Source organism: Exiguobacterium sp. JMULE1, from assembly GCF_013337175.1.
Taxonomy (GTDB): domain Bacteria; phylum Bacillota; class Bacilli; order Exiguobacteriales; family Exiguobacteriaceae; genus Exiguobacterium_A; species Exiguobacterium_A indicum.
The window spans coordinates 1487505-1542802 of the sequence record NZ_SGWC01000002.1; the positions used below are offsets into that span (position 1 = coordinate 1487505).

A 55298-nucleotide genomic window follows, 5' to 3' on the forward strand; every position below is an offset into this window, starting at 1 on the left:
ACCACGCAACCAATTGATGCGCACGTTATGCGACGAGGAAGCCCCCGCTCCATGAGCAGGGGCTTTTTGTTAACGTTCGATTTGTTCCCGTACTTGACGGCGGAACGTCTGGATGTCGTAAGCTGGTTCACTTGGACTGAACTCGATTCCGTCAATCAGACGCGCGTTTGGTGACGCATCCGGGAACTCGATCCGTGTCAGCCATTCAAGCGTCGTCTCTTCATGGCGTCTTGGGAAAGCTTGCTCGAGTTGAGAGGCAATCTTCAGAAGCGGATGATGACTATGCCGCTTTGGCGCATGCGCCCGTACCTGCTTGGAGTGCTTGACGGTTTGTTCTCTTTCGATTGCTATGACTTTTCGCTTCCGGATGACATAAAGCGTAACCGCAACTAAGATCACGGTCAGAAGCGTCGTTGCGATCCAAATCCAATCCGGTGTTCCTGCCTGGACGGCAGCTTGATCCACGTCTTGAACACCTTTGATATTCTTTAGCCCCATTGCCCGGTTCGTCATCGTGTCCGCTTCTCGACCAAGTGGTTCCGTCCAAAGGAATAATGAACCGAATGCTTCAAATAGCGGACGAATCGCACTCGTGACGGATCCGACGAGCGCTTCTTTCGTGAGCCGGAAGACGACAGCGATGATCAGCCCCGCGCTGAGGACTAACGCGATCGTCGGTAAGATACGCCGCCATTCTGTCATGTACGTGACGACGAATGGATACGCAATGACGAAGACCAAAATTAAAAATGCGCCAATCGGTGGTGTCACTCCTGGGAACAATACCATCACGACGCCGATGACCATCGCACTCGTAGCGTATCGCCACGGCGAATCGACCGTATCAAGAAACGCGGTCCAGGCGACGAAGACGAGCGCTAAGACGCTAGCTACGGGAGAGAGGAAATATAAGGACCCCGCTACGAGTAGCTGTAATCCGATGCGAAGCGAACGATGCGGCACGAAGGCAAGTGCCGGAAGAGCGAGCGCGAGATAGAACGGAACCGGTAACAGACTCGCAAGGAATATCCACCAGAGAATCATGCGCTCACTCCTTTCTGCCGGTGACCGAGATGGATCTCCGCCGTCGTCGACGGTACACTACGTTGCAATCGTTTCGTGAAGTACCGGCGTTCGAGCGGTAGATCGTATTCGGAAATCCGAGCAAGGCATTCCATCGTCCGTAGGAATTGATGTTTTCCCATACCAGACGGAACATGGTACCACTGCCCGGATCGGTTGACCATCGAAATCCAGAGGCTGTAGGAAGCCCCTTGTTTCTCGAGTTCACGGATGATCGTCGCGGCACGCGATAATAGTTTCTCGAAGTCCGAGCGGAGAGCGAGTCCGTCTGCGGACAAGCCATCGACGATGACGGCATAATCATGGTTACGTTTCCGGTCATATTGATACGAGTACAGTTCATTCGTCTTCGCATAAGCGGACCAGTAGATCGACTTCGCATCTCCGGAGTAGGGAACGACGGAGTGGAAACTCGAGCGATCGGTGAACGGACTCGAGCGATCAATCGTCTCACCGGGAATCATCCGTTCATTCCACTCGACCGACGCTGGTGCAAAGTCAGGGAAGACGTGACCCAGCTCTTGGATATTAAGCGTCACATAGATTGTGATCAAATGAAACGGATCCGAGATCATGACGTCAAACGACTGAATTCGAATCGTTCCCCGGTGAGCGGCAATGACATCGATTGAAAACGGCACAATCGTCTGTTTGCTGACATATAAGTGTTGACGCCAAAATTGACTACTCGCATCAGGAAGCTTGATCTGATCCCCGAGCAAGCCAGAAATCGTGATGCGACCGAGTGGTAACTTCGTTGGGTTCGATAACTCGAACGGTATCTGGATCGTTTCCTCTCGAAAAGCGCGAACGGTCTCAAGGAGGCGGACGCGAATCCGCTTCGCAACGTATTCGAGATAATACGGCATCACCCAGCCATATAATGTATAGGCGAGTAATAAAGCCGCAATCCAGACAGGACCATAGAGACCGACGATGACGCCGCTTGCACCTGTCATCGTAAGAATGATGAGGTTAAAGCCTTTTGGTATGATCAATTGCATGATTACACCTCAGTTGGAACAGTGAGTGAATCGAGGACTTGCTCGACGAGACGTTCGTTCGATAGCTTCAGCGTCGCTTCGAGCGTCAAGACGAGACGGTGGGCAAGCAATGGCGTCGCCAAGTGCTTGACGTCCTCTGGTGTGACGTACGTCCGCTCCTGCATCCAGGCCCGTGCTTTCGCGGCTTTTAAGAGTGCGAGCGTCGCTCGTGGACTCGGTCCAATCTCAACGTCACGATGGGCGCGGAGTGCGTCACAGACATCGAGTAAGTAGTTTTCGACGCTATCTTCGATCGAGACGGCGATGACTTCCTCTTTCCAGTCATTGAGTTGTTCGAGCGGAATCTGTAGTTCGGCTGCTGTTAAGTGTGCTCCACGTAATAATGCCTTCTCCGCCTGACGTGTCAGCGGAGCGAACGACAACTTGAACAAGAAACGGTCGAGTTGGGCATGCGGCAGTGGGAATGTGCCGTGTCCATCGAATGGATTTTGTGTCGCGATGACAAGAAAGTGTTGCGGTAACGTATAGGAGGTATCCCCGATCGTCACTTGTCCTTCCGCCATTGCCTCGAGCAATGCTGACTGTGTCCGTGGCGTCGTCCGGTTAATCTCATCGACGAGGACGATGTTCGCAAACAGCGGACCAAACCGTTGTTCGAACGATCCTGTCAGCGGGTTGAACAGCTCCATCCCAAGTAGATCGGTCGGTAACGTATCCGCTGTACATTGAATACGTGAGAACTTCGCTTCGAGTGTCTGCGCTAGTGCTTTTGCTAGTGTCGTCTTACCGGTCCCCGGACGGTCTTCGAGCAACACATGACCTTCTGCGAGCAAGCCCATCAATAAATGATCAATCACATCGTCCTGACCAAGGACAGATTGTTTGAGTGATGTACGTAACGTTTGAAACATAGATGATTCCCCCTTTAAGATGCATCGTATTTCTAAAGTGTACGAAAATTCAGAAAAAACTGCTAGTGATTTTCCAGGAATCACGCATAAAGAAATACGTCTATCTTTTATACTACCAGTTTCATCCAAAAGTTTCGTGAAATATCAAAAAAATTGAAACAGGATTATGAAGTTACTTAGCGAATAGAAGGATATAGTCATTAGAATAGGGGGGATGGACAGATGAAACTACATACTACCGAATCGAACTCTACTCTAAACCAGCAACAGGACGTTGCTCACAGTCCTATCGACGAGTATCAACGGATTGTTGCTGGAGGACCTCCGAATCGCCGAGCCTTTGCCGCGATTCGTCGGCTCCCATTCGCATTACGTTTGCTGACGTATACGATCGGTTCCTTATTCACAGCAGGCATCCTCGCTGGACTCGTCATCAGTCTACTCGGTTAAAAAAGACTCCCTCAGCATTCCGAGGGAGTCTCATCATTCTTCAAAGAGATCATCCATCAACTCGGAGATCTCTTTTTTACGTGCGTTCGTCTCATCGCGTAAGATCCGAATCGAACGTCCGGTCCAGTCAAGTCGGTCGCCGATCGTTGCCTGGCGCGGTAAACGACTTTTCGGTAACGTGATTGTCTCGCGTTCGTCGGTTTCGCAAATCGCTAGATCGTCTTCAAAATCTGCTAGGGTCAATCGCATCTGATGCACCTCCACGTCTCGTTATTCCGGTCGTAAATCGGTCTGGTTCGATTCCTTGATGCCGTCACCGGTCGAGATATACTGAATCGTTCCACTTTGATCGGTCCGGTCAATCGTGATCCGTTCTGCTTTCAGTTCCTGTAAAACGGAGGGACGTGGGTGACGATAGGCATTATCCTGCCCTGCTGAGATCAAGGCACGCTTCGGATCAACGGCTTGTAGGAAGGGCAGGGAGGACGATGTGTCTGCTCCGTGATGCCCAAGCTTCAAGACATCGGCGCTAAGATCGACATCTGACTCAAGCAATTGTCGTTCCGTCCGGATCGGTGCGTCGCCCATGAAGAGGAACCGGTCCTGTCCATGTTCGACCCGCAGGACGGCACTCCAACTGTTGAGATCCTGCGTTCCGTCCGTTAGGGGAGCAAGGAACGTAAAGCGTGCAGCTTCACTCGGTATCTCAAGACCTGCCTTAACCGACTTGATCGTCACCCCTTCGCGTTTGACGGCAAAGAGGAAATCGCGGTATGTCTCTGTCGTATGCGTGACACGTGGGGCATAGACGCTATCGACTGGAAAGGCATCGAGGACGGTATCAAGTCCACCGATATGATCGGAGTCCGGATGTGTCGCAATGACTGCTGTTAAGCGTTTGACACCTAATTCTTGCAGGTAGCGGACGACATCCTCACCTTTGCCGTTATTCCCGCCGTCAATCAAGATTGCGTCTTCCTTCGTCCGGATGAACGTGCTATCTCCTTGACCGACGTCAAAACCGTAGACCTCCATTTGTCCCTCTGTTGGGGCAGGGGGCTCTTCGTCCCGTGTCGTATAGAAGATGACGATCAGGCAGAGTGCTAACAGAATCGTTGATCCCCATTTCAACATGTCGGTTCCTCTTTCTCGAACAGATAGAGCATGCCGTTACGCGGATGACCGAACCGTGGCCCCCGGTAACCGCGCCGTTTCAAGGCAGCACGCATCAAAATCATCATACCGCCATGCCCGACGAGTAAGACCCGTTCATCATCCTCGAACATCAGTTGATTCAACAGGACCTCAATCCGTTCATTCGCTTCCTTGATCTCCGCTTGAATCCGTTTGCTGAACGGGGCTGCGAGTCGACCGAGGACCGCCCAGCCAAGAAACGGTAACCGTAGATTCGACTGAATCGTCGGAAACGGTACTTCCCGTAGTAGATCCGTCACGATGATCTCTTTATCGTAGACACTCTTCGCCGTCTGGACGGCGCGTGGCATGCTACTGGCATAACAGACTGTCCAGTCGATCTGACCGAGCTCGACCGGTTGAATATCGATGTCTGACGTATCATACCGTTCAATCCATTTTTCAATATCGCTGGCGCTGATCCAGCCTTTCGTCGGGTATCCTTCCGTCACCCGGTGATGTCTCACTAATCCAATTTGTTTCATACTTCGTGCGACGGTCAAGACCGTCTCCCTCACTTTCATTCATCGTTTAGAGTGCGACGCGAATCGCGAGTCCACATAAAATCGCACCTAAGATACTGAGCAAGCTCCCGATGATGTAATATTCCGCAAAGCGGCGATCTTCAAACTGTTTAAAACGGGCCAGTGCCTTCAAAGCAATGATGAACCCGATGGCTCCGGTTGCGTTCGTGACGACGAGCAAGGTAATGATCGCCCGTTCGACGAGACCGATATAACGCCCGATTCCGTTTAATTCCGTCGTATAACTGCGCGCAGAATCTTCGACTTCATGTGTGACGGTCCGCGAAACGCCGTCTAATTGCTCCTTACGTGTCACTTTTCGCTCGAAATGCGCTTCGATCAAGCGCGGAGCAAATGGTGCGAGCATTAAGGCAATCCCGTGGCCGAGTAACTCCGTTGTCACTAAACTAAAGCATAGAATCCAGAGGACCTGCTCGGGTCGTGAGAACGACAACGACCAATCGATCGGGATGAATATCCATGTCAAAGCGATGATAGCAGCGATATGTAACGCTTGATCGATCCAGTACGCCGCTGCTTGCTTGACGCGACGTTTGAGCGGGGAGGCATCGAGTAGGGCGTGAAACACGAGAATACTTCCTCCAAGCCATCCGGCGATGTCGATGGTTAATCCCCCTCGGATGACGAAGAACGCAAGGACAAGTAGCATCAGAGCCGCATGAACGGCAATATGTTGGAATAAGATCCGTTGGTGTCGGTGTTTTAGTAGCGCCATCCGTCTCGTCTGTAATGGAAAATCAGCAAGTAGGTGGACAAGTATAAGGCTAAGTAAGATGGTCACCGAATCGCCTCCCAGACTTGGAATTGCTCCAGTGCCTGTGTCAAGGCAGCTTCAAGACGCTTCCGTTGCTTACGCTGCGAGCGGGAAACGAGTTTTGCGACATTCGCGCGGGCATCTTGTTCTTTAAAGCCCATCTTCAGACCGATCTCTTCATACGTATCATCTGGATATTGATCCATCAACCGGTGCAGTTCAATCTGACGGTCCGTCTTCCCGAAATACGCCGGATAAAGCATCTCGAGATAGCCATTCAGCAGGGCGGTCGGTAAGTAGGGCGGTCCAGCAAACGCAATCCGTGACGGAAGCGTCTTCGCCTGTTCTTGCGCTTCAAAAGCGTGAATGATCGCACTACCATTGGCTTCTTCAGCTTGGGTAGTCGAAATCGTCTCATACTGACCAAATCCAATCCCGATGTAACCTGGTAATTCTTGATTCAATAAGTGCAGAATGACCGGATAACTAACCGGATAATCCGCAAATACCGCTAGTAAGCTATCACCGGATTTGATTTGGAACGGAACGATACTCGTTGGAAATGCCGTATTCAGATTGTTCGCGAGTTCTCGGAGCGCTTGAAGTAATGCTTCTTTGCTCGGATAATCGCGGGAGCCTTTGACATCAAACGACAAGGCAACAGCTTGCATGACGATTCCTCCTGTTCATTTGTTGCCACAATCATGGAAACATTTGATTTGTTACCGTTAAAAAGGTAACATTCGCGGTGTTACTGTTATTAGAGTAACAAAGAATGAAGAAGAAGACCAACAGGACGATAGACCGATTTTTACACGACAGGGGGGATGGATGAATCTGACTAAAAGATCATTTTTTTATTCAAGTTAACATAACATATATTATCAATAGTTATAAGATTTTGTCTCATAATCAGGGTAAACTTAAGATAGTGAGACAAAACAAAAAAACACGGAATTAACCGTGTTTTCGACAATCATACGGACGTGTCCGTTCCAATCGATGAATCAAACGATCCAGGAATATATGATGGCGGCGTTCAAGTTGCGTGATCCGATCAAGTGGCAACCACGCGAAATCAAAGAAATCACCGCAATCCTGACCGTCACCAGCCACACAATGCGTCCAGCGGTTCTCTTGGCATTCGATGTGCGCATGGTAGAAATACGTGTAATGCACCCGCATTCGCTCCGGATAGCGCATCTCTTCTTCGCCGATGTACTGGACGGATGCTAACGAGAGACCACTTTCCTCAAGCGTCTCACGGACAGCCGCTTCTTTTGCGATTTCAGCATCTTCGATCGTACCTGCGGGGATCTGCCAATCACTCTCAGGAGCCGATTGTGGATGAAAAACAAGTAGTTCCCATCCGTTAGGTTTTTCCCGAGTGATATAGATTGCTACTTTTTCGCGACGTCTGAATTTCATCTTCATCACCTCTCCAAGGTCGGCAGATTGCACAACAAGCAGCTAAAGGGACGGTCCCGTAGCTGCTTGATCAATTGACGCTATAAGCAAAGCTGCGGAGACGCGTGACCCGACGCTTGTTCGTGACGAATCGTGACCTGACTATTTCTTCTATTGTAGCCGTTATTGATCAGTGTTTCAATTTGTAAACGATATTTATAGCGATAAATCTCAAAATTCCGAGCATTCGTCTCAAAATTCCCCCTCTCCTGCCCCGCTAAATCTAAAAAAGCTCCCCCGTTATCCGGAGGAGCCTCGTCTTATCGTGTATACCAGTCGAGTAAGGGACCGAATTTCTCTTCATCGTAGGCAAATGAACCGTTCGATAAGCGGTCGAGGAACGATAACGAACCGATTTGGATCGTTTTTTCCTGCTCTTTTCCGCTGAGGACCAATTCTTTCGCTTGTGTGACGTCGATCAATGCTGCGACTTGGTGTGGTTTCGATTTCAAGTCACGGAGCAACTGTAAGCCACGGAGCGCACGGCTCGAGACTTGGAACTGATCCGCGAGGCGCATCTTCTTCAAGGCACCCCGTTGCGTCAAGAGGACGATCTGTGGTGCTTCCTTGAAGCCAATTGCACCCGCGACGACATCCTGATCCTTCAGGTTGATCGCTTTAACACCAGCAGCCCGGACACCGACGACTGGAACGTCGTCTTCTGTGAACCAGAGACCGAAACCGTTCTGTGTCGCAAGGAACAGCTCCGTTTGACCCGTTGAGACCTGAGCATACAAGACTTCGTCGTCTGCCTTCAAACGGACACCTTGAAGTGGTTTTGACTTCCGCTGGGCGTTGTAGTCACTCAGTTTCGAGCGTTTGACCATCCCTTGACGAGTCACGAACAAGCAATGCTGTGCTTCGTCGAACGAGCGGACGAGATCCGCTGAGAGAACCCGGTCACCCGGTTCAAGTGGGACGAGGTTCGCGACGTGTTGACCGCCATCTTTCCACTTCGTATCCGGCAATTGATGGACCGGAATCAGCAAGTAATTCCCGCGAACGGTCCAGACGATCAAGTGGTCGGTCGTCATCGCTTGCCCTTGGAGCAACGGACGATCCTGTTCTTTCAAGTCCGGTAAGTCGTTCGAGGCACCGAATGAACGAAGCGACGAACGTTTGACGTAACCGTTTTTCGACAGGAAGACCATCGTTTCTTCAACAGCGATCATGACTTCCGTCTTCAGCTTCAGTTCTTCAACTTCCGCTTCGATCGTCGAGCGACGTTTGTCCGCGACTTGTTCCTTCAAGACTGTCAATTCCTTGATGATGAGACGATTCCGTGTCTTTTCATCGTTAAGGATCTTCTCAAGACGAGCGATTTCCTTCTCGAGTTTCGCTGCTTCTTCCTGCAACTCGACGATATCGGTATTCGTTAACCGGTAAAGTTGGAGCATGACGACAGCTTCCGCTTGGCGATCCGTGAAGTTGAAGCGCGCGATCAGCTTGTCTTTCGCGTCCGCTTTGTTCGACGCAGAACGGATCAAGGCAAGCGTCTCATCGAGGACAGAGATTGCTGTCATCAAGGCAGAAACGACTTCCTGACGGCGTTTCGCTTGTTCGAGATCAAACGCTGTCCGGCGGATGACGACTTCCTTGACGTGTGCAAGATACGCATCGAGGAGTGTCAAGACGCCCATTTGCCGCGGTGTCCGTTCATGGATCGCGACCATGTTGTAGTTATAGGCAATTTGTAAGTCAGTCTGTTTGAGGTAGAAGTGTAAGACACCTTCTGCGTCCGCTTCCTTCTTCAACTCGATGACGACCCGTAAGCCGTCGCGGTCGGTCTCATCACGGACTTCAGCGACACCTTCGACCTTTTTATCAAGACGGAGTTCTTCCATCCGTTTAACGAGATTCGCTTTATTGACCTCATACGGGAGCTCCGTGATGACGATTTGCTGACGACCACCCCGCAGTGTCTCAATCGTTGAGCGCGAGCGGATGATGACTTTCCCGCGTCCTGTCTCGAACGCCTTCTTGATGCCGTCAAGCCCTTGAACGACACCACCAGTCGGGAAATCAGGACCTTGCATGTGCGTCAACAAGTCATCGACGTTCTGGACCGTACCGGAAATCCGACCAATCGCAGCATCGAGGACTTCTCCCGCGTGGTGCGGTGGAATCTCAGTTGCGTAACCAGCGGAAATCCCCGTCGAACCGTTCATCAACAAGTTCGGCAGGAGCGACGGTAAGACGAGCGGTTCTTCCGTCGTATCATCGAAGTTCAGCGTGTAATCGACGGTTTGTTTGTTGATCCCGTCGAGAATCAGACTCGAAACTTTCGAAAGACGGGCTTCCGTATACCGCATTGCTGCCGCGCTATCACCGTCGATTGACCCGTTGTTCCCTTGCATATCGATCAGCGGGTAACGGAGTTTCCACTCTTGGCTCAAGCGGACCATTGCTTCATAGACCGATGAATCACCGTGCGGGTGATAGTTACCGATGACGACACCGACCGTCTTCGCCGATTTCCGGTAGGCCCGGTCGAACAGGTTGCCTTCCGTATGCATCGCATACAAGATTCGGCGTTGAACCGGTTTCAGACCATCCCGGGCATCCGGTAAGGCACGATCTTGGATGATATATTTCGAATAACGACCAAACCGGTCGCCGACGACTTGCTCGAGCGACAGGTTCAGGATGTTTTGTAGATTAGACATGTTCGTTCACACTCTCTTTCGTCACGTGCTCATTCTCGATGATCGAGAGGTCTTCCGCGAGACCGAAGGCGACATTGTCCTCGATCCACGTCCGGCGGTGCCCGACGTTATCGCCCATTAAGACCGAGACACGTTTTTCCGCAACAGCAGCATCGTCGATCGTGACCCGAATCAATGTCCGTGTCTCGGGATCCATCGTCGTTTCCCAGAGCTGCGGTGCATTCATCTCCCCGAGTCCTTTGTAACGTTGGATCATATAACCTTTACCGAACTTCTTCGTCGTTTTCTTGAGCGTCTCTTCGTCCCAGACATATTCGAACTTCTCCGATTTGCCTTTTCCTTTGGAGACACGATAGAGCGGTGGTAAGGCAACGAAGACCTTCCCAGCATCGATCAACGGACGCATGTAACGGAAGAAGAACGTCAATAACAAGACTTGGATATGCGCGCCATCGGTATCGGCATCCGTCATGATGATGACTTTGTCGAAATTACAATCCGACAAGTCAAAATCGGCTCCGACACCGCCACCAATCGCGTGAATGATCGTATTGATCTCTTCATTTTTCATGATGTCAGCGAGTTTCGCTTTTTCCGTGTTCAAGACCTTACCACGGAGTGGAAGAATCGCTTGGAACGTCCGGTTTCGTCCTTGTTTCGCAGAACCACCTGCAGAATCACCCTCGACGAGGAACAATTCATTCTTGTCTGCGTTTTTCGAAGCAGCAGGTGTCAGTTTTCCGTTCAAGATGCTCGAACGTTTCTTTTTTTTCCCATTTCGTGCTTCTTCGCGGGCTTTACGTGCTGCTTCACGAGCTTGCGCTGCGCGGATCGCTTTTTTGATCAACAGCGTCGCCGTTTGCGGGTTCTCTTCCAAGTACGTGGAGAGACGACGACTGATGACAGCGTCACAGCTCGTCCGCGCTTCCGGTGAACCGAGTTTCGACTTCGTTTGTCCTTCGAACTGAAGGAATTCTTCCGGAATTCGGATCGAGACGATCATCGTCAACCCTTCGCGGATATCATTTCCGTCAAGGTTCTTATCCTTTTCCTTCAAGAGCGTGTTCTTTCGGGCATATTCATTCATGACCCGTGTCATCGCCGTCTTCGCACCAACTTCGTGTGTTCCACCGTCGCGTGTCCGGACGTTGTTGACGAACGACAGGACGTTTTCCGAGTACGCATCCGTGAACTGGAAGGCGATATCGACTTCGATCTCGTTTTCCGTGCCTTCGAACGCGACCGTCGGATGCAGCGTGTCTTTATCATCGTTCAAGTACTGGACGAATTCGCTGACACCGTCTTGGTACTGGAAGATATCTTGTTTATCAGACCGTTCGTCCGTCAGCGTAATCTTCAGACCTTTCAGCAAGAAAGCGGATTCGCGTAAGCGTTCCGCGAGCGTATCGTAGTTGTATGTCAACGTACTGAAGATCGAGCCATCTGGTTTAAAGTAAACGCTCGTTCCTTTTTGACGCGTCGTACCCGTTTCCAGCAACGTCGTCTTCGGCATCCCACCGTTTTCAAACGTTTGCTCATATTGTTTCCCGTCACGAAAGATCGTCACTTTCAGATCCGTTGACAAGGCGTTAACGACCGACGCCCCGACGCCGTGTAAGCCACCAGACGTCTTATATCCACCTTGACCGAACTTACCGCCAGCGTGAAGGACTGTGAAGATGACTTCAGCAGTCGGTTTTCCAGACGCATGCATCCCCGTTGGCATCCCACGTCCATGGTCACGGACCGTGATTGCATTATCTTTATGGATCGTAACGTCAATTTGTTCCCCGAACCCTGCGAGTGCCTCATCGATCGCGTTATCGACGATCTCGTAGACGAGATGGTGAAGTCCACGGTGATCGGTTGAACCGATATACATACCTGGGCGCTTCCGGACTGCTTCGAGTCCTTCGAGCACCTGTATGGCATCATCATTGTAGTTATTTAAGTCTGTCGCCATTCATTTCACCCCAAAATTCGAAAGTACGACGTCGTTTTTACAAACGTTCGTTCGTTATTTCGAGTAGTCTGTCTCTAATTGTAGGCATCTTCTTGCTTCCTGACAAGCATAACCTGTAAAGCGCATGAAAAAAGACACCTTCACGAACGGGTGAAGATGCCTGAAATCGTGCGATGACTCACAGATATTGATGCTCGATTTTGATGCAACGATTCTCAATATATGGAATACCAGCACCAAGTGCGAGACTTTCTGCTTCGACACTCGAGAGACCGAGCTGATTCCAAATCATCCCGACGTCGCCGTGAGCAACAGCATCTTTGGCGACATCCGCTAAAAACTCAGACCGACGGAAGACATCGACGATATCGATGTGTCCTGGAATACTTGCGACGCTCGGATAGACTTTTTGACCGTTCCACTCGTTTAATGTCGGATTGACTGGAATGACTTCGTATCCGTGTTGGACTAAGTAGTCAGCAATCCAGTTCGCGGTCTTTCCGGAATCACTCGAGACGCCGACGACGGCAATGCGTTTCGCATCCTTCAAATATTGACGTGCTTGTTGATCGGTAATCATCTAGAACTCCCCCTTATGAAAATAACTCTTACCTAACACTCTATACCCGAACCGAGATGAAGTATGCGAAATCGAGCACGTTTTCGACGTTTTTCAGAAATCGTCTTGAAATCAAATGAGTCGACCGATGACCCGTCGAACGACTTCTCGATGCAACTGAGAGCGAATTTGAATATTCATTCTTTTTCAATGACTGAGGTTACATAATACTATTATTGTCATTAAAGAGAATGTCGTAGCTCAAAAACGATAAAAATAGGTTAAATTCTCACGTGCATCGAGTTGATCAACGACCCGCCTGGCGCATTGTCGATGCAACTGAGAGCTCCCTGTCTGACAATTTAACGTTGCGTGAAATAACTATTTCACGCAAACAAGTGTCTGCTGTATCAACGTTTGGTATACTACCACTAGAGGGGTGATTGTCGGATGAGTTTATTTAAAAACCTAGGAAAAACGATACATAAAACGACCGTTTCGGCTACAGTACCAGCGATTCCGGGTTATGAGCGGATGCCACGCTTCATTCAGTCCTATTTGGATCAGTTAGCAGCAAAACATTTCTCGTTAGCGACGATGCGTCGCTACGTTTACGACTACGAAGCGTTCTTTCAATTTGTTGCTACAGCGTCCGGAGAAGAAGTAACAGCACGGGATATTCCACTCGAAGCATTTGTCGAGATCGATGCAGCAGGAATTGAAGCTTACGCTGAATACCTTGCCTTAACGAAACAAAATGCACCAAGCGTCATCAACCGGAAATTATCAGCATTACAGTCGTTATTCCGTTATTTGGTCGATACAGGTCAGCTGTCGGAAAATCCAGTTGCAAAAGTCAATCGACCAAAACAAGCAAAACGGGAACCGATTTACCTGACGAAACGCGAATGGGATGAATTGATTCAGTTGTTACCATCAAACGTTGAGATGAATGCCCGAGAAGCATCACATTATGAACGAGACCGCGTCCGCGACGTGACGTTGTTCCAACTGCTCGGTTATAGCGGGATGCGCCTCAGTGAGATGACCCAACTCGTCTGGAACGATGTTGATTTTCACGAAAACACGCTTCGCGTCATCGGGAAAGGTAACAAAGAACGACTGATTCCACTCGCGAAACCAGCTCGGATTGCATTGCGCAAATACGCGATTCATTATCAGATGCCAACGAGCGGCGCCGTGCCTGTCTTCCAAAAACACGGAAAACCACTCAGTCCACGGGCAGTCCAGCATATTTTGCAGCGGCACACGGAACGATTGAAACCAGTCCTGCCCTTTTTAGAGCGCAAAAAAATTACACCGCATAAATTGCGGCATACGTTTGCGACACGTCTTGCGACCGGTGGGGTCGACGTCCTGACGATCCAGCAGTTACTTGGTCACGAATCCGTCGCGACAACACAAGTCTATGCCCATATCGGTGATTCCGAGAAAAAACGCGCCGTCGATTTATTCGATGGTGAACGATAATAACATTATGTCAACTAAAGGAGGAATAGCATGAATTATGGGCTCAGTGAACGCAAAATCAAACAAATGTCTGATGCCTATGCCTTTCGACGGGGAAAGAAGTATGTCGCCGCCCGCAAGGTCACGTTGCACAATTACCGAATGGGCGACGAGCTGATCGAAGCGAGTGTCGACGGTGAGGAACGATTCACGGTGACGGTTCGCGTCAAGGCGCACGGTGTCGACGCCGGCTGTAATTGTCCGTCGCTTGCGATGGATACGTCATTTTGCGGACATATCGTCGCCGTTTTACTAGCGATGCATCATGTTCAGGCGCATGGTACACCGACACCGCTATCGCCGCAGATCCGTCCGTTCACGGCGATCCAAGTCGATGACGCTGGCGCGCGCCATTATTTACGCAGTCTCACACCGGATCGTCGGGTAGCGATTCATTTCGAACTGACCGGACCCGTCGTGACGCTCAAACGACTGACGGACAAGCAACAGCATCAACTGTCCCTGCCCTACTTCGATCGTCTGCTTAGACAGACAGAGTATTTGCAGCAAGTCGCCGATGTTTCGTTCAGTCCTGATTTGCAAGAACGAATCGTTTCCGGGACACCAATCGTCAAACTCCATCTCGACCGAACGGCTCAAGAAGTCGAAGTCCGCGTGTCGTTTGATTATCAAGGGATTCAGCTGAATCCGCTCGACGAGACGATTTACGCTGGTCGCGATCAAGTAACGGAGCAAAGTGTCTTACGCTTCTTACGTGAATTCCAAGCAACGCCACGTGACACGCGCTACATCATTACGCGTGACGCCGCGCAATATGCCTTTCTGCGGAGCCTGCTTGACGAACGGATTGCGCTCGGTCAACTGGAGTTATTTGCAACACAAGCGATCCGGACGACGTTACCAAAAGGACCGTTTCATCCGCGGATCGAAGTCGACGTGACGGACCGCCTCGACTGGCTCATCTTCAACTTTTCAATGGACGGGATTCCAGAAGATGAGCTGAAACGTGTCCTGAAGTCGCTCGTCTTACAAAAACGGTACCACCGCTTGAAATCTGGACAGTTCGTTTCTTTAGAAACAAGGGCTTTTCAGCAGTTACAACGGGTCCTCGCTCAGATGGAAGCAAGTGAACGCGACTTACGCGATGGACGAATCGTCTTACCTGCCGTCCGGAACATGAAGCATCTGATCGGCGCCTCCGTCCTGCATCTTCACGCTGATTTGCTCGAGAAATGGCTTGAATTAAAATCCGGACAAGGATTCCGGCTCGACTTGCCGAATTCGTTAGAGTCACGACTCTATCCGTATCAACGGACGGGCATCCAGTTTCTGAAGAATTTGGACGCACAAGGATGTCACGGGATCCTAGCCGATGAGATGGGGCTCGGGAAGACGATTCAAGCGATTGGTTATATCGCGACGATTCCTGACCGTCGTGCGCTCATCGTCGCGCCGGCGTCACTGCTCCGCAACTGGGAAGCAGAACTGAAACGCTTTTTACCCAATCGACCGGTTCATGTCGTCACGGGTTCTCAAACTAGCCGACTCCGCGAACTGGAGCACTTACCTGACGATACGGTGACGATCGTCTCCTATACGACGCTTCGGACCGACGTCCGTCGCCACCCTGTATATGACGTCGTCTTCTTTGATGAAGCACAGCACTTGAAGAATCCGCAGTCGCAAACAGTCAGTCAACTACGGCATCTGCAAGCAAAACGCCGTTTCGCCTTAACGGGAACACCGCTCGAGAATCGACCGCGTGATATCTGGTCGATTTTCCATGTCCTGTTTCCAGAGCTACTGCCGGATCTAATGACGTTTGAGAAATGGTCGTTTGACGATATGCAACGGTTCATCCAACCGTTCTTATTACGGCGTGAGAAACAAGATGTCTTACAGGATTTACCGAAGAAACAGATCGAACATCATTATGTCGAGCTCGGTCCGAACCAAAAACGCTTATATGCGTCGTATCTTGCCAAATTGCAATTCGAGACGCTGCAACACTTAGACGAGATGAAACGCGAAGATCGTTTGAAGTTACTGGCTGGGTTAACGCGTTTGCGGCAAATTTGCAACGATCCGGGATTATTCGTCGAGGGATACAGAGGAGAAGCAACAAAACGAACGCGTCTGCTCTCATTGATTGCCGAAAAACGGGCAGCCGGAAAGCGGATCTTGATTTTCTCGCAGTATACACAAATGCTCGAGCGTATTCGCTCGGATCTCGCGCAACGTCACCTCCCCCACTTCCTGTTGACGGGTGAGACACCACTCGAAGACCGGGTGGCGTTATGCGATCGGTTCAATGACGGTGAAGTCGATCTCTTCTTGATTTCCCTGAAAGCCGGCGGAACGGGACTGAATCTCGCGTCTGCTGATACCGTCATCCTCTTTGACAGCTGGTGGAATCCCGCAGTCGAACAGCAAGCTGCCGATCGTGCCCACCGGCTTGGACAACAATCCGACGTGACGGTCATCAAATTGCTGACACGCGGGACGATCGAAGAAAAGATGACGGAATTACAAGATCGAAAAGCCCAGATGGTCGATGCCGTCCTGACGGCTCCAGACAGTGATGCCTTGACCGTCAAAGAACTCGTTCATCTCGTAGAAACAAAGGAGGAACATCGGTGATCCTTGATCTTCTGCTTGGTTACCTTATCGGCAGTATTCTGGGCGGTACGCTCTGGAAGTACGTCAGTCGAACCGATTTGGCTCAGGTCGGTTCCGGAAACATCGGTGCTCGCAACGCCCATCGTGCCGGTGGGCTCCCGGCCTTTTTATTCGTGTATCTGTTTGATGCCGCGAAGACCGTTCTTGCACTACAGATCACAGACGCATTTTATCCCGTTGCTCTTGCCGTGCTCATCGGTCACTTGTTTCCGTTGTTTCATCCGCGACGCGGCGGTAAAGGGTATGCCGTATTTTCCGGAATTGTCTTCGCCATCACGCCGTGGGCATATCTTGCCGGACTAGGCATACTCGGTCTGTCTTATCTCGTAACGAAAGATAGCGTCAAAGCAGGGCTGATTCCGGTTGTTCTGCTCCCGTTACTCCCCGTCTACTTTGACGCAGGATCCATCAATATCTTGTGTACCGTTGCCGTAAGTCTACTTGTCCTGTGGGCTCATGATGCACTTCACAAGCTAGTCATTACATAAGGAGGACATCTCATGATCGACTTTTCCATTGCCACCGCTTCGGACGCGGAAGCAATCCATGAACTGAACTACCTCACCTTCACGGAAGAGATTCCGCAACATCAACCGAACACCGAACGGAAACGGATTGACCGGTTTCATGATCAAAATACTTATCTGATCGGCAAGGAAGACGATCGACTCGTCGCGATGATTGCTATTCGGAAGCATCGCCCTTTTTCACTTGAGGAAAAAGGCGTGACGTTAGATGAGACATTGACGGACCCAGCGGAAATCCGTTTACTCAGCGTTCGTCCCGAATACCGCAATAGTCGTACGTTCATGCAATTGATGCGCTTTTTGATGGTCTACTTGGAACGGGAAACGATTGATCATGTCTATATCAGTGGTACGACACGGGAAGCTAAACTATATGCGCGGTTCGGCTTCACACCAATCGCAGCGACGCTCGGTAGTGGTGACGCCCAGTTCGTACCGATGTTGTTGTCGCGCGCGACATACGAACGATCCGTCATCGCGGACGTTTTACGTCCTCTGCATTTTCTAGCCGGTCCGGTCGAAGTCGCTCCGACGGTCCGTCAAGCGGCGCAACAAGCACCGCGCCCGCATCGGACGGCATCGATGCGTCAGCTCGATCAAAATTTACGGGACCGAATGTGTCAGTTGCTGGATTTGCCACATGTCTCGATGGCTGTCGGCAGTGGTACGCTCGCCAACGATATCGTCGCACAACAACTGAGTGGACATGGGTTGATCCTAAACGGTGGTGAGTTCGGTCAACGCTTGATCGATCACGCAGCACGAGCAGGAAAGTCCTTTGATGTCCACTCGCTTCCATCCGGTCACCCAATCGACTTGGAACAACTCGCGAGTCAACTGCATCAAACGGAATACGACTGGATCTGGTTGACGCATTGTGAGACGTCAACGGGCGTCCTCTACGATCTCGATGCGGTAAAAGCGCTGTTAGAACAACGAACCGCACTCATCGTCGATGCGATCAGCGCCGTCGGAACCGGGCGTTTCTCGTATGCCGGCTGCAGATTCGTCACGACCGTCTCCGGAAAAGCAATTGGGGGTTTACCGGGTCTTGCGTTCATCGGTCACGTAGATCGCGTCCTACCTTCTCCACGTATTCCACGTTATCTAGATCTCGGACTCTATGCGGAAGGCGTCGCCTTTTCCGGTTCCTCGAACTTGTTGCTGGCTTGTCAGGCAGCGCTCGATGCCCTTGATCTCGATCAAGCCGCTATCAAGATGACCTATCTCGAACAGGCCGTTCGCGCGACTGGTTTTAACCTGCTTGCGACGCAAGAAGCACAAGCGCCGGGAATTCTGACGATCGTCCATCCGTCGGCAACCGCTTTAGGAGACGCTCTCCGGATCCAAGGCTATCATGTTCAATATGAAAGCGACTATCTCGTCCATAATCAATGGCTCCAAATCTCAACGATGGGACAGACGACGATGCGGCACATCGAACGTCTCGTCCGCGTGCTGGTTCGTGAAAACCAACGCATCACCATAAAAAATGAAAAAAACGAAAGACCTCTCAACCCTTGATTTCAAGCGGTTTGGAGGTCTTTCGACTTTAAAAAATAAAAATAGAGGTTTAAGGATTTAAAACATAGGGGTATAAACTTACTAGCACCGCATCAAACGGTGACTTACTCACACATGTTTCTCAATATCAGCGTAATGACCTGGGAGAGAAATGCAAAGTCACGAAAGCGTCAGATTCAAAAGAGTCTGAAACCGATTGTCTTAGCATATTTAAATTGTTCAGGACTTGTCCTGCTCCTACATTCATTACCTTTTGAGGGCTATACCAAATTCAAGGGGGAAATGAACATGTCAGTTAAATTAACAGCCGAAAAACGCGAGGTACGTCCACGCTCACTCCGTAAACAATTACGTCATGAAGGAAAAGCTCTTGGTGTCGTGTATGGTTACAAAGTGGAAAGTACACCAATCGCATTCGAAGAAAAAGAATTGCTTAAAATCGTTCGAGAAAACGGTGAGAACGTCTTGATTTCACTGAAACTCGACGGTAAAAATATTAACGTCTTGATCAACCGTCGTGATATGGATGTCTTCACACCAACTGTCGATCACGTTGAATTCATCGCCGTTAAAATGGATGAAGAGACAGAAGTCGAAGCAGACGTCGTACTCGTCGGCGAAGCAGCTGGCGCTAAAGTCGGTGGATTCCTGTCACAGACACTCTTTAAAGTAACAGTCGCAGCTACACCAGATAAATTACCAGAGAACGTCGAAGTCGACGTCACGAACCTCGAAATCGGCGATTCGATCTCTGTAGCTGATCTTCCAGAACAAAAAGATTTCCGTATCGTCACAGAAGGCGACATTCAAGTCGCAGCTGTCGTCGAATCAACGCTTGAACAAGAGCTTGAGGAAATCGAAGAAGCAGAAGCTGAGGCACAAGCGGAAGCTGGTGAAGACAACGAAGCGGAAGCTACGGAAGAGTCTTCAGAAGAAGCAAAAGAAGAGAACGAAGACAACAAATAAGTCGTTTGACGATACGCCCTTCGTGGCGTATCGTTTTTTTGTGTCTTGACAATAGACAGAAGATTGCCTAAAGTGAACAGCGTATCACCTATTACCATATCCACTAGGGGAGCCCATTTGGCTGAGACGATTCACTTCGGACCCTTCGAACCTGATCTAGTTCATACTAGCGTAGGAAAGTGGAGCGATCACATCCAATGACTCCTGCTGCGCGCAGTTTTTCTGAGGACCGCTCTCTTTTTTACGGAGGGCGGTCTTTTTTGGCGTCTCCCCCATTCTAAGGAGGACGTACCTAATGCAACACTGGAAAATGAAAGAAATCATGGTCATGATGATGCTCGCCGTCGCTTGCGGGGTCATCTATCTTGGTTGGTCAACACTCTGGTTACCGATGTCTGCGATCTTCGGACCTGTCGGTGCCAACTGGATGTTTGGGATCTGGATCATCGCGAGCCCGCTCGTCGCAGCAATCATTCAAAAACCAGGTGCCGCCCTCATCGCGGAAATCGTCGCGGCAGCCGTCGAGCTGTTCACGGGTAGTCACTTTGGTTTATCGGCTCTACTGATCGGGGTATGCCAAGGGCTTGGTGCGGAACTCGTCTTTGCGATGACGCGTTATCGCCGTTATGACACCTGGACATTGATGTTATCGGGTGTTGGAGCCGCGATTGGTAGCATTGTCTATAGTCTGATCGCGAACGGATTCGGTTACTACACGACGACGTTGCTTGCGACAACTGGCTTACAATTAATTAGTGGCGCATTACTGGGCGGCTTGCTTGCAGCGATTCTCGTCCGTCGCCTTGTTGCGACCGGTGTCTTGAACGGGTTTGCGGCAGGACGTGCGAAACGGGAAGTCGCATGATTACTGTCGACGATCTCAGCATCCGCTACCCCGGTCAGATGAAGTCGGTGCTCGATCATGTATCGCTGACGATCGAGCAAGGAACGACCCTTCTGCTCGGACGAAGCGGGAGTGGCAAGACGACACTGCTTCATGCCCTAGCCGGACTGACACCAGAGACGATTGAAGTCGAACAGACGGGAACCGTTACCCGGTCCGGTTCGGTCGGAGTGCTATTCCAAAACCCAGAAGAACAGTTCTGCATGGAAACGATCGGACGCGAAATCGCTTTTAGCTTAGAAAACCGGTCGATTCCACGCGAAGAGATGGAGGAACGAATTGAACGCTTACTCGCACTCGTTGGTCTCCCTCTCCCCTTCTCGACACCAATCGCGAGTCTATCCGGGGGGATGAAACAACGCCTCGCGCTCGCTGCGGTCCTGGCACTTGAGCCGACGATCTTATTACTCGATGAACCAACGGCTCAGATTGACCCGATCGGGCAACACGAGCTGATGGCGTTGATCTTTCAGATTCAGAAAGAACATGATTTAACGATCGTCTTGATCGAACACCAACTCGATGTCTGTTTACCTTACATCGACAAAATCGTCTTACTTGAGGACGGATCGGTGACTGCAACGGCGCATCCGCAGGATTTGTTCCCGCAGGCGTATACGGATCTTCAATCGAAAGGGATCGCTGTTCCCTCTTTGTATCCGTACACGTTAGAGACGTTACCCATAGATGGACCACAAGCAGCGCGACTTCATGTGCTTCCTCCAGTCGCTACTGCAGGCATTCCCTTGTTACACGTCGCTGCATTATCGACGAAAGCACCTTACCCGCTGACCGATGCGACATTTTCCCTGAAGACGGGAGAATGGGTGATGCTGCTCGGGGCAAACGGCTCCGGGAAAAGTACGTTGCTTGCAACACTCGGTCGGTTGCTCTCGCATCGTGGAACATATCGGTTCCAGGAACGTCCGGCTCAGCGTTACTCCCGGCGACGCTTTTATGAGCACGTTGGTTATGTCTTTCAACAACCGGATCTGCAGTTTCTCAAACTGACAGTCGAAGCGGAAATCGACTGGAGTCACCGGGCAGCGACGAGTGATGAGCGCACAGCGTTGCTCGAACGACTGGAACTCGCATCTGTCAAACAGCAGTCACCGCTTGCGCTTAGTACGGGGCAACAACGACGGCTCAGCGTCGCGACGATGCTCGGGCAGACGAAGGATTTATTGTTGCTCGATGAACCGACGTTCGGACAGGATGGATTGACGACACGGCGGCTCATGGAACAGTTGTTGACGGAACAACAAAACGGAACGACGCTCGTCATGGCAACACACGATATGGAACTCGTTGCCCGATACGCGGATCGTGTCCTCGTCATGGAGCAAGGCCGGATTGCCTTTGACGGACGTCCGAGCGAATTATTCGCTGACGTTCCGTTACTCGAACGCTGTCAGCTACAACGTCCACTTTCGTACCAATTCCAGGAGGTGAAGCGCAATGCAGACGAACGCGTCACCGTTCGCTAAACTCAATCCTGTCATCAAAGGTAGCGGATTGGTTTTGATCATGTTTGCCTTGATTGCAACGAACGACTGGGTCAAGACGTTGGTGTTCCTGAGTTTTGCTATCGCCTTGCTACTCCTCTCCGGGTGGGGTCCTCGCGATTTCTTGAAACGACTCGCACCTTACAGTCTATTATTCTTATTGACGTTCTGGATGATGGCAGCCTTCGGCAAAGGAACGAATCCTCTATGGTCGTTTGGTTGGTTTCATGTCACATCGGAAAGTGTCATGCACGGCTGGTTACTTGCCTTACGGATGGCAACGTTCGTCTGCTTAAGTTTCGCTTTCGTCACGACGACCGATGCGACCCGGTTCGTGATGAGCTTGATTCACCAAGCAAAGGTATCGCCTCGCTTCGCGTACGGATTTCTTGCCGGGATCCGCTTTCTTCCACATTTGGTCGAAGAAGTCCGCGTCTTACGGCAAGTCCGGATGATTCGGAACGTTCACAGTCGCTTTCCTGGTGATGCGTTCCTATCAATCGGCTTACCGCTCTTCTCGCGATCGATTCAGCGGGCAGAACGGATGGCGATCGCTTTCGAAGCCCGTCATTTTTCAGCAGAACGGACATATTATGAAGTGCCAGTCGTTCAACGCCAGGATGTTATCTATCTCATGGTCATCCTCCTGTTCATCAGTCTTGTCTTTTGGCTATGATTACCGCCACCCGTATCCGGGTACATTCTAGCAAGACAGATTGAAGGAGAACGACATGAAACGAATCCTCTTGATTGGTGCAGGGCACGCTCATCTGCATTGCATTACACACGGACCAACAGAAGACGTCGAGTGGCTGATTTTAAACGCCTCGACGTACCAATATTACTCGGGCATGTACTCCGGACTTGCTGACGGAACATACGGCATTGATGAGATCCGTATCGACGTCGCCGCCTTATGTCGCGCCTATGATAAACAATTCATCGAGGAGACCGTCATCAAAATCGATCCCGTTGAAAAAGTCGTCTTCGGTGCATCCGGCAGACACTATACTTATGACGTCGTCTCGACGAATATCGGCTCGTTCGATTGGTCGGAAGATACGACACGATTATCGATCAAACCGAACTACCGGTTACCGGATACATTAAAGCGTCTGCAACAAGCAAAGCGTCCAGTCTTGATTGGAAGCGGTGCAGCGGCCGTCGAGATGGCGGCGTCCTTGAAAGTGGCGGATGTGCCGATTACACTGATCACGGATCCAAAGTTACTTTCAGGACACCCAGCAGCGGAAGCCATTACACGACGCTTACAAGAACTCGATGTTCATTGGATTCGAGAACGACCACTGAATGAGTCGTCTCCTCTCCGCTTTTCACATCACCCACCAATCGAGCCAGATGCCATCATCCGCTTGACGGGTGCGAAAGCTCCGGCATTGTTTGCGGACAGTAATCTCTATACGGAAGACGGGTTCCTACTCGTCAATGAGCAGTTACAAGCGCTCGATCATCCAAGTCTGTTTGCTGCGGGTGACGCAGCGACACTCGTCGCGTATCCCGATATTCCGAAGAATGGCGTCACAGCTGTCCGACAAGCACCAATCTTACTGGCAAATCTCTTACGGTACGTCCAGGAAGAGGCACTGAAAACCTATCGTCCGCAAACGAACTATTTGACGATTTTATCGATGGGACCACGTCATGCAGTTTCAATGTATGGCAATCAGTATTCGACTCACCCGTTCGGTTGGTACCTGAAGCGCTGGATCGATCAACGGTTCATGCGGAAGTATCGCCCTTAAAAGTGTGCGCCGGCGCACGCTTTTTTCTGTACATAAAAACAAGCCATGGACGGGTGTCCATGGCTTGTTGGATTAGACGGTTTGATTTCCTTTAACGTACGAGAGTAACGTCTCGTTGAACTTCTCTTGTTCATCAAGCAACATACCGTGCCCACTCTCTTCGAAGACTTCAAGTCGTGCATGTGGGATTCCCTTTTGCATTTCTTCCGCGAACTCGAATGGACAGACTTGGTCTTTTTTACCGTGGATGATTAACGTATCGACTTTGATGTTTTCGAGTTTTCCACGCAAGTCCTCATCACGTAATGCGATTGCTGACTGAATCGTACCGTGGGACGAAGCAGCGATGCTAAGACCGTGGAACCATTGTTGGAGTGGTTCTGGATGCTCCTTCGCAAAGAAGATTTCCCCAAATCCTTTGAGCATCGACGGACGATCTTGTTTCGTGTCGGCAATCAACGCATCGACTTCTTCTTTTGTCATTCCGTATGGATAGCCGTCTCGCTGTGTAAAGACAGGTGCTGCAGCTCCTGCGAGAACGAGCTTACTGACTTTTGAATCCCCGTATTGCAAGAGATAGGACAAGGCGATTCCTCCTCCCATCGAGAAGCCAAGCAACGTGACGTTCGATAATTTCAGCTGTTCGATGACTTCATTGATATCGGACGCCATCGTCTTATAATCGTATCCCGTTGCCGGCGCATCTGATTTGCCATAACCGCGATAATCGATTCCGACGTAACGGTATCCTTCTTCGACGAGCAGGTTCTTTTGATACTCGAACATATTGTTGTTTGCTGGCCAGCCGTGTAGAAAGACGACTGGTTGACCCGATCCGACATCCTCGACATAAATCTTCGTGCCATCAACTGCTTGAATGAATGTACCCATCATAAAACCCCCATAGTAATAGATTGACCGTGCATGCATCTATTATTCCCGACTCAAGAGATGTCAAACATCTTGATGTTAAAGTGTTATAGAAAATTCTGTCTATTCTTGAAATTATGGTAAAATATAGTCATTAGGATGAAGGAGGGTTTTCATGAGACGCTATATACATACCGGTATTCTCGCAGGCGCAGTCCTACTTGCCGGATGCGGTAAAGAACAATACTTAGACCTTACATATGATGCCAATTACTGGGGCGGTATTTCGACTACTTTTGATGGGCAAGAGATACCGGATCTCCCCAAAAAACAAACGGCTGCTTTGTTGAAGGTTTGTCAGCAAAAACCAGACATGAAGCACTTACCTGACCGATACGTGCAACACGAAGGGTTTGACTTATACTTCCTGCCTCCGAATGTCCAAGGGCGTGAATTCCAACACGTTCGTTTCCTATCAGACGAAAAAAAGGACTATCTGGCGTGTCAGCCGATACGCCATGCGGATTATGCGGTCCATCAGATTAAACGAAGTGATTATCCATTCGTCGATTGGTCAAAACAACCGGTTAAAGCTAAATCGACGATTGTCCGCTTTAAACCTGTACCCAAAAAAGTAATGGATCAGCAAAAACAGGAAAATGAAGAAAGTAAGCAATCGAAAGAGATGGGACATTACCTCTTCCCGTCCTACCAGCTGTCCTTACCACCGGAAGGTCAATTCGTTCTTTTCATGAAAGACAAAAGTAAGGACGACGAACAAACACTCTTTGAGACGACCGAATCCCTATCCGGTTCCGAATTGAATTTAGCTTTTCGTGTCATTCCGAATAGTGGTTTGCAACATACATCAATCGAACTAATGACCAGTGGTGATCGTATCGGAATTCCATCCGTCATTCAAGATCATGTGATGGGGCAATCGTATCAAATCGAACGAAAACAACTTCCTGATACACTTTCAGTGGGACAGACGTTTCCTTTTGCGACTGTTCGGAAGAAAGAAGAAGGCAAAATCATTCAGGAAACATCGATTTATATGCGTCTCAATCCGACTTACGAAAAACCCGCGAATTACAAATACGTATTCTTTGATACATCGCCAACCAGCTATGTCGGTTTTATCCATCAATCACCGAAACAGCTCGTCGAGAGCGATTATAAGTTTGTCTCGGCAATACCGGATAAATTAGCGAAAAAAATCGCTCAGGAATTAAAAGAGACCGATGTCATGGAGCCACAGGGCACGAAACTAAATCAGAAAAAATTAACATTGATGCGCCAAGGAAAAAGCCAAACGTTCGAGCTATTTGAACGCAAACGCGCCAAAAAGCTTGAAATCTATGTCGTCAAAAAGGGAACAAAGAACGGTGCTAAGCTGTCGGGTACGACAAGTGAAGCACTCAGTGAGGTGCTTAACAAATGAACAAACGTTACTGGATCGGACTCACACTTGCAGCAACGCTCGCGTTAAGCGGTTGTCAAAGTGATGCGCCGAATTTCAAATGGGATTACTTATCGAAATTGTATGATGGAGCGCGGTTTAAAGGCAAAGAACCTCCGAAGATGTTATCGGAAAAGGAAATGAGTGTCATCATGGAGGAGTGTCGATCAAAAGCGGTAAAAGCTCCAAAAAATTATTCTTACGGTGACACGTTCTCCGTCGTGATGACGGCACCATTTGAAGATTACTTAGGACAAATGGCTCGTTATGTCCAGTCCGGAGAACAAACATATCTGTATTGTCAGAATATGGCTGACAGCGAGTATCACCTCTTATCAACCAAACAAGATGTCTTCGCGAAAACGAAGCTGGTTGAACATCCGAACGAGTTAGAAGTCCATCCAGACACCATTAAAAAAGAGGACTGGTTCTCACGTGATGATAACATCATAAACGGTTCTGTTCGAAAATTAGCGCTACCTGGATCAGGTTACCTGGTGATGAAAGCGACTGATGTAACGAAAAAAGACGAACGAAAGACATTCGTCGTCTATGCAGAAGCCCTTACTCCCTTTACTGAAGATACGAAGCTTTATCTGACGTACAATGAGAAATATAATGAGAATGACGATATATCGTATAACTCCTTTGTACGCATACCGCAATTGATCAGTGGACAGCAGATGGAGACGTCGATCCATGCGATGAAACAGCCCGGAAAAGTCCGCTTCATTCCTGGTGACGGCACACCGGAACATTACGGCACGCTTATCGCAACAGAAAAAAACGGACACCAATTCCGCTACGAATTGTCGATTCAGCACACGATGGAACGTCCGTCTGAGCTTGCTCGACAGGACTTATCGGAAGAAGATGTTCTATCCACTATCAATGACATAACACTCTTCCATCAAAAGCAGTTCAAGCATTATCTTTATGATCAAAGCGATTCTTCTAAAGATCGTCTTAAAGTCGAGGATACGATCATGATGACGAGTGATGAGTCCGGGAAATTGCAAAAAGCAATCAAGACAAGTGAACAGGCTGACGTACGAGGAAAACGAGCGAAGTGGAAATACTTGACGTTCCGAAAAGGAGTGAAAGGACAACAATACGAAGTTTATCTCGATAAGCGTGTCAAAAAGACCGATATTTACTTGAGAGATCCGAAACGTGACGTGTCGATTCATCTTTCGGCGACAGGTCGTGACATCATTCTCTCCCTATTTGAGCTATACGAAAAATGACTCACACCATAAAGATGAGATGTTGGAGCAAGTAAATCAAGGAACACCAGAAGATGAAAGCAATCCCCTCGCGTAACCACTCTTTACGCGTCAACGGTTCACGTAAGAAGGACACGCAAGCGAATAGTAAGACGAAGAAGTAGAGATAAATGAAGCCACCGCTCGTCAAGAAACCAAAGAGCAGGATCATACCACCGAGTACGGACAGGCTAGAGACGACAGGTTTACGATAGACCATGCGGTGTCACCTCGTTTCATCTAGTTTGTTAAAGTATACCCAGATTACGGAAAAACAATCTAATCTATCATTACAAACAACACCCCTGAGAGAAATCTTCTCAGGGGTGTTAGTATTTATTCCACGATGGCACTGTGATCAGCGACGATCGCATATTCCGTAACGGTATTCGACGTCACGAGCGGTTTGACTTCGGACGTTCCGTTATCCCGCTTATGGTGCACGCCTTTGTACGCTTGACTCTCTTGCCACGCATGGAATGCTGCTTGATTCGACCACGTCGTCATGATCGTGACGATGTCTTCTTCTTCCTGACTGATATCGACGAGGACTTGCATCCGGTGGAACCCTTCCATCCGTTCAATTCCTTTCGTCGTCTTAAAACGCGCTGCGACTTGATCTGCTGCACCTTTGACGACGTGTAACTGGTTCATGACGATCCACATGTTCTTTTCCCCCTTTTTTCGTCTTCAGTATACTAGAAGTCACGGGTCGTAGAAAACACGAATGCGTTATCGCTTGGTAACGTCAAGCGTTGGATTGTCTCTTTTCCGTCTACGCTCGTCGCGATCATCTCGAAGTAGAGCGAATGCGGGAACGCATCCGGTAACGGTTGAACGGTATGGAAACGTTCCTGATCTGCTACCGACAATGAGCGTTGCATCGGACGAAGCGGCGCTTCGCCATCAGCCGTCGTCTTATACGGCTCGAACCGGATCGATTTCATTTGCTTCGAACCGTTCATGCCGTAGGCGACAAGGTATCGACCTTCGTCCGTCGTCAACAAACGACCTTCAAACCAATCCGTCTCCCTCGTCTGTTTCGAGCGAATGATTCGGTCGATTCGTTGTGCCTCATCGGTTTGTTGCAGGAGCAAAAACAAGCGGTCGTGTTTCGCTTCAAGATACGCGACTGCGTAATGGTCAGACAGTCGTTCGACGAAGTAGACGTCGCGCGCTTCAATCGGCGTGTTCGTCATCTGTGTATATAACTGGGCGACTTGCTTCGCCGTAAAAGAAGCGGTCTCTTGACGTGGCTGAATCCCCGTCAGCGTTCCGAGCACGAGACCGAACAATAATATGAGGAAAAGACGCCGTTTCATCAGTCGACCTGTTTGACGAGCAGATGATAGCTCATCCCTGGTGGATAGTCATCGATTCGTCCGACTTCGACGAATCCTTGTCGCTCATAAAACGGGAGCGCTTGAAACGAGAATGTCTCGACGCGGATTCGCTGAACACCCGCTGCTCGTGCCCATTCCTCCAGTTGACGGAATAATTGAGTACCGAGCCCACTTCCCCGTTCCTCTTCGGCAACGAAGAACCATTCAATATGTAACCAGCCCCAGTACATTTCCCCTGAGATGCCGCCGATCGGTTGATCATCACGCGTCGCAAGTAATGTGACGGCTTGTGTTCCCTCGGAGCGTTTCGTCGCATGAAGCGGTGAACGCTCGACATTGTATTGACGCACTTGTTGCCTAAGCCAGTCCTGTCCGTCCTCATTTTCATTAAGTTGAAATTGCAGCATGTTCAAACTCCTTTCTTGTTATAGTAGTAGTGGAGGTGAATCCGATGGAACCTACGTTCCAGATTGATTGTACGAAGTGTTTTGGTTTATGTTGTACCGCACTCGCTTTTTCGAAATCCAGTGATTTTGGTCATGACAAACCGGAAGCGACACCGTGTCGTAATCTTGACGCGGACTACAGCTGTCGCATCCATGACCGGTTACGCGACAGCGGCTACAAAGGCTGTACCGTCTATGATTGTCTCGGTGCTGGACAGCATCTGTCACAGCGGACATTCGAAGGCGATGATGCACCTAAGCGACGCCAAGCGATCTATGCTGCCTTCCCGAAGATGGTTCATTTGTTTGAGATGATGTGGTACATAACCGACGGGAAACGTGATGTCACGCGTGACATCCACGATCAACTCGATGAGACGCTTGCCGCACTGACTCGGTACGCGGCATTACCAGCCGATCAATTTGAACGACTTGACTTGATACCGGTTCGTCAAACCGTCCGACCACTCCTTGAAATGATTGCATCGCGTGTTCAAGCTCAGTATAGCGGAAGACGCGACCAGACACCACGCGACTGGGTCGGAAAACAGCTACAAGGACGTAATTTCTCAGGTGCCAGTGTTCAGAATCAGTGGTTGCTCGCGACGAACTTGTCGCACAGTAACCTGCGCGGAGTAAACTTTCTCGGGGCTGATTTGCGAGACTGTAACGTCAAGGACGCCGATCTGACGGACGCGCTCTTTTTGACACAGGCACAAATCAATGCGGCAATCGGCAATGCCGCGACACAGTTACCCCGTCGCTTACTCCGTCCGTCCCATTGGCGTTAAACAGAAGCGAACGATAAGGAGGCACGTTTTCGGTCGATTGATCCGAAAGCGTACCTCCTTTTGCTTGTTATCGTTTCCCGAGCGTAAAGCCGTCAAAATAACGCCCGCCGAATAGTGCGAGATAATCATCGACTAATGCGACGACTTCTCGTCGGTCATCCGATTGATAATACAACTCGAATGCCGTTGTGTGTCGACTAGCATAGTCTTCGTCAAACTCCGCAAGAGCACGGATCGCCCACTTCCCTTGCCCGATGTAGCGACGATTGGCGCGAAGGACGAACTCGATGCTCTGTTCATATAAACGTGACGCAATCGCTAGACCTTCCGCGCGGTTCGTCACACTCTCGAAGTCGTCGAGCATATCACTTAAAAAATAACGTGCGCGCTCTTGTTCCGAAGTCGTCCACGCAATCGGTCCGTCCGCCAATTGTTGAACGGCTTCCTGACGGATAGATGCAAGTCGCGGATGATCCTCGATCGTCCAACTGTCAGCAATCATTCGTTGCAGGGACGGGCGACCACGTTCCCGATCACTCTCGAAAAACGACTGAATCGTCTCAAAGGAATGGACGAATGCTTCGATCGGGACACCGTCATGGATGAACGACTCCCGGTACGCCTGACCTCGACTTGCTTCAAAAATGATCACATCGACATCTGATTGTGCGGTCGCTTGCCCACGCGTAAAACTGCCGGCAAGTAAAACAGCACAGTGATTCGGGTACCGTGACGCAACGAGCGGCATGATCCAGTCGCACCACTCCATGCGTGTCTTAGTCTTCAACTTGTTCACCGATTCCGGAGAAGACGGCCAGTTCGTCACCCGGTACGGCAACGATCGTCGCGTCGGCTCGGTGTGGCGCGAGACCGATATCGATCGCCCACGATTCATAATATGTATCCGATCCGTTCAGGACGAGCGTTTGTCCGTTGCTAAACGTTAGGAATAAGTGGGGTGCCGTCTTTCCGATCCGGACACCGGTGATGCGTTCCGCGTGAAGCGAGACGATCAAGTGTAACATCTCTTCCTTCGTCGCATGGCGGACGACCCAGTCCTGTGTCGTCTCGACATCGCCATAAAACAGACGATCCGTCTCGATCCGAAGTCGTAGTTCAGGCGCAGTCGTATCGAACAAATTGATGAATTCGAGCGTGACGTAGCCTGCGACATGGACCGTCGCTAACTGTGTGCCGATGAAATAGGTCGTCAAAAGCTGACGGGCGAGTTGATGATCTTCTTTGTTCATGATGAGCACCTCATTTAAAAAGAATGAATGGTATCGGGATGAGTCCGAGAAACTTACTTCCACTCAATTTACCACAAATTAGTCGATACGAACATGAGAAGAAAGGCTTGTTTTCGGTTTTCTGCGGCACGGAGGTGAGAATACGGTATACTGATGAGGAACTGACGTCGATCGTGATCGACAGAGAGGAGCTCCATTCATGCAATATTTCTACATGAGACCCTATCCGGATGATCCAGACTGTTCTACGCAACAAGAGGAAGCCGACAAGATTGATGTGACGACACGTGTCATCGAGACGCATGATTCAGCGAAACGACGGACGGAATTAGAACAGATGCTCGAGACCCTTCAGACGGGAGACGAAGTCATCGTCACGCATCTCTACATCTTAGCAGACTCGACGAGGCACTTGATCGAGATGCTCGAGCACATGGAGACACGCGGTGCGACGCTGTGGTCACTCCGCGAACAGATTCGGACGAGCGAGCGTGCTTCCTTGTCGTTTCTTGAAACGGCACGCCACCTGGTCCAGCTGCAAAGTGACGTCATCAGCATGTCGACGCGTGCCGGACTCTCAAAAGCAAAAGAACAAGGAAAGCAGACCGGTCGACCGCGGAAGCCGGATGAAAATGTCCGCCGCGCGATCGCGATGTATCAAAGTAAAAACTATTCGCTCGCTGATATCCGCGAACAGACCGGTATTAGTAAAAGTACGTTGTACCGATATCTCGAAAGCGAGACAATCGATACAGATAAAGGCTGACTCCATCATGGAATCAGCCTTTTTTTTAGCTATTTTGCTTTAAGGTGTTGCCGAGCCATTTTTGGAGGGCTTTTCCGCCTTCATAGAACGAGCTGTCTCGTAATTCATACGTATGACCGCCTTGTTCGATCAAGTCGAGGAACGTATTCCCGACGTCCCGGTTTTCCCATTTCCGCTGATCCGTCAAATACTTGAAACCGAAGTTACATTCGACGTTGAAGATGATGTGGAACGGTTCCTTGAACGATTGGACGGCGCGAATCATCTCGATCAAGATCATCCGTTTCGGTGATGACGCTTCGAACGTATCGAACAGCGTTGTCCGGCGTCCGTGAAACTCGATGACGCGGATCGCGCGACCGGTATTCGCTTTAAAATCATAACTCGTCCGGATCGAGACGATGATCTCGCGTTGGTCTGGTTGTACTGGCATGGTGTATCGCTTCCTTTCTCTCGGTCGATTATAGCATGGAGCTGCTTGAATTTAATAGATGTCAACGACTCGGTCTTAAGAAGGATTGTCGTAATCCAAAATTTGTCTTATACTAAAATTACCAAATACATAAAGGAGCGTTTTCGTGAAACATCTATTTTCGATACTCCTCTCGGCGAGTCTTTTGTTCACGGGTTGCTACTGCACCCTCGACGAACGGACGGACGAGCCACACTTCAAATCGCGTGCCCGCTCCATCTCCTCGTACCATACCTTCGACATCGAATATGCGAAAGGGCTACGGAAGGAGCAAGTCTCAAACCGAACAGTCACCGTGACGGATTCGAACGGTGAGCGGATGCACACGGAGATTGAAGTCCTTGACGGCAAAGAGATCCGAATCAAACCGCCGCGCACTGGATACAAAAAAGGACGTCGCTACATCATCCACATTCGGGATTCGATCGACGCCCGCAAACAAGTCCATACGAATACGATTCGGGAACGAACCTTCACTGTCGACCGCTGACAGACAAGGTTCGTTTTTCATTTGGATCGAGCCGGAAAGATCGTATAACTCATTGAGATGACCCCATCGATCACGAGGACGAGTCCCCACAATTGTAACGTCCGTAAGAGACTCTCCGTCTGCTCAGCATCTCCCAGCCACAAAATCATCGCACCGAGTAACGTCCCACCAATCAAAAATGCCAGCACGTGCCGATAGAACCCGTTTCGCTCTTTACGTGCCTTTGAAATGCGCTCCCGTGATACTTGTTCTCTCAGGATGAACCGGCGATACATCCCGTCCGCCCAGGCAATCATCTGTTTCCCGAAGGCGAGTGAGACGCCGATATAGATCGCAGCAAGTCCGTGCGCGATCGTCGCTGTGCTGCCGCGACTTAAGTCAAACACCGTTAAGACCAGTAAGACAATATCAATGACCGGTGACATCGCCATCAATCGAAAACCGAGTCTTTCGCGCCTGAATCCATAACGCACGATCAGTCCGGCGACAATGAATACCCAAAATAGAATCTCACAACAGACGATTGCCCACGCGACGAGTTGCATATCAATCCTCTCCTTTTTAATACGACTGTATCATAAAGATAACACCTCTTTCATCGCTTGACTAGTCTTTTTAATACATTCGTGCTAAAAAAGATGATATACTTGAGACATGCCAAAACATGTCAATCACGAAGAACGCAAACGCCTCATCGCCGAAGCGACGTGGCGCACGATTTCTCAAGTCGGTATTGAACAAGCCAGTGTCCGGACGATCGCCAAGGAAGCGGGACTCTCACTGGGTGCCTTACGGTATTACTTCACGACCCAGGACGAGTTGCTCCGCTTCTCGATGGACCTCGTCCAAGAACGGGTCCAAGCACGCATCACAACCATTTTCGAGAAAGGAGGAACCCCGGAAGAAACGTTATGTGACGTCTTACTTGAGGTCTTGCCTTATGCACCCGAGCATCAGCTCGAGATGCAGGTCTGGTTTCAATTCATGATGTCCGCGTATTCATCGCAAGCGACGGAAAATCCGGACGATATCTACCATATGGTTCAAGTACTGTTGACACAGATTCCGGACGGTACACTCCGCGCGGGCTTAGACATTGAGCTTGAGAGTGAACGGCTCGCAGCACTCGTTGACGGGTTAGCCTTTCATGCTCTGTTTCGACCAGAACGATTACCAAAAGAACGCCTGCGTCATGTGCTCGTCCATCACTTGAACGCCCTCTTCGTCCGTCCTTTAGCGATCGACGACAAATAACCCGCTGTTCCCTTTGCGCGCGAGGGAAACAGCGGGTTTTTCATCGTCTTGCTTCTACGAGAATCAACGATAAGGAGCGAATCAAGAAGAACGTCAAAAACGCTGCCCAGACGCCCTGATTTCCAAAAGTCGGTGTCAGCAGGAGGACGACCGCAAAACCAATTCCTGCTTGAATCATCGAATTCCGAACGGGTGTTGCTTCAACCCGCCCGGCAAAGATGCCTTCATAGATCATCGCCCAACCGGCGAGGAGCGGTAGGATGATGATCCAGAAGTAATAATCGCGCGCTGCGTCTAGGATTGCCTCTTCTGAAGTGAACAACTGAAGGAGCGGTGTCTCAAGGAAGAGGAGCACCAGTGACCAGAAGACGACCGAGTAGAATCCAAACGTCCGTGCCAAACGGACACTCGTCCGGTATCCTGCCTGATCCTGATGCCCTCTCGCCCGACCGACGAGAACCGTTGACGCATGACCGAGTCCACCGAACCAGTACGAAATCAGATACTGGATTTGTAGCAGGATCGCGTTGGCTGCGAGGACATCCGGTCCGAATTGTCCACCAGCACGTGTGAACCAGCCGGTGACGAGTAGAAGGAAAATCGTGCGAATGAACAAGTCACGATTGACTTGAAAGAATTGACGGTACGCTTGCCATGCCGTCAAGGCGCGCCATTCATCACGCGTCATCGATAAATGACCACGAATCAGGTACAGACTACAGACGACGATGCTGATCTCCGCGATGACGGTCGCAACCGCAATTCCAGCAACACCGGCATCCAATCCGTAGACGAATCCGATATCGAGAACGACATTGACTCCTGTACTGAACAATTGGACGAACAAGGCGTCCTTGACCTGACCGGTACCAATCAACCAGCCGAGTAACGCATAACCCATCAACACGAACGGTGCGCCAATCATCCGGTATGAGATATACGTCTTGACCGCACCGAGCAAGTCAGCGGGTGGTGCCAGTAAGTACAGTCCGATTTGCTCGAGCGGCTGTCGGAACAACAGGATGAGCAGACCGATACAAGCTGCTAGAAACAGCGGTCGGTAAAGTGACGTCCGTAAGGCGTGCACGTCATTCGCCCCGCTTGCTTGGGCACTGAATCCTGTCGTACTGACTTTTAAGAAACCGAACAACCAGTAGATCGTATTGAAGAAGACGGCTCCGACGGCGATGCCGCCGATCGCCCGCGGATCACCGGATTGACCGATGACGACGGTATCGGTCACGCCAAGCAAGGGTGTCGCAATACTTGAGAGAATCAGCGGATACGCGAGTAACCAGTACGTTTTGTGGGTCGGTTGTGCGTTCACCATGTTCCGGCCTCGACGAATAGTTGAGTATACGCGCCACCTGATTCCAATCGATCAATCAAATCAACAGCGCGACCGTCACGTAAGACGAGTATTTCCGAACAGAGGCGCCGGATGAAGTCGATATCGTGCGAGATCAATACGAGACTGACACCGAGTTTCTGCTGCAAGCGTTCCAGCAGTTCGATGATCTGCGCCCGAGAGACGACATCAAGTCCCGTCGTCGGTTCATCCATCACAATGATGTCGGGTTCAATCGAAATCGCGCGGGCAATCGCGGCACGCTGAATTTGTCCTCCGCTCAATTGATGGGGCAATCGATCGAATAACTGTTCCTCGACCCCGACCGCAAGTGCGAGGGCAGTCATAAGATCCTCTTCTGACGTAGCTGGGAAATGCCGCAAGATCGGACGATGCTGATGAAACGGTTCAAGAATCGATTCCCGTACCGTCCATTCTGGATTAAAGGAAGCGAGAGGATGTTGAAAGACGGCTTGAATAGCTCGTCGCTCGTTTCGTTGCCCACTCGGAAATCCCTTTCCATGTAAGGAAATCAGACCATGCGTGGGTTTAAGCAGACCGAGGATCAATCGTCCGAGTGTCGTCTTGCCACTCCCACTTTCCCCGATGATGCCAAGTGACGCCTTTTTCGTCACGTGAAAGGAGATATTCGACAAGATGGACTGATCCTTTATCTGATAAGTAAGATTTGTTACGGATAAGACTGGGTACATGAACTCTTCCTTTCTTCCAGTGATGTACGATGCGCTTGCATCAAGCTGTTCGTGAACGGATGACGACTTTGCTCGATCATCTGTGGTGTTCCCGTCTCGACAATTCGTCCATCCTGCATCAAGACAAGTTGCTCGCCATAATGTAAAGCAGGTCCTAATTCGTGGGTGACGAACACAATCGTTGCCCCGTACTGGTGTTGGTACTCGGTCAACCAGTCGAGTAAACGACGTGTCAAGACGGGATCGAGTGCCGTCGTTAATTCATCTGCTAAAATCAACCGTGGTTTCAAGGCGACGGCAAACAGGATCGCAAACCGTTGCAATTGCCCACCGCTCAACTCTGCTGGATACCGATCCAACCAGGTCAGGTCCAACTCAAGCGTTCGTAAGACGTCATCGATATAAGGATGATCGATCTTGCGCCCATGTGCGCGATATGTATCCCGTAACATCTGACGCATCGTCAAAAACGGAAGAAACGCATCAGTATACTGCTGCGGTATGTAACCGATATCGAGACCACGCCGAAGCGGTTCGTCCGAGATGACTTCTCCCTTCGACGACATCCCGTCCGGCAATCGATCCAGTAATCGTTTCAGCAAGAGCGTCTTACCGCTCCCGCTCGCTCCGACGAGACAGATGAATCGATGAGCTGGTAGCGATAGATTCACGTCATGCAGAAGGACGTGTTTCGCCCGAACGTGTAAGCTCCGAATCTGAATCATTTACGTGTCCTCCTTTTTTCTTCATCCATCGCGTCCATCCCATCGTCGCGACGACGGTCAAGACGATGCACGCACCTGGCAAAAGCATGAGCCGGGGTGCCGAACTGAAATAAGGACGTCCTTCGTTCAACATCGCTCCCCATTCTGGCAGTGGTGCTTGGACACCAAGCCCGATATAAGAGAACGCTGATAAGAATAAGATGACTTTGCCAACATCCAAACTCATTAACACGACGACTTGCCGGATGATGGGCGGTAAGATGTGGCGTCGTAAGATCATCCTGTCTGTTAACCCGTTGATGCGTGCCATGCTGATGTATGGCTTTTGCATCGTCTCGGTCACAAGTGTCTCACTTAATCGCGCGTAGGAAATCCATTTGATGAGTAAAATCGCAAAGATCAAACTTTGAGGACTGGCACCAAATAATCCAGCGATGACGAGTGCTAGAACCGTGTCCGGTAAAATCACGAGACCATCTTCTAATCGATGAATCAAGCCCTTGAGTCGTCCATCATAAAAACCGGCTAGACATCCAAGACAGGTACCGATGCAGGCTGTGAGCAACACCGTAATTAGACTGAAACCTAAGGATATCAAACCAGCTAAAAAAAGACGAGCTGCGAAATCTCGTCCTAAACCGTCTGTTCCGAGCCAATGTTCGAATGAAGCAGGCTCAAGTCTTTTCGCTACGCTTGTATCAAATGGATTAACGTATACGGTATATGAAATAAATAGTAGGAGACATCCTCCGAAAATGAGCCATCTTTTTTTCATGTGTGTGTTCCCTTCTGCCAATCTGGTCGTAACGCCCGGTTTAGCGACCGGATACCTTGATGCAAGACAAGAATGATGCCTGTCGTCAGCAAGATGTAGCCTTGAATCAGTGGATAATCGCGTTGCAAAATCGCATCGACCATTAACTTTCCGACACCTGGATACGCGAACAGGACTTCGAGGACGACGACACCCCCGGCAAGACTGCCGAGCGTCAGACCGAACACGGACAGGACCGGTGGCAAACTGCCGCGTAACGCATAACGCCAAAGAATCGTCCGCTCGGATATACCACGCATCCGTGCCAACTCAATGTACGGTTGGTTCAATTCACGGCGTAGATTCAGTCGAATCAATGGAATATAAACGCTCGCAAGTGGAAAGCCGAGCGATAGAGCCGGGAGGACAAGTGACGTCATCCCCTCCCGCCCCATCACAGGTAACCATCCGAGACGGACGGCAAACAGGTCGACGAGCAACAGACCGATCCAAAAACCAGGCACGGTCGCTCCGCTCATGCTGACAAGGTGCGCAAGACGGACGACGCTTCGGCGCGTCATCAAGGCGCTACCGATTCCTAGGGGTAAGGCGATCAATAAGGCAATCAAAATACCGCCAAGTGCCAGCTCCGCTGTCACGAGATAACTCTCTAACAACATCTCGATGACCGGTCGCCCCGTCTGTAACGAGTTTCCGAGACGTAAGGTGAGTATGTCTTGCAGCCAACGGACGTACTGGACGAGCAACGGCTGATCGTATCCTAATTCACGGCGCGCGGCCTCGATTTGTTCGGGCGTTGCTGATAATTCATCGATATTCAATAACGTCAAGACCGGATCACCCGGCAGTAACCGTAACAAGACAAAACAACTGAACGTGATGAGTAGAGTGAATAGACTCAGCGATAGCAGTCGTTTGACGATCGAATGCATCAATCGGTCACCTGCAACGTGTTCGTGATCATGTAGTATTCACTCTTTTCCGTTTTCCATCCTTTGACGCGTTTGCTGTCATAGGCGACGAGTGTTGAAGGATGGAGCAAGAAGCTATTGTAGCGTTTCTCGTCGACATATCGCGCGATCTGCTCCGCAAGCCGTGATCGCTCCTCGATCTGAATCGTTTCATTTAACGTCTCGATCTGTTTCGTCAACTTCGGATCCGCGACACGACTGAAGTTCAGTCCCCCGTTCGGATGATAGGTCGCGTTCAAATAATATCCAGCATCCCCACGCGGAGCTGTCAGATTGCTGTACGTCGCGATATCCCAGTCCCGGTTACTTGCCATGTATTCTTCTGGGACATCGATTTGTTTAATCGTGATCGCGACACCAATCTTTTTCGCGTCATCTTGAATGACTTGAGCGATCAACGGCAGGTCTGGTCGAGCCGCATACGTCAATAACGTCAGCTTTAAAGGACGACCGTCCTTTTGCATCCGTCCGTTTTGTTTTGTATAACCGGCTTGTTTGAGCCATTCCTCAGGCGTCTTATGCACTTGTTGCGGATAGTTCGGAGCAAATGGGAATGACGATAGGAACGGACCACGTGCTGGCACCGCATATCCTTGGAGGACGTGATCGACGAGTTGCTTTCGATTGATTAAAGCATCCATTGCCTGTCGGACTTCAAGCGATTGCATCGGACCGTTCGCGACATTCATTGTCAACTGATGGACACGGAACGTATCCGTCGCTTGGACTGTTAATCCTTCAGACTTCAACTGCTTGACACTCTCGATTTCCGGTCGATAGACGATATCCGCCTGTCCGGCACGCAAAGCGTTCGTCCGTGCGCCAGCATCTTCGTTGAAGACAAAATCAACGGAATCAAGTTTCGCTTGTTCTTGCCAATAGGACTTGAAACGTTTTAACTCGACTTTTGTTCCCGGAGCGAACCGCTCGACTTGGAACGGACCGGTTCCCATCGGTTCCTTCGTTACCCCGCTCGCTTTCGTGTCGATGATTGCTGTGTTCGGATTGACGAGTTCCGAGATGAACTCTGGATATGTCGTCTTCGTTTGAATGAGCAAATCGGGTCCGTCCGTTTTGATCGTCTCGATATTCAAGGCATTCTTGACACCTGGATTTTCGTCGATTGAGCGTTCGAGAGACGATTTGACGGCTGCCGCATCAAGTTGTTTCCCATTATGGAACGTCACGTCTTCCTGTAAGACGATCCGCCATGTTCGCTTTCCTTCGTAGGACCATTTTTTCGCAAGCCACGGCTCGACCGTCAATCGTTCGTCATCAAGACGGACGAGCGTCTCCGTCACCCCTGCGCGAAGCGGAACATAACTGCTGTCGCGATGCGGATCGAGCGATTGTGTCGCGAAGTTATAGACGAACGTCAAATGGTTTTGCTCTTGTGGCTTATCAGAAGCAGCACAACCGGCAAGTGTCAAACCGAGGAAGACACTACCGATAAGGCTAGCAGTTTTATATGTAGACATTGTTCTCCACCTTTAATTCGGAATAATTACGTTTTACATCATATCGTAACGATTCCGATTTAACAAGCGTCTTTTCTATTTCTCTATATTGAATTTGCCATCAAAAAAAATACCGAATCAACTACAAGCGAACAGCTCGTGTGATTCGGTAGCGGTGTATTTCTTATAAGACGTCGACGAATTGTTTTGCCTGACGCTCGAGTTGTTTCGCTGAATCAGCCAATTGATCGAACTCACTGACCGTATGTTCGAGTTGCCCCGTACTGTCCTTGACCTTAGACGAAATCCGCTCGATGCTGTGTGAAACATCTTCAATCCGCTCAACGATCCCTTCAATGTTGTTCTTGATTTCTCCGATTGAGTGCGACACTTTGTTCGACAGGTTTCGGACTTCGGTCGCGACGACATCGAACCCACGTCCATGTTCACCAGCACGTGCCGCCTCGATCGCCGCATTCAAGGCGAGCAGATTCGTCTGCGCTGCAATATCACGGATCGTCTTGACGATGTCGGTGATCGAGTTCGCATCCTTTCGTAAGGCAACAAGGCTCGACAGATTCTCGACGGATTCCGCCTCGACTTGTTGGACGGTCGCCAGCACGTTCAGACCATCCTGACGACCACTCTCCGATTTGACCGTCAAGAACGCGGATGTCTCGTTGAGTTCAGCCGCCATCCGTAAGACGTCCTGTTGGCGAATCGTAATGTCCGATGCAATTTTTGAGACACCGACAACCCGGCGCCCGTCATCCGAATAGATCGGCATATACGTCGCTTCGAGCCATTTTTGTTGCCCATCGGCAGCCCGGCGTTCAATCTTGTCCTGATAGGTGATGCCTTGCATCAATTTGCGCCAAAATAACTCGTAATCTGGACTATTGACGTACGCAGGAAAGCAAAGGTCACGGTGGTATTTACCGATTAGCTCTTCCACTTCATACCCCATCGTCCGGGCAAACAACTCGTTGACATATGCGACTTTCCGTCGATCGTCGAAGCGAATGATTGCCAGATTTTGCTCGATTGCTCGAATGACTTGTGTGTCGGTGACGTGTGCTGCCTGTTCTTGCATCGACATGCCGATTCCTCCCCGGATTCAAACTCAAGGTCATAATGCTCCTTTTGTCATATTATCCCTTATATCGACAGGTTCCTGCCATTTTAAACTGTAATCTAGTAAATAAGATACGATTATTAATACGCACTCCATCCACCATCGGCGACGACGATCGCCCCGTTAACAAAACTTGCCTCGTCAGACACGAGGAACAATGCCAATTTTGCGATCTCATCCGGCTGACCGGCACGTGGATTGAGTCCCATGCCAAGCATTGCGCGGCCCATCCCGAATTCATTCAGGTTCGTCATCGATTGGCCGATGTTCGTCTCGACGGCTCCAGGTGCGATCCCGTTACAGCGGATTCCCTCTCCGGCGTAAAAGAAGGCGGTATTCTTCGTCAGACCAATGACGGCATGTTTGGAAGCGGTATAGGCTGCTCCTGCCCGGGCACCGTTCAGACCACCGATCGAGATGTTATTCAAAATGACACCACCTTTTACTTCCTTGAAATGCTTGACCGCTTCGCGCATCAGACGCATCGTTCCCGTCGTATTGACGGCGAGAACGTGATCCCAGCGTTCATCGGAGATGTCTTCCACTCCCTCCATTCCGTCCATGATACCGGCATTGTTGACGAGAACGTCCAGTTTGCCGTAAGCCTCAAGCGCTTGTTGGACGAGTTCTGTTGCTGCCTTTGGTTTGGCGATATCACTCGCAACAGCGATCGCTTCTCCCCCTGCTTCCTTGATGTCAGAGACGACCCGTTCCACGGTTTCCAACCGAATGTCCGCTGCGACGATCCGTGCGCCTTCTTGTGCAAACAATTTGGCCATGGCTTCACCCATTCCTGAGCCAGCTCCCGTGACGATGATCGTTTTACCTGTTAGTCGCATCATGAATCATCCTTTCGTTTATCGTGATACTAATCTATTCCCGAAAAAGGCTCTAGTTTAGTCAAACGTCGTGTCAATTCCATGAAAAAAAGACCCGACGATTTTCGTCAGGTCCTGCAGTTAATGCGTTGCAATTGTTTCAATGCGACATCAACGTTGAGCCGTTTTCCGGATTTCTCCGATTCTCGGAACTTGCTCGGATCAAATAATTTAAATTGATGATTGATCCAGTTTTGTCGATAGATTTCGTGTGCTTGTTTTATGATTTCTTCGTCTGACAACTGTTTCATGTCTATTTCCACGCAGTCGAAATCATCTACACCGAACTCAAAACCACAGCATGGACAAATTTCGTTACTCCCCGCAAAGTGTTCATAATATGGTGGATCTTCAAGTTTATCGCACCCACACACAGGACAGATATAATACGGATCGTTTGGTTTCAAAGATACGATGCCTCCTTAGCTAATGATCATTCTTATATCTATCGTACCCTATCTAATCGTTACTTTTGAGATGGAGTCATGTTATGACCACATAAAAAAGACCCGACGAGTTCGTCGGATCTTTGGACTTGCTTATTGCAGTTCGCGGCTCTTTTCTTCTTGTTCGTTGTTCGATTTATTTTTTGCTTCAAATTCAGCGCGTGTCATAACGTCCTCGACGTGCATGTTGACTTCGACGACTTCAAGTCCTGTCATGTCGCTGATCGATTTTTTAATTTTAGCGACCGTCTCTTGGAAGATTGACGGAATGTTTTTACCGTATTCGACGATGACTTTCAAATCGAGTGCGACTTGGCGTTCGCCGACTTCCGCACCGATTCCTTTCGTGATGTCTTCCGAACTCCGGAGACGATCCGTCAGTCCACTCATGAATCCACCACTCATTGACAAGATGCCTGTCACTTCATTCGACGCGATCCCTGCGATTTTTTTGATGACTTGATCTTCGAACGTCAATTTATTCTCGCGTACCACTTCGTTTTCAGTTGTTGTGTTTACTTCGTTTGCCATTTGAAATCTCTCCTTTTGAATGTGTAGTTAAATATATATGAATCAGTCCCGTTGAAAGAACTGAATCCACCCTTCGATATCGAGCGCACCATCGCGCCACTTCCCAAGCAAGAATCCGATCGCTGCGAAGGCAACGATGAGAATTGTCGGACCAAAGCCAATCGTCAAGAATAAGATGGCGAGGATTAGACCGACAAGTCCTCCGATCAGTCGGAACCGATACGGGTAAAGTGCTTCCCTTGTCTTCATGTTCCCTCTCCTCTCTTAGACGACACGTTCCGATGTTTTTGTTTTCGTGTCACTGATTGTGACCTTCGTACTCGTTACCGGCAACTCGAGTAAGGATTCGACGGCTTGTTTAGCGCGTTCTTGAATATCCTTCGCGATCGTCGGCAGTCCTTCTTGTCCGAAGACCGAGCAGTCGACTTTTAAAGCAACCGTCTCTTTTTTCGAATGGATATCGGCATGGACACGCGGTGTCCGTACGCCACCAATCCCACGAATCGACTCCAGTGCCGTCCGTTCGATTGTTTCCTTCGAAATCGTAATCGTTCCGTCACCCGTTTGAATCAACAGACGTTGACCTTTCGAGCGGCTGAATAATCCTGTGAATAATAGAATGACGAATACGAATGCTAAAAAACCTCCGATGGATAGAACGGTATAGCTATACCATTGCTGATCCTGCCACTGCTCGATTAACGAACTGAGCCGTGGAACATCATACACACCGAGCACAAGCAGCCCGACACTGACGAGTCCGAGTATGCCTATGATGACGAGTAAGAATCGATTGAACCCATTCATCTGCACCTCTCCTTTACGATTGTTAACTTCTTTCACCTAGGTGATTCAACACATGAATTATTATGTGTATGGTGTGTTTATTCCCGTTCATTCGAACCCGAAACATTTACATACACTTTCGTTAAAATGTTCATATATTCTGATTTTTCAGACTATAATTAGTAAAACAAGTGGATTTTTTACTATATTTAACGAAAAAAGACCTCTTTCAACTAAAAAGAGGTCAACAATCTAATCCGTTTATCATTTCCCGCATACTTCGTCAACACGTTTTTTGAAAATGATCATTCCACTTCGATCGGAATGGCAAAATAACCGTTTCCTTCTTCCCACCCTGCTCTAATCTGATAGACATATTTTCCACGGGTCGTTGGCAAAGTGATATTTTCTACGTCCTGAAACGTTCTAAGCTTTTTTCCATTTGTAACGGACCATAACTCAACGGCAACATTTTTTGGATGCGGACCATCTCGAAAAAGAATCGACATCTGTTCTTCCGGTGCAACGCGTTCACCTTGTTTCTTTTTTACTTGTTCAACTGGTCCGATCTTTGCATCAGCCGTCTCTCCTAAAAAGAGACCCGACCACGTATAGGTTCCTAAGTACACCTTTGCTTCACGATTTTCAATCGTCACGTCGGGTGCTGGTGGTTGATGGCGGAAAGGATCCAGCGAGAAGAGTAACCCTAAACTAATCAGCACTATACCAATAAACGTTTGTTGTTTCACGAGGCAACCTCCTACACAATGTTTTCAAATCAATAAAAGCGGCAATACCTTTCAAGGAGTACGTTATTCAAAAGGAGGAGTTCAGATGATTCAGGATAAAGTCGTCATCATTACAGGAGCATCAAGCGGGATTGGGGAAGCAACCGCTAAAGAACTTGCAAAACAAGGAGCAAAACTCGTTCTTGCTGCACGCCGGGAAGATCGTTTGCAAGAACTCGTCAAAGCCGTTGAAGCAGAAGGTGGTCAAGCCGTCTACCAAGTGACGGACGTCACGGATCGCGAACAAGTCGATGCACTCGCTAAGCTTGCGAAAGACAAGTTTGGCTCAGTTGATGTCATCGTCAATAACGCTGGATTGATGCCACTATCACACCTCCACAAGAATCAACAGGATGAATGGAATACGATGGTCGACGTCAACATTAAAGGTGTTCTCCACGGAATCGGAGCCGTCTTGCCGTACATGCGCGAACAAAAAAGCGGACATGTCATCAACATCTCGTCTGTCGCAGGTCACGAAGTCATGCCGTCGAGCGCCGTCTATAGCGGTACGAAATTCGCCGTTCGCGCGATCACGGAAGGTCTCCGCAAGGAAGAATCGGTCGACAATCACATCCGTGCAACGATCATCTCACCGGGAGCGGTCGATACAGAACTGAAGGACCATATCTCGGATGACGAGATCAAACAAGGGATTGGTGACTTGAAAGCGATCGATGCGAGCGCGATTGCGCGTGCCATCGCTTACGCCGTTAACGAACCAGAAGATGTCGCGATTAACGAGATCCTGATTCGTCCAACGGCTCAACGTTAATTATTTGTAGATTTGTAGACAGGACCCCTCATTAGCCAAACAGCTAACGAGGGGTCCTGTTCTGTTTAGAGTAGTCGTTCCGCAATAAGTTGGTACGACTGCAATCGTTTTTCTTGATCAAAGGCATTGTTGATCAGTAAAAACTGATCCGTTTGATAACGCGTTGCTAACGTCTCAAGTTCTCGTGCAATGACATCCGGTGTTCCGACAATCGCTCGGCGGCGATCTTTCTGAATCCGTTCCGCTTGCACGTCATTCCAGACCTTTGCTTCTGTCGTCGTAAACGACGGTACAATCGAATTCCCGAGTCGGACACCTTGAATCCAGGCATCCTGTGTTCGAGCGAGACGTTCTGCTTCTTCTTGTGTCGGAGCACAGATGACGAAAACACAGACGATGACGTTCTTCCCGCCTGCCTCGCGATATGTCGAGAGCGTCTCTTCCCAACGATCCGGATTGATGAAGTGACCAAACACGAGACCACGGTCTTGTTCTGCTGCAATCCGCGCGCTACGTGGCGACAGACCCAAGATCGAGATCGGCGACGGTTTTCGGTCACGCGGTGTCGTCTTGACGATCCGGTACGGGTGTCGATTCGATAGACTGTCTGTTAAGAAGCCCGCCGTTTCATTGACGAGTCGACTAAACTCCGCCGCCCGGTTTTCTTCTCCATCCGTCAACGCAAGTCGTGTCCGTTCACTCCCGCCCGGAGAATTACCGATCCCGAGTTCGATCCGTCCCGGATAAAATGCATCGAGCGTCGCAAAGCTCTCGGCGACTTTCAGTGGATGATACTGCGGCAACAACACTCCACCTGAACCAAGCTTGATTTTTGACGTCTTCGCACCCATTCGGGCGATGAACAACTCCGGTGCCGCACTGAGCAAACCGTTCGTATTATGATGTTCGGCGAACCAGTACCGTTCATAACCGAGTCGCTCGGCTTCTAAGACGAGTCGTTCCGTCGCTTCCATCGTCGCTTCGACCGTATCGCCCTCATGTAACGGTACTTGATCCAGTATTCCTAGTCGCATCACGCATTCCTCCTCTACCCTTTCAGTGTAAAGGGTGGAGGAACGGAGTTCAAAAACGAGGCTCAGACACGGACGAGACGATCTTCGATGATGACGCCATCTCGCATCTCGATCGTTCGGTTCGCCCGTTCGGCAAGTGCCGGATCGTGGGTGACGAACAGGACGCCGCAGCCTTTTTCTTCGTTTAATGACCGTAAAAGATTGAAAATGATTTCTCCCGTATCCGTATCGAGGTTCCCTGTCGGCTCGTCGGCAAGCAACCATTTCGGTTCATGGACGAGTGCTCGGGCAACGGCGACCCGTTGTTGTTGTCCACCGGAAAGTTGCGACGGCAAGCTGCCTGCTTTATCGGCGAGACCGACTTGCGCGAGTAACTGCTCGGCGCGTTCTTTTTTATCGTATGGTACTTTTCGACCGAACAAAGGCGCCATGACATTCTCAAGCGCCGTCAGCGTCGGAATCAAATGAAACTGCTGGAAGATGAAGCCGATGTTTTCGAAACGAAAATCGGATAGTTCCTTACTGTTCAATTTATTGATCGGCTTTCCGTCATAATGCAACTCCCCACTCGTCGGACGATCTAGTGTCCCGATCAAACTGAGTAACGTCGACTTTCCAGAACCTGATGGACCGATGATCGAGATGAAGTCACCTGCTTCAAGCGTCACTTCGATGTCTTGTAACGCATGTGTCTCGACTCCGTCTCCCGAAAATGATTTTCCCATCTGTTTGCATTGAAATGTTCCTTCCATATGTAACCCTCCAAAATTCGTGATAACGTACTATTCAAGAATTTATTGGGAATTCCTTCTAAATGAAAGGAAATAAAAAACAGCATTCTTGAGGAACAAGAATACTGTCAAGAAACACGTGGTTGAATGGAAACGAAATTTTTACGATAGACGATCTCATACGGTAAAACGAATAATAGACAGGCAAGAGCCGTGAACTGAATCATGCTTCCGGTTGGTGGTAGCGGAGACAGCGATGCATCATGCCACGCTTCATACAAACCAATGAAAAGAAACAGGACGACACTACTCGTCGTCACGTAGATGAGTAAACGAAGGGTCAATGGATAATGACGGACGATCCACAACATTGGTAAACCAAAGATAAAATAAGATAACGTCATCGCAAACGTTCCGAATTGATAGACGATCTCAAAGTCGATCGTCGTCAAGAACGAATATGCTGTGAACGCTAAGAACGAAAGAATCGTCACAACAGCCGCATAACTGATCCAGCGCATACGGTTGGGCTCCTCTCCTAAATGTCGTTCCTGTACGCGCGATCGCAACAGAAACCGGATATGTACAATTAGTGTAGGCAGTCCGATTTCATTTGTCAATTGTCTTCAGATTGACTTATTCAGTCACTAAACGATTGCACTGGAAACGGATTCATTGAATAATGGAAAAAACGAACTAGGAAAGTGAGGTTTTACCGATGGATGAGCAACTCACGATGTTTCGTGATCGCTTTGAGGCTACTCCTGAACGCCACGAGGGTCTTTCGTATGACGTGCTCGAGTCTCGCCTGACGCCTTCGAAACGAACTGCCCTTGCTTGGATGGAACAGACAGGTGGAGAGCCGAATGTCGTAGCTCTTAATGGACGACTCGTCATCGTCGACACTGCCAAAGAGAGTCCAGCTGGTCGTCGAAGCGTCTGTTTGGACGAATCCGCTCGACTTGGTCGAAAGAAAAATGCGTCCGCAGCAAGTGTCGAGTCGATGATTGAGACGCTAGAGGTGCACCTCTTAACACCAGAACAGTATCAAGAACTACAGACGCAGTTTTCGTTTGACGAAAAAACTTCCAGTTGGCTTGCGACACCGGACGTGATTCGTCAAAAAGGCGGTGCCCTATACGGAGATCGTCGTTATGAGACGACGTTCATTTATCACAACGGAGCGGATTCCTATTATGCGAGCCGAGGATTTCGTGTCTGCATTGAGCTAGACTATTCCAAAAACACTCTACGATTAAAGTAGAGTGTTTTTTGTAAATTATAGGTAATAAAACCCAATTATGATATGATGGTCGATGAATAGAGGAGGTGGACGTCATATTTGTATTGGGATTGATTGTGGGTGGTCTTCTCATGTTGATCAGTTTCCGATTATTCCGCCAGCAACAGCCGGATACAATCGCATTGTGTAAAGATATCTTCTACGTGTTCGAAGTCCAGCCGGAATATCGGTTTCGTTATATCAGTCCTTCCCTCGATGACCATATGGGGAAAGGCGTGACAGCAGCCAGCTACATGGATCCAGACGAGTGTTTCGCGCGAATTCATCCGGAAGACATCGAAGTCTTGATGTCGAAGATTTCGGGCGACTGTGACTACGATCAGCCGTTTCGGCAACGCTGGCGGACGAATGACGGAACGTACATCTGGTTCGAAGAATATGCGACACCCATTTGCGAAAATGGACAGATCGTTGCCATCCAAGGGGTGATCCGTAACATTGACGAGCAGTTGAAATCACAACAGGCATTGCTTGATCAATACCGGATCGATGCTTTGACTGGTCTAGGGAATCGCCATGCCTTCAACGAGGCTGTCCGCACACTCGATCAAGATAAGACGACTTATGGGTTGATTCTGCTTGACTTGAATGAACTAAAAGAGCTCAACGATCGGTTCGGTCACGCGGTCGGTGATGCCTTGCTTGAACAAACAGGACTTTGCATCCGCAGCTTGACAGACCATGGCTACCGGATCGGTGGTGATGAATTCGTCTTGATCGACGAGAGTCCGTCGATTGAGCTGTTCGAGGGATTCGTCGAACACGTTCGCTCGACGTTCGCGACACACGAAATCGGACTCGCAATCGGCGCCGTTCATACGACAACAGGACGCCGTGTCGACGACGTCCTGCATGAGGCAGATGAGCAGATGTATCAAGAAAAGATGAATGATCGCTTAAGTCGTCAGCATGGATTGATGCGCTTGAAGCAATAAGGCGTTGAAGCGTTCCGGTTGATCGAGATTCGCCGTATGCCCGGCTCCCTCGACTGGTAAAACGATGACGTTTGGCACATGTTCCGCAACGAACGCGGTTGCGTCGACTTCGTATGTTTCATTCGTTCCGTTTAGGATGACGACCGGTAAGGTGATCGACCGCAGCATCGTTTCCGTCAGTGCCGGGAAACGGAATGTCATCAAATCAAGGACTGCCCGCGCCGTCGTTTTCCAGGCAGGACCATGCAACTGTTCGAACTGGTCGGCAATTTCCGGTGCTTGTTGTTCGAGGTCGAGGAAGAACTCTCGTTGCTTGCGCATCAGCGGCTCCATCGCTTTAGGAATGAATGGTGAAAAACCCGTGATACATACCCCTTCGAGTTCGTCCGGTGGATCGAGTGCCAGTTGCATCGCAAGCGTTGCGCCAAGCGACAACCCGAGAATCCATCCTGGACCTTCCTGTGCCATCCGTTCGCGGATGGCACGTGTTGCTTGTGATAAGTAATCTTCCGTTGCCGGTCCCGTCGTCATTCCGTGACCAGGCAGATCAATCGGAATGAACGTAAAATCATCCGCTAAAGCGGATAGCTGTGGTGCAAAGTGTGTTGCTGCCGTTCCCATTAAACCATGTAGTACATACATACGTGTCATACGGTAAACTCCTTAAATTGATGTAGTGTCAATATCGCGTCTACGATGACGTCCGGACGATCGCGATGCATCAGGTGTGATGTTCCCGGAACGAACGTCACGTTCGCCTGATCGGATAGATTCGCCTGTCGCTGAATCAATTCCTGCCATTTTCCTTCCATCTGCTCCAGTTCGTCTTTTGGAAAACCAGCAGCGCTCATCGTTTCGATCGACTGCGCTTTGTCCCGTCCAAGAACGGTCAACGGAACACTGAGATCGCGCATGCGTGGTTGAAGATCTTTCGCATCAGCTTTCCACTGCGAGATGATCGCATGCATCGACCGGTAATACGCCGGGTTCCAATCCGTGCGGTCATCCCCGTCCGGGAAACGGTCACGTAAATCAGTTGCTTTTGATAGTTCTTCGAACCGATCGATCCAGACGGCGTCATCCCCTTCCCGGTCGAGCATCGGTGTATCCAGCTGATCGAGTTCTGCTAAATCAACGGACGTCGCATCCACGAGAACGAGACCGGCGACACGTTCTGGATGATGTAGAGCAAAAGCTTGCGCAACAAGACCACCGTAGGAATGACCGACGAGTGTGACCGGAGTCGCAATATTCGTCGCGTTAAGAAACTGATTGATTTGCCGTAAGATGCCGGTCGTCCCGTCGATGTAATCCTCCGACCATTCGTGCGGATGAAAGCTGACGACCCGGTAGTCCGGTGTCAGTTTCGTCAGAATGTCCGCCCAGTCCTGATACGTCCCACCGAGCGAGGGGAGGAGTAACAACGGTCGACCTGTCGAACCGTCGTCATAATACGTCACTTGTTTTCCCTGATGTTGCATAATTCGTTCCATTATAATCACTCCTCTAAACTTTGAAAGATGGTGTTTACCTTGATTCGTGCCCTATTGTTTGATTTAGACGAGACGTTACATGACCGGTCCGGTTCTCTTCCCTATTTCCTTCGGGATCAGCATCAACGTTTTCGTGAAGTTGCGCATGTTCCGATCGACGACTACATCACGACGTTCTTGGCGCTTGATCAAGAAGGACGCGTCTGGAAGGACGTCGTCTATACGGAAATGATTCGTCGCTTCCAGTTGTCGCTTTCTGTTGAAGTACTGCTACACGACTACGTGACGCGTTATCCGATCTTCGCACGGAGCTTTCCGGGAGTCGACGCCTTTTTTGCGCAATTACCGCCTGAGCTACCCATCGGCTTACTGTCGAACGGTCGGACGACGTTTCAACGTGCTGTCTGTGACGCAATCGGACTGTCTCCCTCTTTTACGCAGATCGGGATTTCGGAACAAGAAGGCGTCCGTAAACCGGATCCGGCATTTTTCTTGCGCTTAACGGACCGTTTAGGTGTTCGCCCGGACGAAGTCCTTTATGTCGGCGACAATTACGACCACGACATCTTACCGGCGCGCGCCCTCGGCATGCAGGCGATTTGGAAGCGCACAGGCGATGTTCCATTGACCGACACGCAATTTTCGGACTGGTGCCAGTTACCTGCTCCACTCCAAGACCTGATACGAAAGGAGAACCAGCCATGACGGAACAGATTCGCCGTTTCCAGCCTGACGATTTTGAGCAGATTCATCGATTGAACGCATTAGAAGGATGGCAGGATCTCGTCGCTGATCAAGAGCGGACTCGCAACGCGTGGATGAATGCAAATGCCGCTTTCGTCCTTGAGTCTGACGGAGAAATCCTTGCCTATGTCCGCGCTTTAACGGACGGTTCAGTGACGACGTTCGTCTGTGAGCTCCTCGTCAGCCGAAACGCACGCAAGCGTGGGTACGGACAACAGTTACTCGATCACTTGCAACTTACCTATCCGACGCGGATCGATCTCCTGGCAACCCGTCAAGCTGCTTCTTTTTATGAACAACAAGGATTTCGTGCTTTCCATGGTTTCCGTAAATCACGATGAAGCGAGTGATTTCGAATAACTCGTGCTCGTCACGCTGTAGCCCATCGATTGATAAAAGTGATGGGCTGCTTCGCGTTCCGGTCGATTACCACTGTTCAGCAAGACGGCAGTTGCTCCTCTTGCGTGCGCCCAGTCTTCCGCTGCTCGGATCAAGCGGCGTCCGATTCCCTGCCGACGATATTTCGCGTTGACGACGAACGCGACGATTCGGACATAGGTCGTATCGTGCTCAAACGCTTGCGCCTGAAACAGACCGACGCAGCCGAGAAGCATATCGTCGTCTTCTAACACAAGCAATTCATAATCCGGATGACGGGTGACCCGTGTAAACCGTTCGCGTAACACATTCTCGCTTGCCGGATACCCGAGCTGCGTCATCAAACCGACCAATTGCGGTAGATCGTCTGTTGTCCAAGACCGGATGTTCATCTCCCTTTCCCCCTTCTACTGTTCTGGTGACAGAATCATCACCCGTTCTCTTCCCTCTTCCTGACCAACGACCAGCACGTGCTCAGATACCGGATCATCCTTGATTTGATAGACGGTAAACGCATCGAGGTTCGACGCAAAATCAGATGTGTCCTGTTCCAGTTGCGTATCGGTCAAGACATCATCCGTGACGCCGAGTCGCTTCCCTTTCAGCTGTTGCCAGTCTAAATTCGTCATCTCTTTTGATACTTTGTAAAACTGTTCATCATAATACATGCCGACCCTCATCGATTGCGATGATTGTTCGGGAACGGTCTCATGCAAGGAACTAAAGCCGATGATCGTCAGACCTGCAGCAAGGCAAACAGCTTGTACCGAGCGCCGGCGCCGTTTCGCTTTGCGGATACCTTGGATTGTCCGTTGCCTGACAGATGACGGTACATCGATCAAGATTTTTGGCTCGTGATTCATAGACTCATCCCCTTCTGTCGTCGTACTTTCTCGAGTGCGCGGTACAACGTGCTTTTGATCGTACTCAGTGGCACATTGAATGCTTGCGCAATCTCTTGCAATGACAAATCTTCTTCATACCGGAAGTAGACGATTGATCGCTCGGTCGGCTCGAGGACATCCAGTAAATCGTCCAAGTACAAGCGATCGACGAGACGCTCTTCAAACGAAGTCGTTTGACTCGGTTCGATCGCGAGCGGCTGAAACGACGCTCGATGTTGCTGGAAAGCGCAATTCATCGTGATGCGCGTCAACCACGTCTTAAAATACGAAGCATCCCGTAAACTCTTTCGCCCACGCCATGCCCGGTACGCGACCTCTTGGACGTTCTCAAGCGCTGCCGCCTCCTCTTTCAGATAAATGAAGGAAATACGGTACAAATAGTCTTCTTCTGCGAATAAAGCTGCTTCAAAAGCAGCGTCGGATAATGCTGTACCTGACTTTCGAAACACATCGGCATCCTCCTTTTTGGCAATCACTCCCCTATTAGATACGCAACACGTTTAAAAAGTTTCATTTTTTTCAAATTTTTCTTATAATTCCCTTTTCTTGCATGAATGAATTCGATAGGATGGGAAGCAGAGAGGGTGATGAACGTGTACAAGAAACTCATTGCTTTACCGGAGCTTACGCATCTCGAAGGGGCAGTCTCCATCCACCAGCAAGGTGAACAAATCTTTAGCCATGCTAACGGATTCGCACATCGAGGCTACCGCGCATCGAATACAGAAACGACACGATTCGGAATTGCCTCAGGTGCGAAACTCTTCACGGCGGTCGCTATCTTACGGTTAGTCGAGGAAGGAAAGGTTACACTCGACGAACGCGTCGCGCCGATTCTACCGGACATAGGAATCGATCTAGACGGTGTGACCATACATCATCTGTTAACCCATACGTCAGGCATCGGTGATTATTTTGATGAAGCGACGATGACCGACTTCGAGGAGGTCTTTCAAGATTTCCCGATGTACTGTTTGCGTCGTCCCATCGATTTTTTACCGTTGTTTAAAGGTCAAAAAAGACTGTTCACTGCAGGCGAACGTTTTCATTACAACAATGCGGGATACATCCTGCTCGGTCTCGTGATCGAACAATTGACGAAACAACCCTTCGCGGATTACGTGACGAACGAATTATTCGCTCGGGCGCAAATGACACAGTCTGGTTACTTCCGACTCGATTCGCTACCGGCAGATACAGCCATCGGTCACATCGAGAATGAAGACGGAACGTGGCGAACGAATCACTATGCGTTACCAATCATTGGCGGACCTGATGGCGGCGCCTTCCTCACAGCATCAGACATGGAACGTTTCTGGCGAAGCCTTCTGACGCATCAGTTGCTGTCCGAATCGATGACCACGCAACTGTTTCATCCCCACGTCAAAGTCAACGATGTTGCGTCTTATGGTTACGGCGTCTGGCTGAAACGACTCGATGCCTCGCACGAGAAGTGGCACATCATGGGTTACGACCCGGGTGTCAGCTTTCATTCCGCCTATTATCCACAATCGGAAACGATCGTCACCGTCTTATCGAATACGTCTGACGGAGCCTACGCGCTCGTTCAGGCCATCGAACTACTTTTACTTGAGAAAGGAATCCATACATGAACCTTTATATCGCTTCTCGCTTTGATCACACGTTGACCGTCCGCTGGCTCCGCGATGAACTCCGCTTGCGTGGACACGATGTAACATACGACTGGACGATGAATGATCGGGCAGAGGATCCTGAAGCATTACGAAAGATTGGTCTTGCTGAATTCGAAGCCGTACAACAAGCGGACGCCTTCGTCCTCGTGTTACCAGCAGGAAAAAGTAGTCACGTCGAACTCGGGATTGCGCTCGCGACAAATCGCCCGATTTACTTATGTATGCCGGATGCGACCTACTTCACCGGACCATTGGCCAGTACGTTTTATCATATCGGACAGACGACCTCTTGCTTCGGAACGAAAGAAGATTGGCTCGCGCAGATTCTCGCTGATCGCTTACCGGAAGAACAACTGACGTCATGAGGACCGTCCTGTTGACGATCGGACCGACCCATGCCGGGAAAACGACGTTCGCACGACAGCTTG

General features: G+C 49.8%; 67 protein-coding genes and 1 riboswitch (2 of these 68 cut by a window edge). Of the genes, 25 read left to right on the plus strand and 42 right to left on the minus strand.

The annotated features are described in order from the left end of the window. On the plus strand, positions 1-55 hold the 3' portion of the coding sequence (locus EXW93_RS08045; protein WP_023468323.1) for a winged helix-turn-helix transcriptional regulator. Its footprint begins 299 nt before the window's first position; only the last 55 of its 354 coding nucleotides appear in the window; the start codon falls outside the window, past its left edge; the stop codon is at positions 53-55. Positions 56-69: 14 nt separating this feature from the next. Here the strand turns inward: EXW93_RS08045 and EXW93_RS08050 are convergent, their stop codons facing one another. Genes EXW93_RS08050 through EXW93_RS08060 form a run of 3 tightly spaced genes read right to left on the minus strand, consistent with a single transcriptional unit; the run spans position 70 to position 2998 of the window. Continuing rightward, a complete protein-coding gene (locus EXW93_RS08050; RefSeq protein WP_023468324.1) occupies positions 70-1044 on the minus strand; it encodes a hypothetical protein in 975 nt (324 codons plus the stop codon). Next, a complete protein-coding gene (locus EXW93_RS08055) occupies positions 1041-2087 on the minus strand; it encodes a DUF58 domain-containing protein (RefSeq protein WP_055968130.1) in 1047 nt (348 codons plus the stop codon). Before EXW93_RS08055 ends, EXW93_RS08050 begins: the two co-directional genes overlap by 4 nt. Positions 2088-2089: 2 nt before the next feature. Continuing rightward, positions 2090-2998 carry an AAA family ATPase gene (locus EXW93_RS08060; protein ID WP_023468326.1) on the minus strand — a complete coding sequence of 303 codons (909 nt, stop codon included), beginning with the start codon at positions 2996-2998 and terminating at the stop codon, positions 2090-2092. 222 nt (positions 2999-3220) lie between these two features. Between EXW93_RS08060 and EXW93_RS08065 the strand changes: the two genes are divergently transcribed. Then, positions 3221-3448: a hypothetical protein gene (locus tag EXW93_RS08065; protein WP_023468327.1), complete on the plus strand. Its 228-nt coding sequence runs from the start codon at positions 3221-3223 to the stop codon at positions 3446-3448. Between the two features lie 33 nt (positions 3449-3481). Here the strand turns inward: EXW93_RS08065 and EXW93_RS08070 are convergent, their stop codons facing one another. From EXW93_RS08070 to EXW93_RS08110, 9 genes are all read right to left on the minus strand, one after another. Then, complete coding sequence (locus EXW93_RS08070) at positions 3482-3697, minus strand: DUF3006 domain-containing protein (RefSeq protein WP_023468328.1); 216 nt, start codon at positions 3695-3697, stop codon at positions 3482-3484. Positions 3698-3718: 21 nt separating this feature from the next. Next, positions 3719-4579: a ComEC/Rec2 family competence protein gene (locus EXW93_RS08075; RefSeq protein WP_174316762.1), complete on the minus strand. Its 861-nt coding sequence runs from the start codon at positions 4577-4579 to the stop codon at positions 3719-3721. Further along, positions 4576-5145, minus strand: a complete 570-nt coding sequence (locus EXW93_RS08080) for a histidine phosphatase family protein (RefSeq protein ID WP_023468330.1) — start codon at positions 5143-5145, stop codon at positions 4576-4578. Before EXW93_RS08080 ends, EXW93_RS08075 begins: the two co-directional genes overlap by 4 nt. A 28-nt stretch (positions 5146-5173) precedes the next feature. Further along, the gene (locus EXW93_RS08085) at positions 5174-5968 is read right to left on the minus strand and encodes a DUF3307 domain-containing protein (RefSeq protein WP_050677951.1); all 795 of its coding nucleotides are present in this window, start codon (positions 5966-5968) and stop codon (positions 5174-5176) included. Beyond that, a complete protein-coding gene (locus EXW93_RS08090) occupies positions 5965-6612 on the minus strand; it encodes a hypothetical protein (RefSeq protein WP_050677952.1) in 648 nt (215 codons plus the stop codon). Before EXW93_RS08090 ends, EXW93_RS08085 begins: the two co-directional genes overlap by 4 nt. A gap of 286 nt (positions 6613-6898) precedes the next feature. Beyond that, positions 6899-7369, minus strand: a complete 471-nt coding sequence (locus tag EXW93_RS08095) for an NUDIX domain-containing protein (protein ID WP_231681758.1) — start codon at positions 7367-7369, stop codon at positions 6899-6901. 299 nt (positions 7370-7668) lie between these two features. After that, a complete protein-coding gene (gene parC / locus EXW93_RS08100; protein ID WP_023468334.1) occupies positions 7669-10074 on the minus strand; it encodes a DNA topoisomerase IV subunit A in 2406 nt (801 codons plus the stop codon). Continuing rightward, on the minus strand, positions 10067-12037 hold the full coding sequence (parE, locus tag EXW93_RS08105) for a DNA topoisomerase IV subunit B (protein WP_023468335.1): 1971 nt from the start codon (positions 12035-12037) through the stop codon (positions 10067-10069). The genes parC and parE overlap by 8 nt, the downstream gene beginning before the upstream one ends. 178 nt (positions 12038-12215) lie before the next feature. After that, positions 12216-12617: a CoA-binding protein gene (locus tag EXW93_RS08110; RefSeq protein WP_023468336.1), complete on the minus strand. Its 402-nt coding sequence runs from the start codon at positions 12615-12617 to the stop codon at positions 12216-12218. Positions 12618-13046: 429 nt separating this feature from the next. Here EXW93_RS08110 and EXW93_RS08115 point away from each other — a divergent pair, with 429 nt between their 5' ends. The 9 genes from EXW93_RS08115 to EXW93_RS08155 all read left to right on the plus strand — a co-directional run bounded on the left by EXW93_RS08115 (position 13047) and on the right by EXW93_RS08155 (position 23955). After that, positions 13047-14087: a tyrosine-type recombinase/integrase gene (locus EXW93_RS08115; RefSeq protein ID WP_023468337.1), complete on the plus strand. Its 1041-nt coding sequence runs from the start codon at positions 13047-13049 to the stop codon at positions 14085-14087. Positions 14088-14117: 30 nt separating this feature from the next. Next, positions 14118-16727 (plus strand): DEAD/DEAH box helicase, encoded by a 2610-nt coding sequence (locus EXW93_RS08120; protein WP_174316319.1) that lies wholly within the window; start codon positions 14118-14120, stop codon positions 16725-16727. Continuing rightward, on the plus strand, positions 16724-17254 hold the full coding sequence (locus EXW93_RS08125) for a glycerol-3-phosphate acyltransferase (RefSeq protein WP_058713097.1): 531 nt from the start codon (positions 16724-16726) through the stop codon (positions 17252-17254). Before EXW93_RS08120 ends, EXW93_RS08125 begins: the two co-directional genes overlap by 4 nt. A 12-nt stretch (positions 17255-17266) precedes the next feature. Then, positions 17267-18817 (plus strand): GNAT family N-acetyltransferase, encoded by a 1551-nt coding sequence (locus EXW93_RS08130; RefSeq protein WP_174316320.1) that lies wholly within the window; start codon positions 17267-17269, stop codon positions 18815-18817. A 288-nt stretch (positions 18818-19105) separates the two neighbouring features. Continuing rightward, positions 19106-19783, plus strand: a complete 678-nt coding sequence (locus EXW93_RS08135) for a 50S ribosomal protein L25/general stress protein Ctc (RefSeq protein WP_023468341.1) — start codon at positions 19106-19108, stop codon at positions 19781-19783. Between the two features lie 95 nt (positions 19784-19878). Beyond that, positions 19879-19978, plus strand: a riboswitch (TPP riboswitch). A gap of 100 nt (positions 19979-20078) precedes the next feature. Beyond that, positions 20079-20648, plus strand: coding sequence for an ECF transporter S component (locus EXW93_RS08140; protein WP_174316321.1), 570 nt, complete (start codon positions 20079-20081; stop codon positions 20646-20648). Further along, positions 20645-22174 carry an ABC transporter ATP-binding protein gene (locus EXW93_RS08145; protein ID WP_058713100.1) on the plus strand — a complete coding sequence of 510 codons (1530 nt, stop codon included), beginning with the start codon at positions 20645-20647 and terminating at the stop codon, positions 22172-22174. The genes EXW93_RS08140 and EXW93_RS08145 overlap by 4 nt, the downstream gene beginning before the upstream one ends. Further along, positions 22146-22868 carry an energy-coupling factor transporter transmembrane component T family protein gene (locus tag EXW93_RS08150; RefSeq protein ID WP_082202557.1) on the plus strand — a complete coding sequence of 241 codons (723 nt, stop codon included), beginning with the start codon at positions 22146-22148 and terminating at the stop codon, positions 22866-22868. Before EXW93_RS08145 ends, EXW93_RS08150 begins: the two co-directional genes overlap by 29 nt. 55 nt (positions 22869-22923) lie before the next feature. Continuing rightward, on the plus strand, positions 22924-23955 hold the full coding sequence (locus EXW93_RS08155) for an NAD(P)/FAD-dependent oxidoreductase (protein WP_058713101.1): 1032 nt from the start codon (positions 22924-22926) through the stop codon (positions 23953-23955). 72 nt (positions 23956-24027) lie between these two features. On the opposite strand, the gene EXW93_RS08160 is transcribed toward EXW93_RS08155, so the two are convergent. Then, on the minus strand, positions 24028-24846 hold the full coding sequence (locus tag EXW93_RS08160; RefSeq protein ID WP_047390318.1) for an alpha/beta fold hydrolase: 819 nt from the start codon (positions 24844-24846) through the stop codon (positions 24028-24030). A 154-nt stretch (positions 24847-25000) separates the two neighbouring features. On the opposite strand from EXW93_RS08160, the gene EXW93_RS08165 reads away from it, so the two are divergent. Then, a complete protein-coding gene (locus EXW93_RS08165; protein ID WP_174316322.1) occupies positions 25001-26269 on the plus strand; it encodes a hypothetical protein in 1269 nt (422 codons plus the stop codon). Next, positions 26266-27534, plus strand: coding sequence for a hypothetical protein (locus EXW93_RS08170; RefSeq protein ID WP_174316323.1), 1269 nt, complete (start codon positions 26266-26268; stop codon positions 27532-27534). Before EXW93_RS08165 ends, EXW93_RS08170 begins: the two co-directional genes overlap by 4 nt. 1 nt (position 27535) lies before the next feature. Here the strand turns inward: EXW93_RS08170 and EXW93_RS08175 are convergent, their stop codons facing one another. The 4 genes from EXW93_RS08175 to EXW93_RS08190 all read right to left on the minus strand — a co-directional run bounded on the left by EXW93_RS08175 (position 27536) and on the right by EXW93_RS08190 (position 29302). Continuing rightward, positions 27536-27772, minus strand: coding sequence for a hypothetical protein (locus EXW93_RS08175; RefSeq protein ID WP_055968171.1), 237 nt, complete (start codon positions 27770-27772; stop codon positions 27536-27538). 116 nt (positions 27773-27888) lie between these two features. Then, positions 27889-28218, minus strand: a complete 330-nt coding sequence (locus tag EXW93_RS08180) for an antibiotic biosynthesis monooxygenase (protein WP_174316324.1) — start codon at positions 28216-28218, stop codon at positions 27889-27891. A gap of 32 nt (positions 28219-28250) precedes the next feature. Then, the gene (locus EXW93_RS08185; protein ID WP_174316325.1) at positions 28251-28874 is read right to left on the minus strand and encodes a hypothetical protein; all 624 of its coding nucleotides are present in this window, start codon (positions 28872-28874) and stop codon (positions 28251-28253) included. Next, a complete protein-coding gene (locus tag EXW93_RS08190; protein ID WP_035397323.1) occupies positions 28874-29302 on the minus strand; it encodes a GNAT family N-acetyltransferase in 429 nt (142 codons plus the stop codon). Before EXW93_RS08190 ends, EXW93_RS08185 begins: the two co-directional genes overlap by 1 nt. A gap of 44 nt (positions 29303-29346) precedes the next feature. Here EXW93_RS08190 and EXW93_RS08195 point away from each other — a divergent pair, with 44 nt between their 5' ends. Next, positions 29347-30132, plus strand: a complete 786-nt coding sequence (locus tag EXW93_RS08195) for a pentapeptide repeat-containing protein (protein WP_174316326.1) — start codon at positions 29347-29349, stop codon at positions 30130-30132. A 67-nt stretch (positions 30133-30199) separates the two neighbouring features. Here EXW93_RS08195 and EXW93_RS08200 read toward each other — a convergent pair whose 3' ends face one another. Then, the gene (locus EXW93_RS08200) at positions 30200-31027 is read right to left on the minus strand and encodes a nucleotidyltransferase domain-containing protein (protein WP_254606197.1); all 828 of its coding nucleotides are present in this window, start codon (positions 31025-31027) and stop codon (positions 30200-30202) included. Next, positions 30909-31382, minus strand: coding sequence for a hypothetical protein (locus EXW93_RS08205; protein WP_029341746.1), 474 nt, complete (start codon positions 31380-31382; stop codon positions 30909-30911). Before EXW93_RS08205 ends, EXW93_RS08200 begins: the two co-directional genes overlap by 119 nt. 199 nt (positions 31383-31581) lie before the next feature. Here EXW93_RS08205 and EXW93_RS08210 point away from each other — a divergent pair, with 199 nt between their 5' ends. Then, positions 31582-32148: a recombinase family protein gene (locus EXW93_RS08210; protein WP_174316327.1), complete on the plus strand. Its 567-nt coding sequence runs from the start codon at positions 31582-31584 to the stop codon at positions 32146-32148. Positions 32149-32173: 25 nt separating this feature from the next. Here the strand turns inward: EXW93_RS08210 and EXW93_RS08215 are convergent, their stop codons facing one another. Continuing rightward, positions 32174-32581, minus strand: a complete 408-nt coding sequence (locus EXW93_RS08215; RefSeq protein ID WP_174316328.1) for a hypothetical protein — start codon at positions 32579-32581, stop codon at positions 32174-32176. Positions 32582-32726: 145 nt separating this feature from the next. Between EXW93_RS08215 and EXW93_RS08220 the strand changes: the two genes are divergently transcribed. Next, positions 32727-33110, plus strand: coding sequence for a hypothetical protein (locus EXW93_RS08220; RefSeq protein ID WP_058713111.1), 384 nt, complete (start codon positions 32727-32729; stop codon positions 33108-33110). Between the two features lie 17 nt (positions 33111-33127). Here EXW93_RS08220 and EXW93_RS08225 read toward each other — a convergent pair whose 3' ends face one another. Beyond that, complete coding sequence (locus EXW93_RS08225) at positions 33128-33655, minus strand: hypothetical protein (RefSeq protein WP_174316329.1); 528 nt, start codon at positions 33653-33655, stop codon at positions 33128-33130. Between the two features lie 109 nt (positions 33656-33764). On the opposite strand from EXW93_RS08225, the gene EXW93_RS08230 reads away from it, so the two are divergent. Continuing rightward, positions 33765-34364, plus strand: a complete 600-nt coding sequence (locus EXW93_RS08230; RefSeq protein WP_058713112.1) for a TetR/AcrR family transcriptional regulator — start codon at positions 33765-33767, stop codon at positions 34362-34364. Positions 34365-34404: 40 nt separating this feature from the next. On the opposite strand, the gene EXW93_RS08235 is transcribed toward EXW93_RS08230, so the two are convergent. From EXW93_RS08235 to EXW93_RS08295, 13 genes are all read right to left on the minus strand, one after another. Next, complete coding sequence (locus tag EXW93_RS08235) at positions 34405-35694, minus strand: MATE family efflux transporter (RefSeq protein ID WP_174316330.1); 1290 nt, start codon at positions 35692-35694, stop codon at positions 34405-34407. Then, entirely contained in the window at positions 35688-36368 is a 681-nt protein-coding gene (locus EXW93_RS08240) for an ABC transporter ATP-binding protein (RefSeq protein ID WP_174316331.1), read from the minus strand. The genes EXW93_RS08235 and EXW93_RS08240 overlap by 7 nt, the downstream gene beginning before the upstream one ends. Before the next feature lie 35 nt (positions 36369-36403). Further along, positions 36404-37150, minus strand: coding sequence for an ATP-binding cassette domain-containing protein (locus EXW93_RS08245; RefSeq protein ID WP_174316332.1), 747 nt, complete (start codon positions 37148-37150; stop codon positions 36404-36406). Further along, complete coding sequence (locus tag EXW93_RS08250) at positions 37098-37925, minus strand: ABC transporter permease (protein ID WP_174316333.1); 828 nt, start codon at positions 37923-37925, stop codon at positions 37098-37100. The genes EXW93_RS08245 and EXW93_RS08250 overlap by 53 nt, the downstream gene beginning before the upstream one ends. Continuing rightward, positions 37922-38857, minus strand: coding sequence for an ABC transporter permease (locus EXW93_RS08255; protein WP_023468365.1), 936 nt, complete (start codon positions 38855-38857; stop codon positions 37922-37924). Before EXW93_RS08255 ends, EXW93_RS08250 begins: the two co-directional genes overlap by 4 nt. Beyond that, entirely contained in the window at positions 38857-40374 is a 1518-nt protein-coding gene (nikA, locus tag EXW93_RS08260) for a nickel ABC transporter substrate-binding protein (RefSeq protein WP_174316334.1), read from the minus strand. The genes EXW93_RS08255 and nikA overlap by 1 nt, the downstream gene beginning before the upstream one ends. 163 nt (positions 40375-40537) lie before the next feature. Continuing rightward, positions 40538-41452: a methyl-accepting chemotaxis protein gene (locus tag EXW93_RS08265; protein WP_023468367.1), complete on the minus strand. Its 915-nt coding sequence runs from the start codon at positions 41450-41452 to the stop codon at positions 40538-40540. A gap of 116 nt (positions 41453-41568) precedes the next feature. After that, a complete protein-coding gene (locus EXW93_RS08270; RefSeq protein WP_174316764.1) occupies positions 41569-42327 on the minus strand; it encodes an SDR family oxidoreductase in 759 nt (252 codons plus the stop codon). Between the two features lie 107 nt (positions 42328-42434). After that, positions 42435-42617 carry a hypothetical protein gene (locus EXW93_RS08275; protein WP_143013614.1) on the minus strand — a complete coding sequence of 61 codons (183 nt, stop codon included), beginning with the start codon at positions 42615-42617 and terminating at the stop codon, positions 42435-42437. A gap of 288 nt (positions 42618-42905) precedes the next feature. Further along, positions 42906-43343 (minus strand): Asp23/Gls24 family envelope stress response protein, encoded by a 438-nt coding sequence (locus EXW93_RS08280; protein WP_023468370.1) that lies wholly within the window; start codon positions 43341-43343, stop codon positions 42906-42908. Positions 43344-43385: 42 nt separating this feature from the next. Next, positions 43386-43592, minus strand: a complete 207-nt coding sequence (locus EXW93_RS08285; protein WP_023468371.1) for a DUF2273 domain-containing protein — start codon at positions 43590-43592, stop codon at positions 43386-43388. Between the two features lie 15 nt (positions 43593-43607). Continuing rightward, the gene (gene amaP / locus EXW93_RS08290; protein ID WP_023468372.1) at positions 43608-44150 is read right to left on the minus strand and encodes an alkaline shock response membrane anchor protein AmaP; all 543 of its coding nucleotides are present in this window, start codon (positions 44148-44150) and stop codon (positions 43608-43610) included. A 284-nt stretch (positions 44151-44434) separates the two neighbouring features. Next, entirely contained in the window at positions 44435-44878 is a 444-nt protein-coding gene (locus EXW93_RS08295; RefSeq protein ID WP_055968215.1) for a hypothetical protein, read from the minus strand. Between the two features lie 85 nt (positions 44879-44963). Here EXW93_RS08295 and EXW93_RS08300 point away from each other — a divergent pair, with 85 nt between their 5' ends. Beyond that, positions 44964-45692, plus strand: a complete 729-nt coding sequence (locus EXW93_RS08300; RefSeq protein WP_023468374.1) for an SDR family oxidoreductase — start codon at positions 44964-44966, stop codon at positions 45690-45692. Between the two features lie 65 nt (positions 45693-45757). Here EXW93_RS08300 and EXW93_RS08305 read toward each other — a convergent pair whose 3' ends face one another. From EXW93_RS08305 to EXW93_RS08315, 3 genes are all read right to left on the minus strand, one after another. Continuing rightward, the gene (locus EXW93_RS08305) at positions 45758-46726 is read right to left on the minus strand and encodes an LLM class flavin-dependent oxidoreductase (protein WP_174316335.1); all 969 of its coding nucleotides are present in this window, start codon (positions 46724-46726) and stop codon (positions 45758-45760) included. A 62-nt stretch (positions 46727-46788) separates the two neighbouring features. Continuing rightward, positions 46789-47478, minus strand: coding sequence for an ABC transporter ATP-binding protein (locus tag EXW93_RS08310; RefSeq protein ID WP_023468376.1), 690 nt, complete (start codon positions 47476-47478; stop codon positions 46789-46791). 107 nt (positions 47479-47585) lie between these two features. After that, positions 47586-47978, minus strand: a complete 393-nt coding sequence (locus EXW93_RS08315; protein WP_023468377.1) for a hypothetical protein — start codon at positions 47976-47978, stop codon at positions 47586-47588. A 197-nt stretch (positions 47979-48175) separates the two neighbouring features. On the opposite strand from EXW93_RS08315, the gene EXW93_RS08320 reads away from it, so the two are divergent. Both EXW93_RS08320 and EXW93_RS08325 read left to right on the plus strand, forming a co-directional pair. Further along, on the plus strand, positions 48176-48721 hold the full coding sequence (locus tag EXW93_RS08320; RefSeq protein WP_174316336.1) for a DUF4256 domain-containing protein: 546 nt from the start codon (positions 48176-48178) through the stop codon (positions 48719-48721). Between the two features lie 110 nt (positions 48722-48831). Next, a complete protein-coding gene (locus tag EXW93_RS08325) occupies positions 48832-49695 on the plus strand; it encodes a sensor domain-containing diguanylate cyclase (RefSeq protein ID WP_174316337.1) in 864 nt (287 codons plus the stop codon). Here the strand turns inward: EXW93_RS08325 and EXW93_RS08330 are convergent. Both EXW93_RS08330 and EXW93_RS08335 read right to left on the minus strand, forming a co-directional pair. After that, positions 49657-50346: an alpha/beta fold hydrolase gene (locus tag EXW93_RS08330; protein WP_055968224.1), complete on the minus strand. Its 690-nt coding sequence runs from the start codon at positions 50344-50346 to the stop codon at positions 49657-49659. The two genes, EXW93_RS08325 and EXW93_RS08330, sit on opposite strands and share 39 nt — an antisense overlap. After that, a complete protein-coding gene (locus EXW93_RS08335) occupies positions 50343-51188 on the minus strand; it encodes an alpha/beta fold hydrolase (RefSeq protein ID WP_174316338.1) in 846 nt (281 codons plus the stop codon). The genes EXW93_RS08330 and EXW93_RS08335 overlap by 4 nt, the downstream gene beginning before the upstream one ends. Before the next feature lie 39 nt (positions 51189-51227). Here EXW93_RS08335 and EXW93_RS08340 point away from each other — a divergent pair, with 39 nt between their 5' ends. Together EXW93_RS08340 and EXW93_RS08345 are read left to right on the plus strand one after the other, a co-directional pair. Continuing rightward, positions 51228-51893, plus strand: coding sequence for an HAD family hydrolase (locus EXW93_RS08340; protein WP_052017117.1), 666 nt, complete (start codon positions 51228-51230; stop codon positions 51891-51893). Continuing rightward, positions 51890-52273, plus strand: a complete 384-nt coding sequence (locus EXW93_RS08345; protein ID WP_023468382.1) for a GNAT family N-acetyltransferase — start codon at positions 51890-51892, stop codon at positions 52271-52273. Before EXW93_RS08340 ends, EXW93_RS08345 begins: the two co-directional genes overlap by 4 nt. Here EXW93_RS08345 and EXW93_RS08350 read toward each other — a convergent pair. The 3 genes from EXW93_RS08350 to EXW93_RS08360 are packed head-to-tail and all read right to left on the minus strand — an operon-like array spanning position 52265 to position 53664. Further along, entirely contained in the window at positions 52265-52702 is a 438-nt protein-coding gene (locus tag EXW93_RS08350; protein WP_023468383.1) for a GNAT family N-acetyltransferase, read from the minus strand. The genes EXW93_RS08345 and EXW93_RS08350 overlap by 9 nt on opposite strands. Positions 52703-52717: 15 nt before the next feature. Next, on the minus strand, positions 52718-53173 hold the full coding sequence (locus tag EXW93_RS08355; RefSeq protein WP_023468384.1) for a hypothetical protein: 456 nt from the start codon (positions 53171-53173) through the stop codon (positions 52718-52720). Continuing rightward, on the minus strand, positions 53170-53664 hold the full coding sequence (locus tag EXW93_RS08360; RefSeq protein WP_055968230.1) for a sigma-70 family RNA polymerase sigma factor: 495 nt from the start codon (positions 53662-53664) through the stop codon (positions 53170-53172). The genes EXW93_RS08355 and EXW93_RS08360 overlap by 4 nt, the downstream gene beginning before the upstream one ends. A 138-nt stretch (positions 53665-53802) precedes the next feature. Here EXW93_RS08360 and EXW93_RS08365 point away from each other — a divergent pair, with 138 nt between their 5' ends. The 3 genes in view from EXW93_RS08365 to EXW93_RS08375 are tightly spaced (each overlapping or abutting the next) and all read left to right on the plus strand, a layout consistent with a single transcriptional unit that may run on beyond the window. Beyond that, positions 53803-54828 carry a serine hydrolase domain-containing protein gene (locus EXW93_RS08365; protein ID WP_119182608.1) on the plus strand — a complete coding sequence of 342 codons (1026 nt, stop codon included), beginning with the start codon at positions 53803-53805 and terminating at the stop codon, positions 54826-54828. Continuing rightward, positions 54825-55235: a TIR domain-containing protein gene (locus EXW93_RS08370; protein WP_023468387.1), complete on the plus strand. Its 411-nt coding sequence runs from the start codon at positions 54825-54827 to the stop codon at positions 55233-55235. The genes EXW93_RS08365 and EXW93_RS08370 overlap by 4 nt, the downstream gene beginning before the upstream one ends. Then, on the plus strand, positions 55232-55298 hold the 5' end (the start) of the coding sequence (locus EXW93_RS08375) for a P-loop nucleotide/nucleoside kinase family protein (protein WP_174316339.1). It continues 494 nt past the right edge of the window; only the first 67 of its 561 coding nucleotides appear in the window; it begins with the start codon at positions 55232-55234; the stop codon falls past the right edge of the window. Before EXW93_RS08370 ends, EXW93_RS08375 begins: the two co-directional genes overlap by 4 nt.

Coding starts and splice junctions, on each gene's coding strand:
- EXW93_RS08050 (WP_023468324.1), bottom strand. CDS start 1,044: ATGATTCTCTGGTGGATATTCCTTGCGAGTCTGTTACCGGTTCCGTTC.
- EXW93_RS08055 (WP_055968130.1), bottom strand. CDS start 2,087: ATGCAATTGATCATACCAAAAGGCTTTAACCTCATCATTCTTACGATG.
- EXW93_RS08060 (WP_023468326.1), bottom strand. CDS start 2,998: ATGTTTCAAACGTTACGTACATCACTCAAACAATCTGTCCTTGGTCAG.
- EXW93_RS08065 (WP_023468327.1), top strand. CDS start 3,221: ATGAAACTACATACTACCGAATCGAACTCTACTCTAAACCAGCAACAG.
- EXW93_RS08070 (WP_023468328.1), bottom strand. CDS start 3,697: ATGCGATTGACCCTAGCAGATTTTGAAGACGATCTAGCGATTTGCGAA.
- EXW93_RS08090 (WP_050677952.1), bottom strand. CDS start 6,612: ATGCAAGCTGTTGCCTTGTCGTTTGATGTCAAAGGCTCCCGCGATTAT.
- EXW93_RS08095 (WP_231681758.1), bottom strand. CDS start 7,369: ATGAAATTCAGACGTCGCGAAAAAGTAGCAATCTATATCACTCGGGAA.
- parC (WP_023468334.1), bottom strand. CDS start 10,074: ATGTCTAATCTACAAAACATCCTGAACCTGTCGCTCGAGCAAGTCGTC.
- parE (WP_023468335.1), bottom strand. CDS start 12,037: ATGGCGACAGACTTAAATAACTACAATGATGATGCCATACAGGTGCTC.
- EXW93_RS08110 (WP_023468336.1), bottom strand. CDS start 12,617: ATGATTACCGATCAACAAGCACGTCAATATTTGAAGGATGCGAAACGC.
- EXW93_RS08115 (WP_023468337.1), top strand. CDS start 13,047: ATGAGTTTATTTAAAAACCTAGGAAAAACGATACATAAAACGACCGTT.
- EXW93_RS08120 (WP_174316319.1), top strand. CDS start 14,118: ATGAATTATGGGCTCAGTGAACGCAAAATCAAACAAATGTCTGATGCC.
- EXW93_RS08130 (WP_174316320.1), top strand. CDS start 17,267: ATGATCGACTTTTCCATTGCCACCGCTTCGGACGCGGAAGCAATCCAT.
- EXW93_RS08135 (WP_023468341.1), top strand. CDS start 19,106: ATGTCAGTTAAATTAACAGCCGAAAAACGCGAGGTACGTCCACGCTCA.
- EXW93_RS08140 (WP_174316321.1), top strand. CDS start 20,079: ATGCAACACTGGAAAATGAAAGAAATCATGGTCATGATGATGCTCGCC.
- EXW93_RS08145 (WP_058713100.1), top strand. CDS start 20,645: ATGATTACTGTCGACGATCTCAGCATCCGCTACCCCGGTCAGATGAAG.
- EXW93_RS08150 (WP_082202557.1), top strand. CDS start 22,146: ATGCAGACGAACGCGTCACCGTTCGCTAAACTCAATCCTGTCATCAAA.
- EXW93_RS08155 (WP_058713101.1), top strand. CDS start 22,924: ATGAAACGAATCCTCTTGATTGGTGCAGGGCACGCTCATCTGCATTGC.
- EXW93_RS08160 (WP_047390318.1), bottom strand. CDS start 24,846: ATGGGTACATTCATTCAAGCAGTTGATGGCACGAAGATTTATGTCGAG.
- EXW93_RS08165 (WP_174316322.1), top strand. CDS start 25,001: ATGAGACGCTATATACATACCGGTATTCTCGCAGGCGCAGTCCTACTT.
- EXW93_RS08170 (WP_174316323.1), top strand. CDS start 26,266: ATGAACAAACGTTACTGGATCGGACTCACACTTGCAGCAACGCTCGCG.
- EXW93_RS08175 (WP_055968171.1), bottom strand. CDS start 27,772: ATGGTCTATCGTAAACCTGTCGTCTCTAGCCTGTCCGTACTCGGTGGT.
- EXW93_RS08180 (WP_174316324.1), bottom strand. CDS start 28,218: ATGTGGATCGTCATGAACCAGTTACACGTCGTCAAAGGTGCAGCAGAT.
- EXW93_RS08185 (WP_174316325.1), bottom strand. CDS start 28,874: ATGAAACGGCGTCTTTTCCTCATATTATTGTTCGGTCTCGTGCTCGGA.
- EXW93_RS08190 (WP_035397323.1), bottom strand. CDS start 29,302: ATGCTGCAATTTCAACTTAATGAAAATGAGGACGGACAGGACTGGCTT.
- EXW93_RS08195 (WP_174316326.1), top strand. CDS start 29,347: ATGGAACCTACGTTCCAGATTGATTGTACGAAGTGTTTTGGTTTATGT.
- EXW93_RS08200 (WP_254606197.1), bottom strand. CDS start 31,027: ATGAATCGTGGGCGATCGATATCGGTCTCGCGCCACACCGAGCCGACG.
- EXW93_RS08205 (WP_029341746.1), bottom strand. CDS start 31,382: ATGAACAAAGAAGATCATCAACTCGCCCGTCAGCTTTTGACGACCTAT.
- EXW93_RS08210 (WP_174316327.1), top strand. CDS start 31,582: ATGCAATATTTCTACATGAGACCCTATCCGGATGATCCAGACTGTTCT.
- EXW93_RS08215 (WP_174316328.1), bottom strand. CDS start 32,581: ATGCCAGTACAACCAGACCAACGCGAGATCATCGTCTCGATCCGGACG.
- EXW93_RS08225 (WP_174316329.1), bottom strand. CDS start 33,655: ATGCAACTCGTCGCGTGGGCAATCGTCTGTTGTGAGATTCTATTTTGG.
- EXW93_RS08230 (WP_058713112.1), top strand. CDS start 33,765: ATGCCAAAACATGTCAATCACGAAGAACGCAAACGCCTCATCGCCGAA.
- EXW93_RS08235 (WP_174316330.1), bottom strand. CDS start 35,694: ATGGTGAACGCACAACCGACCCACAAAACGTACTGGTTACTCGCGTAT.
- EXW93_RS08245 (WP_174316332.1), bottom strand. CDS start 37,150: ATGATTCAGATTCGGAGCTTACACGTTCGGGCGAAACACGTCCTTCTG.
- EXW93_RS08250 (WP_174316333.1), bottom strand. CDS start 37,925: ATGAAAAAAAGATGGCTCATTTTCGGAGGATGTCTCCTACTATTTATT.
- EXW93_RS08255 (WP_023468365.1), bottom strand. CDS start 38,857: ATGCATTCGATCGTCAAACGACTGCTATCGCTGAGTCTATTCACTCTA.
- nikA (WP_174316334.1), bottom strand. CDS start 40,374: ATGTCTACATATAAAACTGCTAGCCTTATCGGTAGTGTCTTCCTCGGT.
- EXW93_RS08265 (WP_023468367.1), bottom strand. CDS start 41,452: ATGTCGATGCAAGAACAGGCAGCACACGTCACCGACACACAAGTCATT.
- EXW93_RS08270 (WP_174316764.1), bottom strand. CDS start 42,327: ATGCGACTAACAGGTAAAACGATCATCGTCACGGGAGCTGGCTCAGGA.
- EXW93_RS08275 (WP_143013614.1), bottom strand. CDS start 42,617: ATGAAACAGTTGTCAGACGAAGAAATCATAAAACAAGCACACGAAATC.
- EXW93_RS08280 (WP_023468370.1), bottom strand. CDS start 43,343: ATGGCAAACGAAGTAAACACAACAACTGAAAACGAAGTGGTACGCGAG.
- EXW93_RS08285 (WP_023468371.1), bottom strand. CDS start 43,592: ATGAAGACAAGGGAAGCACTTTACCCGTATCGGTTCCGACTGATCGGA.
- amaP (WP_023468372.1), bottom strand. CDS start 44,150: ATGAATGGGTTCAATCGATTCTTACTCGTCATCATAGGCATACTCGGA.
- EXW93_RS08300 (WP_023468374.1), top strand. CDS start 44,964: ATGATTCAGGATAAAGTCGTCATCATTACAGGAGCATCAAGCGGGATT.
- EXW93_RS08305 (WP_174316335.1), bottom strand. CDS start 46,726: ATGCGACTAGGAATACTGGATCAAGTACCGTTACATGAGGGCGATACG.
- EXW93_RS08310 (WP_023468376.1), bottom strand. CDS start 47,478: ATGGAAGGAACATTTCAATGCAAACAGATGGGAAAATCATTTTCGGGA.
- EXW93_RS08315 (WP_023468377.1), bottom strand. CDS start 47,978: ATGCGCTGGATCAGTTATGCGGCTGTTGTGACGATTCTTTCGTTCTTA.
- EXW93_RS08320 (WP_174316336.1), top strand. CDS start 48,176: ATGGATGAGCAACTCACGATGTTTCGTGATCGCTTTGAGGCTACTCCT.
- EXW93_RS08325 (WP_174316337.1), top strand. CDS start 48,832: ATGTTGATCAGTTTCCGATTATTCCGCCAGCAACAGCCGGATACAATC.
- EXW93_RS08330 (WP_055968224.1), bottom strand. CDS start 50,346: ATGACACGTATGTATGTACTACATGGTTTAATGGGAACGGCAGCAACA.
- EXW93_RS08335 (WP_174316338.1), bottom strand. CDS start 51,188: ATGGAACGAATTATGCAACATCAGGGAAAACAAGTGACGTATTATGAC.
- EXW93_RS08345 (WP_023468382.1), top strand. CDS start 51,890: ATGACGGAACAGATTCGCCGTTTCCAGCCTGACGATTTTGAGCAGATT.
- EXW93_RS08350 (WP_023468383.1), bottom strand. CDS start 52,702: ATGAACATCCGGTCTTGGACAACAGACGATCTACCGCAATTGGTCGGT.
- EXW93_RS08355 (WP_023468384.1), bottom strand. CDS start 53,173: ATGAATCACGAGCCAAAAATCTTGATCGATGTACCGTCATCTGTCAGG.
- EXW93_RS08365 (WP_119182608.1), top strand. CDS start 53,803: ATGAACGTGTACAAGAAACTCATTGCTTTACCGGAGCTTACGCATCTC.
- EXW93_RS08370 (WP_023468387.1), top strand. CDS start 54,825: ATGAACCTTTATATCGCTTCTCGCTTTGATCACACGTTGACCGTCCGC.